The 57,671-nt window shown below is 44.3% G+C and carries 38 protein-coding genes (2 of these 38 only partly in view); 23 read left to right on the top strand and 15 right to left on the bottom strand.

Going from position 1 to position 57,671, the window contains the following annotated elements:
• From DSL64_RS08180 to DSL64_RS08170, 3 genes are all read left to right on the top strand, one after another.
• Positions 1 to 132 carry the 3' portion of a PadR family transcriptional regulator gene (locus tag DSL64_RS08180; RefSeq protein WP_115830186.1) on the top strand. Its footprint begins 195 nt before the window's first position, so the window shows 132 of its 327 coding nt (coding positions 196-327); its start codon lies beyond the left edge, outside the window; its stop codon occupies positions 130 to 132.
• 9 nt (positions 133 to 141) lie between these two features.
• Positions 142 to 915: a permease prefix domain 2-containing transporter gene (locus tag DSL64_RS08175; RefSeq protein ID WP_115830185.1), complete on the top strand. Its 774-nt coding sequence runs from the start codon at positions 142 to 144 to the stop codon at positions 913 to 915.
• A gap of 186 nt (positions 916 to 1,101) precedes the next feature.
• Entirely contained in the window at positions 1,102 to 2,208 is a 1,107-nt protein-coding gene (locus DSL64_RS08170) for a Fic family protein (RefSeq protein WP_115830184.1), read from the top strand.
• A 147-nt stretch (positions 2,209 to 2,355) separates the two neighbouring features.
• Here the strand turns inward: DSL64_RS08170 and DSL64_RS08165 are convergent, their stop codons facing one another.
• The gene (locus DSL64_RS08165) at positions 2,356 to 6,444 is read right to left on the bottom strand and encodes a T9SS type A sorting domain-containing protein (protein ID WP_115830183.1); all 4,089 of its coding nucleotides are present in this window, start codon (positions 6,442 to 6,444) and stop codon (positions 2,356 to 2,358) included.
• 460 nt (positions 6,445 to 6,904) lie between these two features.
• On the bottom strand, positions 6,905 to 7,525 hold the full coding sequence (locus DSL64_RS08160) for a response regulator transcription factor (RefSeq protein ID WP_115830181.1): 621 nt from the start codon (positions 7,523 to 7,525) through the stop codon (positions 6,905 to 6,907).
• A 71-nt stretch (positions 7,526 to 7,596) separates the two neighbouring features.
• Between DSL64_RS08160 and DSL64_RS08155 the strand changes: the two genes are divergently transcribed.
• The gene (locus DSL64_RS08155; protein WP_115830180.1) at positions 7,597 to 10,479 is read left to right on the top strand and encodes a sensor histidine kinase; all 2,883 of its coding nucleotides are present in this window, start codon (positions 7,597 to 7,599) and stop codon (positions 10,477 to 10,479) included.
• Positions 10,480 to 10,722: 243 nt separating this feature from the next.
• The gene (locus DSL64_RS08150; protein ID WP_115830179.1) at positions 10,723 to 13,530 is read left to right on the top strand and encodes a T9SS type A sorting domain-containing protein; all 2,808 of its coding nucleotides are present in this window, start codon (positions 10,723 to 10,725) and stop codon (positions 13,528 to 13,530) included.
• Positions 13,531 to 13,779: 249 nt separating this feature from the next.
• On the opposite strand, the gene DSL64_RS08140 is transcribed toward DSL64_RS08150, so the two are convergent.
• Entirely contained in the window at positions 13,780 to 16,026 is a 2,247-nt protein-coding gene (locus DSL64_RS08140; RefSeq protein WP_115830177.1) for a GH92 family glycosyl hydrolase, read from the bottom strand.
• Positions 16,027 to 16,272: 246 nt separating this feature from the next.
• Here DSL64_RS08140 and DSL64_RS08135 point away from each other — a divergent pair, with 246 nt between their 5' ends.
• Entirely contained in the window at positions 16,273 to 18,846 is a 2,574-nt protein-coding gene (locus tag DSL64_RS08135; RefSeq protein ID WP_115830176.1) for a galactose oxidase, read from the top strand.
• A gap of 50 nt (positions 18,847 to 18,896) precedes the next feature.
• Here DSL64_RS08135 and DSL64_RS08130 read toward each other — a convergent pair whose 3' ends face one another.
• The 6 genes from DSL64_RS08130 to DSL64_RS08105 all read right to left on the bottom strand — a co-directional run bounded on the left by DSL64_RS08130 (position 18,897) and on the right by DSL64_RS08105 (position 27,501).
• Positions 18,897 to 20,201 carry a glycoside hydrolase family 99 protein gene (locus DSL64_RS08130; RefSeq protein ID WP_115830175.1) on the bottom strand — a complete coding sequence of 435 codons (1,305 nt, stop codon included), beginning with the start codon at positions 20,199 to 20,201 and terminating at the stop codon, positions 18,897 to 18,899.
• 77 nt (positions 20,202 to 20,278) lie between these two features.
• On the bottom strand, positions 20,279 to 20,971 hold the full coding sequence (locus tag DSL64_RS08125; protein ID WP_115830174.1) for a DUF3823 domain-containing protein: 693 nt from the start codon (positions 20,969 to 20,971) through the stop codon (positions 20,279 to 20,281).
• A gap of 27 nt (positions 20,972 to 20,998) precedes the next feature.
• A complete protein-coding gene (locus tag DSL64_RS08120) occupies positions 20,999 to 22,891 on the bottom strand; it encodes a RagB/SusD family nutrient uptake outer membrane protein (protein ID WP_115830173.1) in 1,893 nt (630 codons plus the stop codon).
• A gap of 12 nt (positions 22,892 to 22,903) precedes the next feature.
• Positions 22,904 to 26,047, bottom strand: coding sequence for a SusC/RagA family TonB-linked outer membrane protein (locus DSL64_RS08115; RefSeq protein WP_229216997.1), 3,144 nt, complete (start codon positions 26,045 to 26,047; stop codon positions 22,904 to 22,906).
• A gap of 548 nt (positions 26,048 to 26,595) precedes the next feature.
• Complete coding sequence (locus DSL64_RS08110; RefSeq protein WP_158547898.1) at positions 26,596 to 27,087, bottom strand: hypothetical protein; 492 nt, start codon at positions 27,085 to 27,087, stop codon at positions 26,596 to 26,598.
• Positions 27,088 to 27,147: 60 nt separating this feature from the next.
• Positions 27,148 to 27,501: a hypothetical protein gene (locus DSL64_RS08105; protein ID WP_115830171.1), complete on the bottom strand. Its 354-nt coding sequence runs from the start codon at positions 27,499 to 27,501 to the stop codon at positions 27,148 to 27,150.
• 565 nt (positions 27,502 to 28,066) lie between these two features.
• On the opposite strand from DSL64_RS08105, the gene DSL64_RS08100 reads away from it, so the two are divergent.
• The 5 genes from DSL64_RS08100 to DSL64_RS08080 all read left to right on the top strand — a co-directional run bounded on the left by DSL64_RS08100 (position 28,067) and on the right by DSL64_RS08080 (position 33,674).
• Positions 28,067 to 28,489, top strand: a complete 423-nt coding sequence (locus tag DSL64_RS08100) for a response regulator (RefSeq protein ID WP_115830170.1) — start codon at positions 28,067 to 28,069, stop codon at positions 28,487 to 28,489.
• Between the two features lie 69 nt (positions 28,490 to 28,558).
• Positions 28,559 to 31,060 carry a CheR family methyltransferase gene (locus DSL64_RS08095; protein ID WP_199539347.1) on the top strand — a complete coding sequence of 834 codons (2,502 nt, stop codon included), beginning with the start codon at positions 28,559 to 28,561 and terminating at the stop codon, positions 31,058 to 31,060.
• A gap of 7 nt (positions 31,061 to 31,067) precedes the next feature.
• The gene (locus tag DSL64_RS29155) at positions 31,068 to 31,748 is read left to right on the top strand and encodes a sensor histidine kinase (protein WP_199539346.1); all 681 of its coding nucleotides are present in this window, start codon (positions 31,068 to 31,070) and stop codon (positions 31,746 to 31,748) included.
• Positions 31,749 to 31,824: 76 nt separating this feature from the next.
• On the top strand, positions 31,825 to 32,859 hold the full coding sequence (locus DSL64_RS08090; RefSeq protein ID WP_115830169.1) for a chemotaxis protein CheB: 1,035 nt from the start codon (positions 31,825 to 31,827) through the stop codon (positions 32,857 to 32,859).
• 254 nt (positions 32,860 to 33,113) lie between these two features.
• The gene (locus DSL64_RS08080; protein ID WP_115830167.1) at positions 33,114 to 33,674 is read left to right on the top strand and encodes a helix-turn-helix domain-containing protein; all 561 of its coding nucleotides are present in this window, start codon (positions 33,114 to 33,116) and stop codon (positions 33,672 to 33,674) included.
• Positions 33,675 to 34,071: 397 nt separating this feature from the next.
• Here the strand turns inward: DSL64_RS08080 and DSL64_RS08070 are convergent, their stop codons facing one another.
• Both DSL64_RS08070 and DSL64_RS08065 read right to left on the bottom strand, forming a co-directional pair.
• Positions 34,072 to 34,965, bottom strand: coding sequence for a bestrophin family protein (locus DSL64_RS08070; RefSeq protein ID WP_115830165.1), 894 nt, complete (start codon positions 34,963 to 34,965; stop codon positions 34,072 to 34,074).
• A gap of 64 nt (positions 34,966 to 35,029) precedes the next feature.
• Entirely contained in the window at positions 35,030 to 35,806 is a 777-nt protein-coding gene (locus tag DSL64_RS08065) for a transglutaminase family protein (RefSeq protein ID WP_229216996.1), read from the bottom strand.
• A gap of 330 nt (positions 35,807 to 36,136) precedes the next feature.
• On the opposite strand from DSL64_RS08065, the gene DSL64_RS08060 reads away from it, so the two are divergent.
• Together DSL64_RS08060 and DSL64_RS08055 are read left to right on the top strand one after the other, a co-directional pair.
• The gene (locus tag DSL64_RS08060) at positions 36,137 to 38,380 is read left to right on the top strand and encodes a glycosyltransferase family 4 protein (RefSeq protein WP_115830164.1); all 2,244 of its coding nucleotides are present in this window, start codon (positions 36,137 to 36,139) and stop codon (positions 38,378 to 38,380) included.
• Positions 38,377 to 39,390, top strand: a complete 1,014-nt coding sequence (locus tag DSL64_RS08055) for a glycosyltransferase family 4 protein (protein ID WP_115830163.1) — start codon at positions 38,377 to 38,379, stop codon at positions 39,388 to 39,390. Before DSL64_RS08060 ends, DSL64_RS08055 begins: the two co-directional genes overlap by 4 nt.
• On the opposite strand, the gene DSL64_RS08050 is transcribed toward DSL64_RS08055, so the two are convergent.
• A complete protein-coding gene (locus DSL64_RS08050; protein WP_115830162.1) occupies positions 39,383 to 40,849 on the bottom strand; it encodes a glycoside hydrolase family 130 protein in 1,467 nt (488 codons plus the stop codon). The genes DSL64_RS08055 and DSL64_RS08050 overlap by 8 nt on opposite strands.
• Before the next feature lie 24 nt (positions 40,850 to 40,873).
• Entirely contained in the window at positions 40,874 to 41,299 is a 426-nt protein-coding gene (locus tag DSL64_RS08045; protein ID WP_158547897.1) for a BON domain-containing protein, read from the bottom strand.
• Between the two features lie 524 nt (positions 41,300 to 41,823).
• Here DSL64_RS08045 and DSL64_RS08040 point away from each other — a divergent pair.
• Positions 41,824 to 44,049: a PAS domain S-box protein gene (locus DSL64_RS08040; RefSeq protein WP_115830160.1), complete on the top strand. Its 2,226-nt coding sequence runs from the start codon at positions 41,824 to 41,826 to the stop codon at positions 44,047 to 44,049.
• Positions 44,050 to 44,592: 543 nt separating this feature from the next.
• On the opposite strand, the gene DSL64_RS08035 is transcribed toward DSL64_RS08040, so the two are convergent.
• A complete protein-coding gene (locus DSL64_RS08035; protein WP_115830159.1) occupies positions 44,593 to 45,069 on the bottom strand; it encodes a hypothetical protein in 477 nt (158 codons plus the stop codon).
• A gap of 223 nt (positions 45,070 to 45,292) precedes the next feature.
• The gene (locus tag DSL64_RS08025) at positions 45,293 to 46,147 is read right to left on the bottom strand and encodes a helix-turn-helix domain-containing protein (protein ID WP_115830157.1); all 855 of its coding nucleotides are present in this window, start codon (positions 46,145 to 46,147) and stop codon (positions 45,293 to 45,295) included.
• A 236-nt stretch (positions 46,148 to 46,383) separates the two neighbouring features.
• Between DSL64_RS08025 and DSL64_RS08020 the strand changes: the two genes are divergently transcribed.
• From DSL64_RS08020 to DSL64_RS07980, 9 genes are all read left to right on the top strand, one after another.
• Positions 46,384 to 46,974, top strand: a complete 591-nt coding sequence (locus tag DSL64_RS08020; protein WP_115830156.1) for an RNA polymerase sigma factor — start codon at positions 46,384 to 46,386, stop codon at positions 46,972 to 46,974.
• A gap of 111 nt (positions 46,975 to 47,085) precedes the next feature.
• A complete protein-coding gene (locus DSL64_RS08015; RefSeq protein ID WP_115830155.1) occupies positions 47,086 to 48,207 on the top strand; it encodes a FecR family protein in 1,122 nt (373 codons plus the stop codon).
• Positions 48,208 to 48,396: 189 nt separating this feature from the next.
• On the top strand, positions 48,397 to 51,855 hold the full coding sequence (locus tag DSL64_RS08010) for a SusC/RagA family TonB-linked outer membrane protein (protein WP_115830154.1): 3,459 nt from the start codon (positions 48,397 to 48,399) through the stop codon (positions 51,853 to 51,855).
• Positions 51,856 to 51,875: 20 nt separating this feature from the next.
• On the top strand, positions 51,876 to 53,723 hold the full coding sequence (locus DSL64_RS08005) for a RagB/SusD family nutrient uptake outer membrane protein (RefSeq protein ID WP_115830153.1): 1,848 nt from the start codon (positions 51,876 to 51,878) through the stop codon (positions 53,721 to 53,723).
• Positions 53,724 to 53,732: 9 nt separating this feature from the next.
• Positions 53,733 to 54,452, top strand: coding sequence for a DUF3823 domain-containing protein (locus DSL64_RS08000; RefSeq protein ID WP_115830152.1), 720 nt, complete (start codon positions 53,733 to 53,735; stop codon positions 54,450 to 54,452).
• A gap of 157 nt (positions 54,453 to 54,609) precedes the next feature.
• Positions 54,610 to 54,990: a hypothetical protein gene (locus DSL64_RS07995; RefSeq protein ID WP_115830151.1), complete on the top strand. Its 381-nt coding sequence runs from the start codon at positions 54,610 to 54,612 to the stop codon at positions 54,988 to 54,990.
• Between the two features lie 199 nt (positions 54,991 to 55,189).
• The gene (locus DSL64_RS07990; RefSeq protein WP_115830150.1) at positions 55,190 to 55,981 is read left to right on the top strand and encodes a DUF3050 domain-containing protein; all 792 of its coding nucleotides are present in this window, start codon (positions 55,190 to 55,192) and stop codon (positions 55,979 to 55,981) included.
• A 67-nt stretch (positions 55,982 to 56,048) separates the two neighbouring features.
• Positions 56,049 to 57,485 (top strand): MBL fold metallo-hydrolase, encoded by a 1,437-nt coding sequence (locus tag DSL64_RS07985; protein WP_229216995.1) that lies wholly within the window; start codon positions 56,049 to 56,051, stop codon positions 57,483 to 57,485.
• 145 nt (positions 57,486 to 57,630) lie between these two features.
• Positions 57,631 to 57,671 carry the 5' portion of a cupin domain-containing protein gene (locus tag DSL64_RS07980; protein WP_115830149.1) on the top strand. 487 nt of this gene lie beyond the right edge of the window, so the window shows 41 of its 528 coding nt (coding positions 1-41); it begins with the start codon at positions 57,631 to 57,633; the stop codon falls past the right edge of the window.

Below are 57,671 nucleotides of genomic sequence, written 5' to 3'. Positions count from 1 at the left end.
GCGACCAAGATAAGAGGCGGTAAGAGAAAACGGTATTTCACTGTAACGCCGGAAGGTCAAAAAGTGCTAAGTGATGTAAAAAATCAACGGCTTGCGTTATGGGATGCAATCCCTGCCATCGCCTTCAACTGATATTCAGATATGGATGAATTTAATGATCATAAACCACCTGGCTTCGCGCTTGTGATTTTCAGATGGTTCTGTAAAGCTGATTTCCGGGAAGATATCGAAGGAGACTTACTGGAAAGATTTGAATTCGACGCCCGCAGAAAGGGTATCAGGAAGGCGCAATTGCTGCTAATAAAAGAGGTGTTACTTCTTATACGTCCGAATCTGATATCCAAACCTTCATTTCACTTCAACTTACACACAATGAAAAGTCCCCAGTTTATCAGGCTTTCAATGGCAGGCGTTTTAGCGATAGGATCAGTCTGCTACATAGTTAGTAACAATCCTCATTATTCGGCAAATACACAATCCATCTTCCCTGCTCCACTGAATCAATCCACAGGATTTATGATTGAAACTGAGCCAAGACTGACTATTTCAAAACCTGTTTCAAACAAAGACTGGTCTGATTTTCTTCAGTTTCTGGAATCAGATGAAACCTTTTCTGAAGAATATCTGCACTCTATGCTGCCTGATAACTGGGAAAAACAAAATGATGATTGTCCTGTACTAGGTGTGAGTTGGCTACAGGCTCAGGAATTCTGTAAATGGAGAAGTGTGCTGTCTACCTACACGGAAGCAAATTCAGAAAAAGTAGTTTTCAGTGAAATGGTTGAAAAAAACCTTCTGTCAAAAAAGCATATCACCTACCGGCTTCCTACAGAATCAGAATGGGATGCGCTGGTTAAAACCAGGCATACAGTAGATAATTCCGGATTTATCTGTGTTATTTCAGAAAGGGGCTGATGTAAAAAGAAGAATATAATGCCACTGCGCTTTAAAAGCCCTTTGAGATATCCGTTTCGACCAGAGTTCAGTATTATTCCTAATGATGCGGTGATTACAACTCCTATTCACCGCATAAAATAAGGGGAATATTTTGAGAATGCGGCGAATAGCGTATATATTTACCGCATATTTTGCGTTAAATATATGTATATTCATCAAAGAAGACAGTGGCCTAACTTTAACTGGGATGTGGAAACAGTATCTGGTCTGCTCGCGTCGGTACGTCATAGACAAGGACGGTTGACAGGACGAATGGAGAGTCTTGGTTTTTCACTTAGGGACGAAGCAATCCTGCAAACTTTAACGCTTGATGTTATTAAAACAAGCGAGATAGAAGGGGAATTCCTGGATGCAGACCAAGTCAGATCTTCGCTTGCAAGGAAGCTCGGAATGGATATTGGAGCTTTGGCTCCCTCTGACCGACACGTGGACGGAGTAGTTGAAATGCTTTTGGACGCAACACAGCGGTATACGAAGGAGCTCTCCGAAGAGCGACTTTTCGGATGGCATTCAGCCTTGTTTCCGTCCGGGAGTAGTGGAATGTATAAGATCCAAGTCGGGCAGTGGCGCGAAGATACGACTGGCCCAATGCAAGTGGTATCAGGAGCCTTAGGACGGGAAATTGTTCATTTCGAAGCTCCGCCTTCTGATAAAGTTCCAGCCGAAATGCAGCAATTCATCAATTGGTTTAATACACAAACAGAAAAAGACCCGGTTTTAAAAGCGGCGATAGCACATCTATGGTTTGTGACCATACACCCGTTTGATGATGGAAATGGACGTATAGCCCGTGCAATTACTGACTTGCAGCTGGCAAGATCTGACAGCAATTATCAACGCTTTTACAGCATGTCCGCACAAATTCAGCTTGAACGTAAGGCTTATTATGATATTCTGGAAAAAACGCAGAGAGACGATCTTGATATTACCGGCTGGCTTATCTGGTTTTTGTCGTGTCTTGACAGGGCACTAACGGCAACGGATAAGATACTGAATGCGGTAATAACCAAAGCCCGATACTGGGAGTTTTTTGGATCGAAAAGTATAAGTGAACGTCAGAAGCTAATGCTTAACAAGCTTCTTGATGGATTTGAAGGAAAGCTTAACACCTCTAAATGGGCTAAAATCACCAAAGTGTCAAATGATACTGCGTTAAGAGATATTCTGGATCTTTTAGATCAGGGAATTTTAATCAAAGAAGAAGCAGGTGGCAGAAGTACCAGCTATAAACTAAACGACATAAGCAAATAAACCAGGTGAGATGGCATAAGTGTTTCATTCGTAGCGTTGGGTTGAGTGTTTGAGATAAGTAATGCAATAATTCCCGGAAAGATTTTTCAGGGTCGGTGATAGCAACAACCGTAGTCATTTCTATCACCGACCAGAACTTTTTTACTACTATTTCGCCACGATGACTTTACTGGTTTGTATCATCCCGTTTGTGCGAAGCAGTTGAACAGTATATATTCCTGGTGCAAAACTGCTTGTGTTGATACCATCTGCTGGCACCTCTGTATTTTCATACACCATGCTGCCCGTAATACTGAATATCCGTATTGATTGAATGTTCTTAGTGGCAGACACGAAGAGTTTGCCGACTGCCGGGTTAGGGTATACATCCGGATTCGTTTCTAAAAAAACGATACTTCTGATATGGCTGTAGGAAAATGTCATGTCCTTATCGACCATTTTCAAACGGTAAAGATTCTCTGCAGGGATTGGAGATTGGTCTTTAAAGGAGTACGATTTGATCTCACTACTTTGGCCAGCTGCCTCTACCCTTCCCAGTGATGACCACTTTTTACCATCCGCACTTCTTTGCACATCAAAAAAACCGGTATTCGTTTCACTAGCCGACGACCAGGTCAGCAAGGCTGTGTTCTCAGCTTTAGCAACATCAAATTTCATCAGTCTGACAGGCAATGAGTTGTTGGTAAAATTACTTCCGGCACCTCCACCTGAAAACGAGCTGACCAGGAACTCTGCATATCTGTCGCTGCCGCGGGTTCCCAATACCCAGCGGCTGGTAGAAGCCTGTGTGCCATTGGTTAGTATCTGTATTTGTTGCGCGGGGATATGTGGCGGGTAAGGAGCATACTCGCTGTAGTCAAGATTGTGCTTGTAAAACATGAGCTGTTTCTCGTCTTGCAGCCGGTATTTAAACCTTGCCTCCATAGCATTGTTAAATTGGGTAAACTGATCTGTTCTGAAATAATACCTGACTTTGACTGGTTTACCCGGTTGCTGTGAGGCGTAAACGTCCCAACGAACAGGCATAAAAATAGCCCCATCAGGATTTGCTATAAACCCCTGATTTCCTGCATAGTACACAGATGAATAATCCACCTGAACCGCCACCTGATCAATGACAAGGTCACTATCTGAATGCTCAACGGTCAACAGTAGTTTATTACGGCTACAATCGCAATAATGAGTCAGGTTGCCCTCCTGGATGGCGTTGTAGGTAATATAAATGTCATTTTCATCAGGGATTTCCATTTGAGAAATATCATCCGGACAGGCTTTAGTTACGAAGTAAACTTCTTTCCAATCTGATTTGTAATCCGGACGGCACGTACTTCTTGCCCAAATTGTATACCCACGCTCTGGTATGAGATTTTCCATATCTGCTCTGACTGTAGGCCAGTCCAAATCCACTGTCTTGGCTAAGCCGGGATTTGGCGTCCAGGTATCGTAACTAAAAACATATTCATACTCGTTTACCGGATAACCGGTTGTTACAGCGGGCCATGTAGCAGTTGCAGAAACATTTTTTAGATTTGTAATACTAACCTCAGGTGGCAGACAGATCTGCTGTTGTTTATAAAACAAGGCTGACCCCGCATCTGCCAGATAGCTACCCTGATCTGCATCATAATCTTCATCAGGCACGCCTATCAGTGCAGCTTTATCACTCATCGCAACAGCAAATCCGAAATGGTCTTCTGTTGTAATGGAATTAGAAACCTGATTGATTCGTTCAACAAGCCCGTATTTGTTCTCTCCACCCTTATTAATTCCATATACATAAACAGCGCCTGCTTCTCTGGTCTCAACACCGTTGGAATAATAATGATGGTAGGGCGCTCCTATCATAGCTGCATCTGCATTGATAGCTACAGCTGACCCGAAGCCCGCGTACCCTGAAGCATCTTCTGTAATATGTCTGACCAGCCCCCAATTATCTTCTCCTGCAAAATTCTTTTGGTAGACGAATGCCGAGCCCGGACGACTACCAAAATTAACAGTCTTTCTTCCAATGATTAAATGTTCGCCATGTAAAGCGACAGATCCGCCTAATCCGTCGTTATATCCTGGCAAACCCTTCATTATTTTAAACTCTGACCAATCAGCTGCTCCCGCACCATTTCGCTTAAACAAATAGGCTGATCCTTCAAATGTGTACTCCAGGTTGCCCTGAAAACCCACTCGGTTTGCTCCAACTACAATGTAATCACCACTAATTGCGACCGCAGCACCAAAACGTCCCAATACAATTTCTTCACTGCTAACAAGTTTTTTGACCTGACCCCAATTTTGCACTCCATCCTGATCTGCGTGAAACAAATAAGCTGCTCCCCGTTGGTCAGATGCTCCTCTGGCCCCTACAACAATAAATTCACCATCCACACCAACTGAAAAACCAAATACATTACTGGCGGCTCTATCGTTTGCTACTATTTTTTTTACTTGTCCCCAGTTGTTGGTTCCGCCTTGATTTCTGCTGAATATATAGGCAGCACCGGATTGGGAATCCGTTGCAGGGTTTACACCATCTTCGTGAGGTGCACCAACTACCAAATAATCGTCGTTAAGTGCTACTGACCAACCAAAATTATCTCCTACAGCTGCATCCTGTGCCGTGATTTTTTTTATCTCATTCCATGTAAGCCCATTATGCTGTAAAATGTATACAGCTCCAGCGTCGGTGAATGTCTTACCATTAGCGGATCTGTCGTTGCCGGGAGCTCCCACTGCTGCATAGTCTCCGTTCACTGACACCGACCAGCCATAGTTGTCCTTTTCTCTTAATCCATTTGAAACCATCTTTTGTGTTTGTCCCCAGTTTTCGCTGCCATTTTTATCCTTTTGGAAACAGTAAGCCGCACCCGACCAGCTCATTATATCGCTCTCGAAAACATCATAGCTGTGCTTGTATGCACCCGACCATATTGTGTTACCACTAATGGCAAGTGAGTAACCAAACTGATCACCGGCATTTCTTACTGCTGCGGTTATTTTCTTCTGGAATCCCCAATTATCACTACCGCCTACATCTTTTTTGAAAATATAAGCAGAGCCTGATTCAGTCTTTGTGTTCGATTCTGTTGCATCCTGACTTTCCTTATAAGCACCAATAACGATATAATCTCCACTCATAGCGACGCAGTACCCGAAGTTATCGTCCTGAGCACGCACGGGCGCTGTAAGTTTTTTTATCTGGCTCCAATTACCACTGGACGAATTTCTTTTGAAAACATATGCAGAACCTGCCCCAGAAACGTAGTTGGCATTCGAGCCGTCTGTATCCTGAGCATAAGCTCCGATGACTGCATACTCCCCGCTGATTGACACCGATGCACCAAAATAATCCGATGACGCCTGAGTACTGGCTATCACACGTTGTACATATCCCCAGTTACCGGCACCGCCCTGGTTCTTTGCAAAAAAATAGACTGAACCTGAGCCGGAATTAAGATTCGATTCGCTGGCTCCCACAGCCAGATAGTCACCTTTTATTTCAACAGAAAGTCCGAACCTCCCATTTACATACCGGGTAGGGGCAGTCATTTTCTTAACCAATCCCCAGTTTTCTGATCCGCCCTGATTCTTGTTAAAAATGTGTATCGACCCTGAATTCTCTAATGGGGCACCTTCCGACACATTATGATCTTCGAACAGAGTGCCTACGACGATATAGTCTCCGTCAATAGCTACATTGTATCCAAACAGATCGTCTGCATCCCTGTCATTGGCTGTTATCTTCTTGATTTGTCCCCAATTATCAACCCCTCCCTGGTCTTTTTTATAAATGTAAGCCGCCCCCGCGGATGCAACCGGATTCAAGGATGCACCATCTCTGCTTTCGCGTATCGCCCCCACAACTACGTAATCTCCGTGGATTGCAACGGAATAACCAAACAAGGCATCCTTTGAACGGTCAGAAGCTACCAGCTTTTTCACTTCAACCCAGGTACCCGCCTGATTGTACAATATATATACACAACCAGCTGAAACTATTTTATTCAAACCATTTTGATCTCCGTCATGATTATATGCACTTACTGCAGCATAGTCACCCGACAACGACACCGCCATACCATATACGTCAGACACTTCTCGACCTGCGGATGATTGCGCATTTCTATCGCCGGCAACCTGCTTGATGATCTGGTCCCATTTCTGGGCATGCCCCTTTCCGGCGAAGAAAAGCATCAGAAAAATGATGATAGTTAATTTGTTTCTCAGAGGTAAAATTTTCTCCATAATCAGGAACTGCTGGTTTGTTAAATAGAAAATGTCAGATGAAAATAAAGGGTGTCAGAAGATCAGTCATTTTGATGACTCGGCTGCTGGCCATACAGAAAGTAATTACACAGCAGGAAAAAGGTGATTGCTCATGAAAATTGCCTACAATCATTTACAGTAGATAACCTTAACTGCAGACAGTAGCCTTTTGATTTAAAATATAAGGTTCAATCCACGTACAGCGGAGATGTAACGCTATCGCTTGCTATCAAGAGTTGAAGTAAGTTGCGGGATGTTGGCACAGGCAATGAATCGTTTTTTCATAGTACAGAGGAGTTGAGCAAATTGTTTTTTTGATTCACAGAATGCCTGGAATAATGTGCGCAAAGCTAAGGTTCTGTTTCGATGACGACAATAGCCCGTTAAGGCTATTGTTTCCTTGACAAATGGAACGGCATGTATTTAAATCTGTATGATTTTAAATTCCTGCCCTGTATTTGTTGACAGCTTCTACCTTATTTTGCACATGCAATTTCTTGTATATGTTTTTAAGATGGTTTTTAACAGTATTCAGACTAATAGACAACACATCAGATATTTCTTTATAAATCAACCCGTTACTAAGAAGCGTCAGCACTTCAAGCTCACGCACACTGAGCACATTCAGTTGAGATTGTGGCTGGGTGTGAAGCAAGGTAATTACCTTTCTGGCGATATAAGGACTCATCGGAGAGCCTCCGTTGTATAAATCCACTATCGCATCAATAATCTCGGATGCACTGGCATCTTTAACAATATATCCTGTAGCTCCCGCCCTTAGCGCACTAAAAACATTTTCACTATCCTGATAGGAAGTACACATCAAAAATTGGGTATTCCCAGTTTTGGGTTTCACTGATCTTACCAGGTCAATACCCGACATTTGCCCTAACATTATATCCACAATTGCAATATCGACCGGATCGGTTTGTAAACCTTCAAGCGCCTGCTCGGCACACTCGTAAATACCTGTCACCAAAAACCTCCCGTCGCTTTCTAGCATTTTGACAAGCGATAGTCTGTAATGGTCGTGATCCTCAACAACGGATATAGAAATCATTTAAATAGGGTAATCTTTGAACAGGTCTATTTTCTGCGAAAAATACATATATTAGACTCAAACTCATCCCTATGAAAAGCATATTTTCGCGGCTATTTTTACTACTCTTCCTGATATCCCCGTTCAATCTATTTTCTCAAAAAACAAATGCAGGCCTAAAGTCAGTTGAACGCTTGCCTACCAAAGTCATTTATGATCTGTTTCTGGACAGGCAAAACTTTTTGTGGCTGGCTACAGAAGTGGGCGTCTACAGGTATGACGGTATCGGCTTCACACTGTTTTCATCCCCCGAACAAAGTTCGTTGAGTGCCTCAGGCCTAATTCAGGATGATCAGGGAAAGATCTGGTTCCACAACTTTACGGGACAGATTTTTTACATTGATCATGGTAAAACCACACTGCTGGAATCCTACGATTCACAAACTGAATCAGGATTTCCAAGGTTGACCATTTACAAAGGATTCCTGGTGGCCAGCTCCGACCGAGGTTTATTTCTTTGTCATACAAAAACATTAAAAAGTAAGTATATTCCTTCTCCGGCGGGGACAGCAGCTACATCGATTGCCGTGATTGGCAACAAACTTCTTGCATATGGAAATGGGGAGTGGTTCACTTACGATACAGCTAAGGGTGTACGGCCAGCGAAAAAAGATCCTAAAATCAAACATTGGCAACAAGACGCAGCACTACTACATACCCAGGCTTTGGGCGATACGGCTCTTTTATTCGCTAACCCTTCGTCCAGACTACTTCATGTCGGCATCAGCAACGACTCTGTTATACTTTTCAAAGAAAGTCATTATGATGACTTCATCAATACCATTTCTTTATCTGCTGGTAAGCTATGGGTCAATATGGTTAAAAGCAGCACGCAGCTCCAAGCCGGCAAGCAGATTACCGGCCTGAATATTAGCGATATAGTAGCTGACCGGGAAGGTAATACCTGGTATGCGAGCCTTGACAAAGGTCTTTTTGTCCAAAACGAAGGTGTATCCCGGCAAACGGTAGTTATACCCGGAATGGATGAATCTGATCACGTCAGAACGATGGTCAAAGCGGGAGGCATTTTACTGCTGGGCACCCAGCACGGAAAGCTTTATATGTATGATCATGTCCTGAAACGACTCGTAAAAAGAGTTGCACCCAACGAAAAGTTCGGATCGATTTACAAGATCGCCCCTGTAGATGATGGTAATTTCCTGATTGGTACATCGATCAACACATACATTTTCAACATACATACACAACAGTTCAAACTGCAACCAGCCATAAAAATATTAAAGCAAATCGACCAAACTCAGGATCTTCTGTTTGCAACAACGGCAAACGGTTTGGTAATTACACTGAAAAAAAAATCAGAAAAACTCAAAAAGGAAGTAGTCGCCAGATTTGAGGGCATAAAAGACTATGACCAGCAAACAAATTCATTTCTCTATCCGAAGAGGTGTTCTGCTTTGTCGTACTATCCTGACGAGCAAAAACTCTTTGTTGCCTTTAAAAGTGCCTTGCATGTATTCAACAGCGACGGGCTCACCCCTGTCACTTATGAAGGAAAACAAGTGTACTCACTCTACACAACCTACTACAAGAAGAAAATCTACATTGGTACGATCAACAATGGCCTTTTGGTTTACGATAAGGGCAAGATTCAAAAATTTTCCGTCGGGCAGGGCCTTCTTTCTGAAAACATAGTCAAAATGAAGCATAGTTATGGCAAACTCTGGATTCTTAGTACAGGGGCCGTTCAGGTGTTTGACATGGAAAGGTCTGTTTTTGACTCCCGGCTGAGCCTGTCAACATCGGGCAGTATACTGACCAGCGATCTGATCGAAACTGATCATGAGTTGTACCTGGCCACACAAACCGGTCTGCATGTAGTCGGATTGAAAGAGGTGAGTCCTGCAACAAAAATGGTACATGCTACCCTGTCGGTTTTAGCCAACCACCAATCTGTCACAGATCCATTTTTTGAACCTGATCAGAATAACCTGCAGTTCAAAATAAGTCTGCCTCTGTATGCGGCAGCCCTCCAGACATACATCCGGTACAGCTTAGTGACCGGCACAGACTCCAGCTGGAATGTAACAGGGCCGGGAGAACGCAGTGTTACTTTTGCCTCACTAAGGCCGGGAAAATATACTTTTAGGGCCACGGCGGTAAATCCGGAGCTCGGTCAGATCACAGCACCAATTATTTACGACTTTGAAATAGCACATTCCTGGTGGCAGGATGAGTACTTCCAGATGGCAGTCATTGCCTGCTTTGTTTGCTTTATAGTGTACATTCTTGTTAATTATGTCCTTAATCAGCGGAATTTCAAAAAAACGCTGTATAGACAGCAGCAGTCGATTCTGCAGGAACGCCAGCGTATCAGCAGCGAAATCCATGACGATATTGGTGCAGGTATATTTGCCGTTAAATTGTTTGCTGACGTAGCCAGCAAAAGTAGCAGATCCGAGACTGATGAGATACATCAGATTGCATCCATGGTCGGCGATTTAGCAGTAAAAATCAGAGAAATTATCTGGAGTACGAACACAGAAAATGATAATCTGGCAGATTTAATTTTTTACCTCAAGTTTCAAAGTATAAAACTGTTTGAGCACTCTGCGGTGAGCTTTCTTGCGTCAATTCCCGAAACAATTCCCGACTGGCCGGTAAGTGGCCATTTCAGAAAGAACGTGTACCTTCTTGTACAGGAGTTTATGCATAATGCGATCAAACATGCAAATGCTTCTCAGATCAGGCTTCAAATCACTTTAAGTCCCTCAGCGCTTCTGATTGAGATTGCCGATAACGGTAAAGGATTCAATCCTTCACATACCAACAAAAATTCCATGGGACTGAAAAATGCATCTTCCAGGGTTCGGGATCTGCAGGGTATGCTTTCTATCGACTCGGACAGTGGCACCGTTATTCACATCAGCATTCCTATTGATCCGGATAGAATTTAAACTTTGTAGCATCCTCTCTTTCGGGCAGGATTCAGTTGACCATCTCAATGGTTTCTGCAATTAGACTCCCCCTGATTTCATTACCTCAACCATACAGATCACCAGCCCAACTAAACCAATAAAGCATTATTTTTTCTTCATTAAGTTATAATTAACGAAACGTTATAGGTCTGGGAATAGATTTGATTTTCCGCTTTCGGGAAACCGTTTTTAATCAAATCTCAAACCTTTAACTTTAAAAAAATGAAGAAACACTTCTTATTGCTGTTTTTAACTTTTATCTCATCAGCACTACTCGCGCAGGTAGTACTGGTAGATGACTGCGAGTCGCTGAGCGGCTGGACAGGTGGAGGTAATACGCTCAGTCTGGACACCAATGATCCTGCTGAGGGGCTGGCCAGTATCAAATCAGAGGGAGGAAACACCGAGCGTTTCAGAAAGAATTTTATCGCTCCACTGAACACCGGTATAGCCGCCAATGAATTGACGATTGCCTACTTTCAGTTCTCTTTGTATGTATCCGACATCACCAAGTTTTCTGCGTCCGAAGGACAATTTGAACTGACCAGTTCGGGCGGCCCTGACACGGACGAATTCAACTGGAGCACGGGCAGTGTAAATCTGAGAAATGGCTGGAACAACGTAACACTTCGCATGAGTGCAGCCGGTAAATCCGGCAACCCAGATTTATCTGCCATTAACTTTTTCCGGTATTACAAGTTTATCAATACGGGAGAAAGTGTGGTTATAAAAATTGACAATATGCGCTTTTCCAAAGGTTACACAGGAAGTGAACTGATCGGCGCTCATATTTTTAATGCTGCTGATCAGCCTGCGGGCTGGTCGGGCACAGACCCAATCCAAACCGATAACACAAACAAGATTCTCGGATCGGGTTCACTGACTAAAACCGGCCCGGGTACAGATTGGTTTGTATACAATGCGGCTGCACCATTCAATTCCACAGTAAGCCAACAGGACGGTCTTATTAAGTTCTGGCTCTACGTTTCTGATGTGAGCAAATTCAACGGAGCAGGGAGTATTTCGTTTACTTCGTCGGGGCAACAGGGCACTAATGAGTATAAATGGAATATGGCCGGTCAAAAACTACTTAACGGTTGGAACCACCTGTTTCTCAGGATTTCAGAAGCAGCCGTGCAGGGCACACCGAATCTCTCAGCAATTAATTACTTTAAAATATCTCAGCCCTTATCGGGGGCTATCACCGCAAAAATTGATGAGATTGAGTTCTTCCAGCCTCAGCCCGCAACTACGACGACCCCTTCGTTAAACACACTGAACGGGAAAGTGATGTTCGGCTATCAGGGCTGGTTTGGAATGCCCACCGACGGACAACCTGCTCATAACTGGTGGCTGCACTGGTTTGACGGCGCCCCGCAGCACAGTACTGCAACAATTGATATGTGGCCTTATCTTGCAGATTACCCTCAAAATGATCTGCAGGCTACAAACATGACCTACAGCGATGGAAGCGCTGCCAAACTTTTTTCAAGCTACAACTATAGTACCGTAGACGAGCACTTCAAATGGATGCAGGAAAATGAAATCGACGGGGTTTTTCAGCAGCGCTTTCTTGTCAATTTCACCACAACTGACTCCCGCGTACACCGCCATTTTGAAAGGGTTATCGAAAATGTACAAACTGCGAGTAGCAAGTACGGCCGTGTCTACTCGATCATGTACGATTTGTCCGGCGCAAATGCTACCTCTACTGAAGCTGTGATAGCAGACTGGAAACGACTGGTTGACCAGATGGGCGTCACTTCTGAGAGCAATTACCTGTGGCATAAAGGCAAACCGCTCGTAGCACTTTGGGGACTCGGGCTGGCGTCTGATCCTGGCGCAACAGCAGAACGCTCTGAAAAACTTGTAAGATGGTTTAAGTTCGGGGATCCTACTGACCCTACTGACAATCCCAAATACCGGGCGACTGTTATGGGTGGCTTAAACGACAATTGGCGCACTCACTCTGCGGCCTGGCTTGCCGTATATGATCTGCTCGATGCTGTCAGCCCATGGTCGGTGGGCAGGTATGGGAGCGAATCAGGCGCAAATAGTTTTGCAATCAACACCGTAAGACCAGATATGGCCTACCTGGCTCCAAAAGGAATTGATTACATGCCGGTTATTTTCCCAGGATTTTCCTGGTTCAATTTGCAGACAGTGCGCAACAACACGGCAGCCGCCATCAAGAATTCGATTCCAAGAAACGGCGGTAGTTTTCTGTGGCAGCAGTCGCAGAATGTGATCAACGAGGGAGCGCAAATGATCTACCTTGCCATGTTTGATGAAGTCGACGAAGCGACATCATTTTTCAAAATGGCCAAGTTTTCCAACCATACTCCCAAAGGTGGCAACACCTGGTTTTTGTCGCTGGACGCAGACGGCTACGATCTGACCCCGGATTGGTACCTGGGAATTGCTGGCTACACCAAAAAGGTGCTGGCCGGAAAGGCAACAAACAGTCTTTCGGTGCCTCTTTTTCCCAACCCGGTCACTACTGACGCAGGAAACGCCCTACCCGTAACGCTGATGAGTTTCTCTGCAAGCAAAGAGGTTAATTCTGTACAGTTGAAATGGCAGACGAGTAGCGAAACAAACAGTTCTCATTTTGAAATACAAAGAAGTGCTGACGCGAAAAATTTTACAACGATCGGCAGGACAGAAACGAATGCCAGCTCCCTTAATGCAAAGAACTATACTTACAACGACACAGATCTGCCTTCAGGCACTTACTATTATCGTTTAAAAATGGTGGATTTGGATCAGACAAGCGCATACAGCAGGATTACAAATGTCAAAATCATATCAGGCGATATAGTCAGCGTTTATCCAAATCCAGCTAGTAGAAAAATAACCATATCGACAGATTCAAAAATTACTAATCTGGAAATTTTCAATGTGCTGGGGCGAAAATTCTATTCTGCAAAATCACAACAAAACACCACTGACATTGATGTGAGCAGCTGGCCGGCTGGAATCTACGTCATCAAATTGAATGGCAGCGAGCGCAAATTTGTGAAACAGTAGATTGACTTCCGCTGCCAGGTTGAGAGCCGTTCAAAAAGAATGGCTCTCACATCAATCGCAGTCAGTACCTATCAGACCAATCGTTGTCCATAAAGTAGAACTAAAAAACAAAAATCCGGCGCCATCACTTGGCGGCCGGATTTTTTCATTACCTGTAAAATGCTTTGCAGGTAACTTACGGTTCAGGATAGGAATAGATAAAGTTTTTAAATTGGCATTCCGGCCAGGCAGCATCAAAACGCAGATTGCTTATTCTCCTAATCCCCAGCTTTTATTAGGTTTAGGCCCCATTTCCAGTTCAAGGGTTCCGCCGCCGGTGAGCTGATCGTGCGTAAATGTGGGTACATTCAGCACCTTTCCGTTGAGTTTAGCGCTTTGAATATATTTATTGATCACACTGCAGTCTTTGGCTATAACAGTGAATTTTTTCCCATTATGAAGATCAATAGTCACTTTCTCAAAAACCGGACTGCCTATGGTATATTCGGCTTTGCCCGGAGTCATCGGATAAAATCCCATTGATGAAAATACTACAAAGGCCGTCATGCCTCCCCCATCCTCGTCGCCGGGAATTCCGAAAATGTTGTCTTTAAACCATACATCCAGTAAAAAACGAATACGTTTCTGCGTTTTCCATGGCGCGTTGGTGTAATTGTACAGATAAGGGATATGAAAGCTCGGCTCATTACCCATCGAATACTGCCCGACAAGACCGGTGGCGTCAGGAAACTTAGACCAGAATTCATATTTACTTCGCCCCAGACCCTCACGAAAAAGTTCATCAAGCTGCGTCTCAAAATTGGTTTTACCTCCAATCAGCCCGATCAGTCCGCTGATATCGTGCTGAACCTGCCATTTATAGGTCCAGCCGTTGTTCTCATCATAATAATCTCGGCCGCCCATCCCGCCATCAAATTTGGGATCGATCTCAACCCATCTGCCCTTACTGTCTTTGGGTAAAAACATATTTTTCTCTTTGTTCCAAAGATTCTTATAATTCAAAGCGCGGGGTTTGAAAAACTGATAGTCTTTCTCTTTTCCAAGGTCCTTTGCCAGCTCACCCACAGCCCAGTCATCATAGCTTCCTCCCAATGTTACTGCAACGGCTTGCCGCTTCTCAAAGGCGTCAACCAGCTTTACTGTCTCCTTTTCATTCAGGCCCAGCGAAGGAAAATACCCTTTTGTATGATAGAAATCATCCAGCTCGCACTTGGGCCCATTTCTCCACGGCACCATTGTTGCCTGAGTTGCATTTTTATACATACCTTCGTAAGCTTTCGTTACGTCAAAATTCCTCAGACCTTTTCTGTAGGCATCCAGAAAAGCGACCGATGAATGAAATCCGTTCATGCAGGCGTGATCTCCGAAAAGAACAGGAAAAGTGGGCACCCAGCCGCTTTGCTCATACATATTTACAAACGAGCTGAGCATATCCTGCTCCTGACCGGGATTCAGAATAATTCTCAACGGATGATGCGCCAGGTAGCTGTCCCAGGTCCAGTCGTCAGTGTAAAAAGGCCTGTTGGTCGTATGTACTTTTTTGTCAAATCCACTGTAGTATTGATTACCTTCGGTGATGTCTGTCATTCTTTCGTACGTTCGGTATAGAGAAGAATAAAAACTGCGTTTCTGCGCTTCAGTCCCGCCTTCCACCTGAATCTGATTGATCACAGACGACCAAATCTTCTCACCGCTGCTTGCAAGCTGCTCAAAACCTGTTGCGGCGAGTTCATTGTCAAAGTTCTTTCTGGCCTGCTCAGCGCTCACATAGGATATGGCATATTTGAGCTCAATCTCTCCTTTTTTGCTTTCAGCAAAGTTAATCCATGCCCTGACGTTTTTTCCTTTTGCTGACTTTGCACTCAGGGCTTTCGAACCATTCAGAATGCCGGTTTTGCCTTTCTCACTGAAAACACCATACATGTACACTACGATGTCATCGTGATAGATTTCAGTTGCCTCAATCTGATTGTCTGAGCCAAATTTCCAAGAGCCCTGCCCCTGATTATATAGATCAAAAAGAAGTGTTTTCGAAGCCTTTTCAGGAAAGCTGAAGCGGTATATTCCCGTCTTTTTACCTGGAGTGAACTCAACCTGCACCTGGTCATCGATCAGATATGTAGAGTAATACCATGGTCTTGTAATTTCCAGATCATGATCGTAAGTCAGCTTTTGATCGTAATCCAGGGCAGCTAATGGTTTGATTGAAGGCTTGACCGAAAAAGCCTGACCAAGCCGGTGTGAAACCACAATGAGCGGAAAACTTGAAATCTGATCATCGAGGTAATCTTTGCGCTGGGGAAACATGCGCATCATCTGATTGGGTAGCTGAATCGTAGGTCGGGTGGGCTCCAGCAGCTGACCGACATTGCCAATTCTCAGGTCAACATATTTTAGGTTTCCGGTAGGATTTGTCTGCGCTCTGACCGAAAAGCAGACAAGGCAAAAGAGCAAAAGCAGTACGCTTTTTTTAAAGCTCCTGAAGGGTTGAATCATTCTTTGATCATTTTTTGGTTACTATATTACCCGTAAGTTAGATATCTGTCATTTTAGCAGGAAATAGCTTGACGCAATTACGAGTAAACACCTACTATTGTTTAACTTTAAATGCAAAATGTTATATCTCGGCTTCGTAATGGAGTGGCCAAATAACGTTGGTCCGGTTAAGAAACAATTAATAATAGATTAACAAGGCTTAAAATAATCTCTGAAGAGTATTTTATTCTTCCTGCTTACAGTTCTATGAAATTCAGATTCCTACTTGCAGTTTTCTTCCTTGAAGTTTTTCTCAGCCTGGCAAACCAAAGCGCTGCGCAGTCCTATGGCCTTGGTTTTGACAGCTACGAAGTAGTGCAGGATAAAAGAACGGGCCTTGATCTGAGCCCTGACAACACGTTTTGTTTTGAGAAAGATTTTGAACTCTGTTTTGACCTTTCTTTTCTTACAGACAAAAAAATTTACTTCGGATATATTCTCAGAATGATCGAAAATGACAGGCAAAATATTGACCTGGTCTGCGATAACAGTACAGACAACCCTCACTTCAAACTCGTAATTGGCGACAAATTCTCCTCTTACTCTTTTGATTTCCCCAACGATGACCTGTACAAAAAGTGGAACAGGATCAGCCTGAAATTCATCAGGGATAAAAAAAGCCTTCAGATAACGTATGGCAAGAAGACATTCTCCCAACCGCTTACGCTTTCTGAGAAACCACGCTTCAAGATTCTTTTCGGAGCAAACACCTACAAAGATTTCAAGTCCACAGATGTGCCCCCGATGAAGATCAGAAACATTGTCATTTCTGAAAACAATGAGCCGGTCTACCGATTCCCTCTCAATCAGACGGATACTGATCAGGTCACAGAAGAAATTCAAAAAAAGAATGGACTTGTATCTAACCCGGTATGGATCAAAAAACTTCACTACGAATGGCAACTGGCAAGATCCCAAACTCTGCCGGGCTACGTCAGGCTTGGTTTTGATGCAAGCAAGGGCACTCTTTACATGCTGTGTTCGGACTCCACGATCGCCTACAATCTCGCTTCTAACAGGTCGGTTTCTTATAAGCACGCTGCGGGACAGCAGCCCGTATATGTGGATGACCAGCTACTTTTCGATCAGAAAAACAGCAAACTTTATCATATCTACACGAATGAAAAACAGGTTTCGACTTTTGATTTAAAAACAAACTCGTGGGACAAACAAGGGCCGGCGCCGGTGGTGAAAACTCAGTTTCTGCTTGCCAATAAGTTCTATTCACCGCAGGACTCCTCCATTTATATCATGGGAGGATATGGACATCTGACCTATAAAAACAATGTGCAACGCTACCACCTGCCCTCGGGTGTGTGGACAGAACACTACCAAAAAGACTCTGTATTCACTCCCCGGTATCTGGCCGCCCTTGGCGCGGGCAAAAACGGGGCTTACATGCTTGGCGGCTACGGAAGCGTGACAGGTCAGCAGATTCTGAACCCCAGAAATTGGTATGATCTGCTGTTTTTCGATACAAAATCAGCAACTTTTACCCGGCGCTATGAGCTGCCCGCTCCGAAAGAAGACTTTGTTTTTTGCAATTCGTTGATCGTTTGTGATCAGGAAAACTCTTTTTACAGTCTTATTTTCCCTAAGGATAAATTCAATTCGGATCTGCAGCTTATCAAAGGTTCTCTTACAAAGCCGGATTTTCAGCCGGTCGGATCAAAAATTCCGTATCAGTTTACAGACATACATTCCTTTGCCGATTTGTTTTTTGACTACGCCACAAACAGATTTGTAGCTGTTGCGCTCAATCATAGTGAAAATGGTCAAACCAAGGTATCTGTGTATACCTTAAATGCTCCTCCACTGCAATCTATTGAGTCTGCTGCAACCCGGCAGACAGCCGGGGCTGACAACCTTTGGTGGATTTTGGCAGCTGCTGTTTGTCTTATCTCAGGAGTATATATCTATTACAGGGTATCCGCAAGGGGCAACAAGCCTGCGGCTGCTTTCGAACCGCAGGCAGCCACACCGGCTACTGTGCCAACTGAGATTGAAAACAAAGTACCGGCACACGTTGCTACTGCCGACCCGGCAACCACGCAGCCCTTACACAGCAGCGTATTTCTGTTCGGAAATCTGCAATTGTTTGATCAGGACGGCCAGGAGATCACGCGGCAGTTCAGCCCGCTGGTTAAGGAGCTGTTTTTGGTAATACTGCTATACACAATCCGTTGGGAAGGCATCAGCTCCGAAAAGCTAAAAGAACTGCTCTGGTTTGATAAGACCTCTGAAAGTGCCCGTAACAACCGCTCTGTGAATATTGCCAAGCTGAAAGGAATTCTTGATAAGATGAAGTACTGCCAGGTTTCAAAGGAAACGGGATATTGGAAAATCAATATTGACTACGAAAAAATTCACGTCGACTATACGCATTATCTTTCACTGATCAGAAATAAGAAATCACTGAGCAGAGAAAAGATTGTGGAACTGGCCGCGATTACTAAACGTGGCAATTTTCTTGCGAACGTTGAATACGAATGGCTGGATTCATTCAAATCAGAGATTTCAAATGAGATTATAGATAGCTATCTGGGGTTTGCAGCTACGATGAAAATAGCTCAGGATGCTGAATTTCTCGTCGAGCTTGCCAATTATGTTTTCTACTTTGATCCTGTTAATGAAGAAGCGATGATTATCAAATGCAAGGCGCTGGCGCACCTGGGCAAACATTCTCTGGCAAAAACTACTTATGAGAATTTTGCCAGAGAATACAGCAGGATTTACGGAGAGGATTTCCAAATGGATATGCCAGAAGTGCTGCTTTCGTGAAAGGGCGTGGGGTTTAGGGCGTGGGGCATTGGGCTTAGGGGCTGCAACTGCTACCTGACCCTGTCTGGTTTTTGAGGGCCGAATTCTTTGCTGCCATGAAACCAGCTTGCTCCCTGTCCGGTCAGCCACAGGTAGTAATCCGATTCCAGTTCCGGCTCAATTCCGACAAATTTGCCGTCTGCGTTCAGTGGAGTTGCACCTTCCTTTTTTGTTTTAAAAATCGCTGTCCCTTCATCTACCTCATCGAACATGGCTACATACAAAGCCTCTGCACCCGACATCCTGGCACCGGCGATTTGTTGCCACAAAAAATCGCCTTTTGCTCTTGGTATCTGGTTGTAAAGCGTTTTATCATTTTTCAGATTCCCCCAGCTAAAGCCTGGAAACACCAAAGGAGCATAGTCGATTTTGTTGGCTTTGCACCAAAGTAAATCGCCGGGCAGCGTAGTGCCTGCGACAGATGTGTAAGTTGAGCTATTGTATCTGCCCACCGCCCAGGGCATGATCACATCTACTGTTTTGATCAGCTCGTGAAGCGCTGGCGAGCTTTCTGTATCCGTGCTCAAAGTGCGCCAGTAATAAGGAACACCCAGCAGAATAGAAGCTTTTTTGGTGGGGCCTTTGATCTGATCTACTAGTTTATGTACGTCTGCAGTCGTGTACTTTCTACCGTCATTGAACCCTACGCCCCAGATGGCAAGCAGCGGACGGCCGTTGTGACGCAGATATGTCGGGTTTTCTTTATTGTCATACAGCTTAAATGTATTTTGCAATTCCTGCCAGTCTTTGGCAATAAAATTCATGTCTGAAGACGTTGACCCGCTCAGATCGTACATCACACTGATAGCTCTCTTATATTTTCTGGAAGCTTTCAGTGCATTGGCCAGCACCTTGTTAAAATGTCTCTTACCACTTTCAGACTTGACCTCACTTACAAAGCGCTGCATGTAGACACCATCGATATTATGCTCCTGCATCCATTTGAAATGCAGGTCAACACTTTCCTCGTCGTAAGGGCTGTATACCTTTGCACTTTCTGCGTTGGCATATTTGAAAGCGGTCTGATAGGTTTTTTCATAATCTGTCACATCAGGCCAGAAGTCGATGGAGGCAAAGCCGGGCTCGAATTTTCCATTTTTCTGATAATGATGCCAACCGCGGCCTGCCCCGTCACCTTCCGCTGTAAACCAGCCCTGATAGCCTGCCATCACAAGTCCTTTGTAACTTGGAAAAAGAATACCCGTCTGATCGTAAACAACTTCCTGAACAGGTTTTGGTGTTTCTATCTGACTTTCGTTGGCAGTGCAGCTGATATATAAAGTAGAGAACAGACAAAGTAGTTTCAGTATTTTCATCAATAAAAAGTTAAAGGTTTGAAGTAAAAATTGAAGACCTTCCCCTGTAAAACGTTTACAACGGAAGGTCTGTCGAATCAGAGTGAAAGTCTTACCGCTTTGGCATAATTGTACTTCGACTCCGGCGCATCTATCAGCGCACCTATGCGGAAAAAGTACTGGCTACCCGCTTTAAGATTGCTGCTGTTGGATGGCAGATCAATTTCAAGTCTATAAACTTTATTGGGGTCAGCAACTGTATTGATTTCCTGATCAGCCATAACAGTACGCATGGGCTCTCCGACATTGGGCTCGGGATGCGCGTACAACCCGATCTTTTTTACATTATTGATCACTGTCTGCTGTAATTTGAAACTGGCAATCACTTTGTTTCCCGATTTCTCAATTTTCGCTTCTTTAATCCTGATATAAGGCTGCACCTTAAAATCCAGCTGTGTATCCCCTTTCACATTTACCTGCTGAGGTTCTGCCGGAACAAAATTACCCCTGACGGGCGTGATCGTATACGTATTTGAAAAAATCAGGTTATTACGATAGCTACCATCATTGCGGACAACCATGACCTGCTTGGTTTCAGAGGCATAACCATGTTCGACAAACTCTATGGTGCTGCCACGGATGATGTCCTGTTCAACCGGCTCATTGGTCTCTATGTCCAGAAACGTTCCATGCAGCTGCGCATCGGGCGCGGGATAGTTATCTATTGAGCAGCCACTTAATGCCAGAACCAATACCAGCACGGACAGACATAATTTTATATTTTTCATCATTTCCAAATTTAATATTGTCTCTATTTTCTAATACTGTGGATTCTGAACCAAGCCGTTCGCTCCGATGCCTGGTATATACCTGTAATACTGTCTGTACTCAAATGTGGTAGGGTTCATCCTTTGAATCGCCTGACGGATAAAAATGTATTTGGCAGGTGAAACTCTCAGGTCTAAAACCGGCACCAGTGCATGACGGAGTGTATTGTTGAAAAGAGTATGATACTCACGTCTCCTGATCAGATCCCAGAACCGTTTATTTTCAAAGGCAAGCTCTACTTTTCTTTCACGGATCACGTTTTCTACCGTCAGTGGTATGTCCCTGGTGTGTCCCGCACGGCGGCGGATCTCATTAAGCGCCTTTGCTCCGTTCACAGCTGAGCCTGTTCCGCTCTCCACGACGGCTTCCGCATAAATCAGAAGGATTTCAGCATAACGGAAGTCTGCCCAGTCCGACACAGTCTGATTCCACCCCGGCGCTACATTCACAGATTCATTCAGAAACTTCTTGAAGCTTACGCCAGTCCTTGTATTGTTACCGCCCCAGGTATCAAACCCTGAATACTGAGTCCGGTCTGCCGCCCCGTACGGATAGTAGGTCCTGCCGTTTGCATTAACAGGTTCTCCTCCGAAGAGCTGAGCGTTGCCGTCCGGTTTGATAAAGCCAGCCTGAATGATGATTTTCTGACCTTTCCACGCTGTTCCGGGTAGTATCGCAGTCGCCCAAAGCCGGGCATCCTTGTCTTTGTAAATGCCTGCCGGATCATCGTAGCGTTTGTAATTTTTTGAGGGGTTGAAACCATTATAATCATTGACATCATTACCTGTTTCTGTGGTAATAACAGGCGCACTTTTACCCGGATCGCTGTAGCTTTCATAGGCATCTATCAGATCAAGTGTCGGGTTCATGCGGCCCGGATGCGGCCAGCCGTTTGCTGTTTGGTTAGGCTGAAACCATATTCCATAATTATGCCCCGTTCCTGAGCCCGGTCTTGCGTAACCTTTAATGAAAATCACTTCTGTTGGCGCAATATTGGGATCTTCAAAGAGCTTTCTGTAGTTCTCTGCAGCTTCCTCTACGGATGCAGGCGAGGGTTTGTAGAGCGAAAACTTACCGGAGTTGATCAATGCTTCTGACGCCTCTATAGCGGCTTTGTAGTACTCTGCAGCTGCCGACTTGTCGAGCCCCACCAGCTTCTGTTCCACTGCAGGTCCAGAAATCGGAGCCCTGTCGGAGTACTTGGCCAGTGAAGCTGCGTGAAGAGCCACTCTGGATTTAAGCGCATAGGCAACCCATTTTGTAGCACGGCGTTCTCCGCCAGGCCAGGATTCATTCAAATTCTGAATAGCCACATCGCATTCTTTCAGTACAAAATCCCAAGTCTGCTTCTCGGTACTTCTGGGTACTTTTAAAGCGTCGACGTCACCTTCGTACTTTTGAACCGAGGTAATCAAAGGAACCCCTCCATAACGCTTAGCAAGTGCGAAATAGGCGTAAGCGCGGATGAATGCGCTCTCGCCGATCAACGCCTTGGTTTCAGCTTCGGGAACAGTCAGTGTGGGTATAATGTCAATAAGGATATTGGTATCACGGATCAGCTTATAGCCCTGATCCCACCACTGAAAATCATCGTTGCCAATAAAATCTCCGAACTCAGTATGCACAGCTTCATCAGTGACCATCGCCGGAGCAAAACCACCATTGTTGGGATCACCTGTATTCCAGTTGAATCCTTGTCTGAAAAAAGTAAAATCTTCAATCGGAAGCTGGTAGTACAAATTGGCCATGTAGAGCTTGACACCCTCGGGATTTGAGAACAGATTCTCACCTTGTAATTTGTCCAGCGGCTGCTTGTCTAAAACATCCCCGCAGCTAAGCGCGAACAATGCCGGCAGCAGCAATATATATCTGAATAGTTTCATATTTATCAAGTCTTAGAATGTGACGTTTATACCAAAGTTGTAGCTTCTGGTGACCGGATAGGTAAGGCCTGCACCAAATAGTCCTTCGATTTTTTCCGGGTCAAATGGCTTCACGAAAGAGTCTGCCCATGTGAAAATGTTATGCGCATTCGCATAAACACGCACATTTTCTATACCTGCTTTCTTAAGCCATTCCAGCTTCACGGTGTAGCCCAATTGCGCGCTTTTGAAGCGGAGATAGGATGCGTCCTTACGCCATGCTGAACTTTCTGCGTAGATGGCTCCTACGTTGTAGTTAAACCGTGAAGCAGGCCAGCTACCGCCAATCCACTGGTTATCATCCGACAAATGCCATCTGTCATAGAAATATTCAGGCGTGTTACCACGGAAAGCGAATACCTCTGCGTACACTTCCCGGAAACGGACACTGTATTTACCCGATCCCTGAAACAGAGCCGTGAAGTCAAAACCCTTGTAGGACGCGTTCAGCGTCACACCATAGTACATTTTAGGATCGCCGCCAAAGAAAAGTGGCATGGCATCGTTTCCATCTATTATACCGTTACCATCCACATCTTTGTACTTGAAATCTCCCGGCAGCTCTCTTGTATTGCCCAAATCTCCGTTCTGAATCGGCGCATAAATCACCTCGTCCTTATTTTGAAACTGACCTTCTAACTGATAGGCCCATACGACATCGTTCCAGCGGTTGGCCGCCCCACTGCGCCATCTATCCATACTACTCAGAAAGTCCCCCCTTTCCACGTAACGGTTCATCGTACGGGCGAAATTGAAGTTTCCTGAAATACCATATTTGAAGTCTCTGATCTGACCGTTGTAGCCGGCAGAAAATTCAATCCCTCTTACGCGGTCACTATTTAGGTTCTCATCAGGAAGCGTGCCTCCGAATGTATTGGGAAGCGATACATTTCTTCTTGCCAACAGACCTTTACGGTCTCTTTGGTAGACATCAAAAGTCAGATCTATTTTATTGTCCCACAGCCCAATATCAACCCCCACGTCCTGTATGATGGATTTAAACCAGGTCAGCTTCTCATTTACGATGGCAGGTGATGCCGCCCCGGTGGTGTAATTCCCATTGGTGAATTCATAACCACCGCCGCCAGAAAGAGAGAAACCTGGTACATACTGGAACGGCGCGCCTGCATCAGCGCCTACAAGCCCGTAAGAACCTCTCAGCTTCAGCGTTGAAATCAAAGGAATACTTTTCATGAAATTTTCCTCCGTTACCCGCCATCCGGCAGAAACCACCGGAAACAATCCCCATCTGCGGTCAGGATGATACCGGTAAGAACCATCGTAGCGGGCTGCTATTTCAAGCAGATATTTTTCTTTGAAGTCATAATTCAAACGACCCACCAGTGACTGACTGGCATACTCGCTTTCAGAACCACTCGTAGTCTGGTTGTTCAGACCGGCCTGATCAATCTGGTCGTTGGTAAAAAAAGCATACTCTCTTCCAAGACCGGCCCAACGGTTTTTAGATTCCTGCTGTTCGTAGACCAGCGTCGCGCCCAGATTATGATTTTTGGCAATGACAGTATTATAAAATAGTTGTCCCTGGAACGTAATACGGTTATTATCCGAAAAGTTGTTTCCGATTCTGGATGGGTTGCGCTGCTGATGTGCGGTGTACTTATCTGTAGCAGCATCGTAGGTGTACAGATTATAGCTTTTGGAGACCGATTTTGCGCGGTAGTTATTACTATCATAAGCTACAAGACCTTTGATTTTAAGCCCTGGAACAAATGGCACCGAGTAGGTCAGCGCGAAAGTAGACTGAAAGAACTTATTGACCTCTTCGTTATAGCCCGTCAGGTCTCCATCTGCAAGAGCAACCGGGTTATAGCCACCGCTTAGCAAAGCCGGATACCTGGGGTTGTCGTTGGCAAAGGGCCGCTCAGTAGGCAGGGCGATACGTGTTCCTTTGTAGATATTAAAGAAGTTGTCTCCGGGCTGTAGTCTTTTATCAAAAAGTCCTGACAGGATCAGGTCCGCCTTCAGGTTTTTGGTCAGATCAATGCCGACATTGGTACGGAAGGTATATTTCTTGTAGCCCATATCGCCACTTTTTAAAAGCCCGTTTTCATTCTGGTAGCCAAAGCTTGTGAAATAGGTGGCTGCTCCTTCCCCACCGGATGCTGAGATAAAGTGCTGCGTCTGAGATGCTGACTTATTCAGAACCTGATTGTACCAGTCGGTACTTTCATATCCCGCGGCACCTGCCCTGAACTTCTCGACTTCCTCAGAAGTATAAACAGGATTCTCGCCCAGATTTCTGGCCGCATCGTTACGCATCTGTGCCCATTGGTAAGCGTTGGTCATCCTTGGCACATCTGTAGGGCTCTGCCTGCCATAAACCGCGTTATAGCTAAATTTTGGCTTGCCTTTTGAGCCCTTTTTAGTGGTTACAATTACAACGCCATTCCCTGCCCGAATCCCGAAAATAGCAGCAGACGCATCTTTAAGCACAGAAATACTTTCAATATCATCAGGATTGATCTTCTGGAATTCATAGCCGCCATCCCTTGCAACCCCATCGACTACGTACAATGGCTCGCCAAATCCACGGATGTTGATACTGGTACTGAATGATCCCGGCTCACCAGAGTTCTGACGGATCTGAACACCCGGAACTTTCCCTTGCAGGCTTTGGGCCAGACTACTGTGGGTAGTAGTCTTGATGGCTTCTGATACGATATTCGAAATAGCGCCGGTCAAAGTCTGTTTGCGCTGCGTACCGTAACCGACTACAACCACTTCCTGAAGCTCATCTGTACTCAATTCCAGTTTGATCTGAAATGTAGTCTTACTGCCCACTTCAATTTCCTGTCTTTTGTAACCAAGGAAACTGACGACCAGGATTGATCCTGATTTAGGAATGCTCAAAGAAAATTTCCCCTCCGAATCCGTAGTTGTTCCTTTCATGGATCCTTTCAACACCACACTTGCTCCGGGCACCGGCTGATCTTTTTCATCATTTATTGATCCAACGATAATCGTTTCGCCGGATACTGGCGGCTGATTTTGTGCAAAAGCCTGAAAGGAAAGCATTGCAGACAGAATGAAAATCATCTGCCGCAAAACTCTCGCAAAAGGTTTGATGCTGTTTTGCTGTAAAAATTGATTTGTCATATTTATTAATTGGTGAGGATTGATTTGATTGAACAAGCAATACAAATAGTTTTGAGTGAATCGTCTGTACGGTCATCTACCGATCATAGGCAAGGGTCTGGGGTTAACTTTAAATAAAACATGGAAGCAATTCGGAGCACGGCAAGGCGGCCTGCGGAGTCGAATTCTGCAGGCAAAGCAAGAGATGAGCAATTAAGAAATAGTTAACAAATGATTAATAACAGAACTTAATCAATATATTTTTTAACTATTCAGATACAAATAACAGATTATACCACCCGCAGCATTCGCAGATGGTCGCTATTTAATCAGTTAAATTACAGCAGCATGGCTTAGCAAGCGCTGGTGTTGCAGAGTAGGGTCTGCTGGCGCTGAGAAGAAACTTTTTTAATCCAGAGATGATGCTGTGGTTGTATTTTGCTGGACATGCATTCATACATGTATATATATGAATGTATATGCAAATCATTGGTGATTGAATCGGAGAGAACCCAATTGATACAGGTGCATGTCTGGTCCAGACCCATGCACCTGTCTGAGTCTAAGGCTTACCTATACATTACAAGCCCCCGGGCAGGAACCGTAACCCGGATCGCTTTCCCATTTCTATCTTCTACGTTTAGCTCCTGAGGGAAACCTGCAGAAGTATTCAGGCTGGTCATCTTCGAGCCTGTGGGATGCAGCTCATTGTCCAGGGTAACATACACAGAAAAAGGCTCATTTCTGTTTAAGTTGATTACGCATAATACTTCTGTTTCTCCCATAATACGTGAGAATGTAATCAAACATCCAAGCTTTCCCTTTATTCGCTCAGGGTAATCAAAGTCAATACCATTTTCAGAAATGGTCCTCCAATAGTGCTCGCCCGACAATATAACCGGGTACATGTACATTGCAGACTGTAGCCGCTCCATCAGTTCATGGTTGAGCATGAATGCTTCTATAAACTCCTGAAGCGGTGTCTGATGCCTGATACCATCCCGCCAGATACTCTGACCGAAATCATGTCTGTGATTTTCCTTACTTGCCGCCATTCTCATGTTTGTTGGTTTTAATATTGATTACTGTCCCGCCCGCCGGAAAAAAATCAGCTCGCAGGCTTAGTCTGTATTATGATATACCGCACTCATTCGTAAAGCAGCGGCCAATGCTGCAAGTAATGAAGGGACTGGTCCTTCTGCCCCTGTCTCAGAAGTAAGAATTAACACTTTGGCAGCCACCTTTCCCATTTGATCCACTATGGCAGCCGAATCTGCATGATTGGCAGTAATCAATTCTTTCAGCGTGGTGAGCTGACTGGCTATGGGCAAGGTATTTTCACTTTCCGATAACAGAACCACCCATTGGTCGATCAGCTCAATGCCAGCTTTGGCGGCGACTTGTTCTTCTGAACCATTCATCAAAACTTTGGTTGTATTCTGGATCAGCTCAGTGATATCAGCAAGACTTTTCATAGGTTACAATTTGCAGCTAAACCAGAGCGTGTCCAACAACCGTTCCATGTATAAACCATGGCCCGACAGACGCATGATGGACTGAAGCAGTTTATTCTCAACGCATATGGGGCAGTGTATGGGAAAGTAAGTGCCGATAACGGGAAAACCTGAAGTTTTACGCTAAGTGATTTTTCGACAAAATCTGGTGGCAGGCTACCAGAAACCAATTAGCTCTTCTCTGACAACAAGCATCTGCCTGCCTCTTATTTGCAGTCTCACAAAACTGCTCCGTCAGACTACGACAAAGTCATTATAACAGCTCCTCAATTCAAAAACGAGTCTTTTACCGCCGGCAACAGGCTCACCAGTCTAACCTGGACTAATATACGTAACCCAGTCGCAATAAAGTGCTTTGGCAGACCGCTCATCAAAACAGCGGCATGCTTCATTCTGATGACCAGATCGCTCTGATACCACTCACACGCTGTTCACAGGTGCCTTCTGCACATAGCTTTAAAGTATCCGCTAAATACTTAGTGGCTTAGTTATTGTAAATGAAGGCTGAATCTGACCTGATAAAGAAATGAATAAAGATGGAGAAATAATAATCATCGAAGATGATGAGGACGATCAGTTTCTGCTCGAAGAAGTTTTCAGCTCACTTGGCTACCCCAATAAAAGGGTTTATCTTCCTGACGGCCTGGCCGCCCTGGAGTATCTGCACGGTGATAACATAGCGCCGTTTTTGATCCTGTCAGATATTAACATGCCGCGGCTGGATGGCATTGAACTCAGACAGAAACTGCACACGGATGAACAACTCAGCCTTAAGTGTATACCGTACCTGTTTTTTTCTACTGCAGTAAGTCAAAGAATGGTGATCGATGCTTACAGCAACTCTATACAGGGCTTTTTTTTAAAACAAAACTCTGTAGATGATTTAAAGGATACGATAAAAGTCATAGTAGAATACTGGAAAAAGTGTGCTGCCCCCAATAATTTTTAGCGATGGTTCGCATAAATCATGCAGATCTGACTGAAATTTTGCCATAAATATCACCAACCTTACCCACATATGAATACAATCGAACCCCACCACATCATTGCTATCGGTGCATCGGCCGGTGGACTGGATGAGCTTATTTCTTTTTTTGAAAATACGCCGCTGGACGGCGTTTGCTACGTGGTAGTTCAACACCTGTCCTCAGACTATGAAAGCAGATTGACAGAAGTATTGTCGGGGCATAACAGGCTTACCATGATAACAGCAGGCGACGGTATGATTCTGCAAACCAATTGTGTTTACGTGATCCCAGGTAATAAATTTATGTCAGTTAAAGGCGGGCGGTTGTATTTAAGCGATAAAATAACTGCACGTGGCCCGCACCTGACAATCAATACCTTCTTTTGCTCTCTGGCTTCTGATTACAGGCAAAAAGCGATCGGAATTATATTATCAGGTCTTGGTTCGGACGGCAGCTTAGGGGTGAAGGCCATCAAAAAAGCCGGAGGGATGGTGATTGCAAGAAATCCTGAAACCACTGAATTTAGCAGTATGCCTTCCAATGCTGTCGCGACCGGTATGGTGGATTTTATCCTGGAGCCCGAATCGATGCCAGATGTGATAGAAGATTATATCAAACGGGAAATCGAGCTTCTGGTGACCAACATCTCTGACGAGGAAGGTATGGCTGAACTCATAGAACTGATCCATCAACAGCTGCCACTTGATTTTTCAGATTACAAGCAGACTACGATTCTCAGACGCATCAAAAGGCGTGCTGCCTATAATAACTTCGAGCGACTTAGAAATTACTTTGATTTTGCCAAAGGCGACCCTCGCGAAATTGAAGCGCTCGCCAAGGATTTTCTGATTAGCGTAACTGCATTTTTCAGAGATCCAGAAGCTTTCACTTTCGTGGAGCAAAGAGTGCTTCCTGCCATTATGGCCAGCCTTACCGCTGGCCAGGAAATCAGAATCTGGGTAACAGGCTGTGCTACTGGCGAAGAAGCCTATTCGATGGCCATTATGGTCAGTGAACTCCTGGAAGGCAGCTCGCAAGAACACCAGGTAAAGATTTTTGCTACCGATATTGACGTAGCCTCGCTCGCACATGCGGCAAAGGGCGTTTACAGCGAGGCGACCCTGGCGCGGATGTCTCCCTCCTATATACAAAAGTATTTTGTCGCAGAAGGAGATCAATATAAGGTTACTGCCCATATCCGCAGAATGGTGATTTTTGCCCGGCACGATCTGGTTAAAAATCCGCCCTACTGTAATATCCATCTGATCAGTTGCCGTAATCTACTGATTTACATGACTCCTACCCTTCAAAAGAAAATATATCAGATGCTACTTTTCGGCCTGCAAACAGATGGTTATCTGTTTCTTGGTTCAAGTGAAAATCCACTTCCCATTATAGAAAGCCTCGCGGTTGCAGACAAGAAATGGAAAGTTTATCAGAAACTGGATTCTTCACCAGCAGTAAGCTTCGAGGCATTTTCTATACCTGAGTACAGCCAACCCATATCATCCTTGCCTGGCACTACCCAGCAGCAAGCCACCAGAAGCCCCGACCGGACATTGGACAGCGCGATCAATGAAACCATTTTCAGTGAAGAGCAACGGCTGATTATCTGTATTGATGAAACCAATCGGGTGCTAAAATCATATGGTCCAACCGAAAAATTCCTGTTTCAAAAAAATTTCACTGCTGATCTGACAGAGCTTTTACCGGGACCGCTACTTGTCGCATTCAAAGCTATCCGTGCCAAAGTAAATGAGAGTGGACTGAAAGATACGGTAACAGATATCATCATAACGCAAGCCGGGCAAAACTTAAAAGTCGACCTTTCTGTGAGTCCTATGTTGCAAAACGGGCGACGCAACGGTTTTATGGTTGTGCAGTTCACAGAACAGACAGACTGGCAAGAGCAGTCGGAGTCTACCGTTTTTGATCAGCAGCTATATCTGGACAAATACTCCCAAACCCTGGAAAATGAAAACGGAAGACTCAGAGAACAGCTAGCCGCGGCCAACGAAAAGCTGTTTTCGCTTAATGAAAACATGCAGTCTTTTAATGAAGAGCTCCTTTCTGCCAATGAGGAAATGCAAAGCACGAATGAAGAAATGCAGTCAGTTAATGAAGAGCTGCACACCATCAATGCAGATTATGAATTAAAAAACAAAAAGCTTCTGGAGCTTAACGATGATCTGAACAACTATTTCAGAAGCAACACCAATGGCCAGCTTTTCGTGAGTGACGACCTTCGCCTGATACGTTTCTCACCGGGTACGGTCCGGCTGATCAACCTGCTGGAAAGTGATACGGGAAGACCTCTGAGTAACATCTCCACAAATTTCAGATACGAAACCCTGACAGAAGATATCCGGCAGATGCTTGAGGACGGACTCACAATCACACGTGAAGTGCAGACCCACGATGGCAAATGGTATCAGGTCATGACTATGCCCTATATTCAGCAAATCAGCGGCCAACGGGTAGGCGCTGTGGTTACGTTTAATGACGTTTCAGAACTGAAGACAATACAGCTGGATCTGGACAGGAAAAAATGAAGTGCTGATGAGGATTAACCAGGATCTGGATAATTTTGTGCACACCACATCACATGATCTTCTTGCACCGCTTGGTCACATAGAAGCCAGCATCAGTATCATGAATCAGCAGCATGGTAGTTTCCAGGAATTGGAACCTTTTTTAGAAATTATCAACATGTCCGTACATACATTCCGCGGACTGATCAATGACATCGCTGCCGTTGCTAAAATTGAGGATCAGGCCATTCTTACAGAAGCGGTCGATCTGCACGATATTATGGATAATATACAATGGAGCCTCTCTGATAAGATTAACCAAAATAATGCAACTATCAAAAGAGACTTCAAGATCAGTCACATTCAGTTCTCAAAGAAAAACCTGAGGAGTATACTTTTTAATCTGGTTTCCAATGGCATCAAGTACAGATCCGACAGAGATCCGGTTATCATAATAGAAGCCCTGACCAAAGAAGACTATATCAAACTTTCAGTACATGATAACGGTGCCGGTATCGGTCCATCAGGGCTGTCAAAAATATTTGAAAAATACGGAAGGATACTTACTGAGCAGGAAGGACAGGGTATCGGCCTTTACCTGGCAAGAAAAATAATAGATGCAGCTGGTGGAAATATACGGGTCGAAAGCACACCTGGTGTAGGAAGCACTTTCATAATCAATCTTCCTGTAACAGAACTTTCTTTATAATGCGCCTTACACATAGGATTATTGCCCGACTGACATCCGCAGTGAGTCATATCTTTCGCCTGTCCACAATCTACCCATGAGCCACAGTCAACAAAAACATACAACAGAAAAAGTAGTCGTGATAGGAACATCGGCAGGGGGAATGAAGGCTCTCACGGTATTGATACGACAGATACATGATGACTTCCCAGCCCCTATTCTGGTCGTACAGCATCTGGCGGCCGATGCTTCGGGAGATGCACTTCTCGAAGTGCTCAACAAGCAAGGAATGATAAAATGCCACCATGCAGTGAATGGCTCGACTCTTGAAAACGGACACCTTTATCTGGCTCCTTCGGACCACCATCTGATGATTGACGAAGAGCACCGGATTCTTACCACTAAAGGCGCACATGAAAATCGCTCACGGCCGGCGATTGATCCTTTGTTCCGGTCAGCAGCTGTGGTTTTTTCAAACAATGTTATAGGCATTCTGCTAACAGGATACCTCGACGATGGAACGGCTGGCATGAGTGCGATCAAGCGGTGTGGCGGGATCTGCATGATCCAGGATCCTCAGGAAGCCGATTACCCGGACATGCCTAACAATGCCTTGAATCATGTAGACGTGGATTACTGTTTACCGCTCTCAGAAATGGGAAGTCTACTGTATGATTTGCTGGCCGAAATGCCACATAAAAAGTTACCCATACCCAAAGACATAAGCATAGAAACGCGTATCGCCAAACGCGTATTAAGCGACGTGCCTGCCGTTAACGCACTTGGGGAACTGGTTCCTTTCAACTGTCCTGGATGTGGAGGCGTCTTATGGGAAATGGAGAATAGTTCTTCGAAACGCTACCGTTGCCATGTCGGGCATTCCTACACGGCCCAAAATCTGATCCTTGAACAGGCTCTGAAAATCGAGGAAACTATGTGGACTGCCCTGAGAATGTTCGAAGAAAGGCGAAATATGCTTTTCACATTTGCCAGAGATCAAAAAGGAGCTATCAAAAATTCAGCGCTGGAGAGAGCTCATCTTTCTCAAATTCACATTGACCGTATCAAAGCAATCCTGACTGGAGATGACAAGGGGCACACTGTTGGTGTACATCAGCAAAATGAATTTTAAAAACTGGTAAAACCTATCGGTTGTCAGTTATCTCCTATAAAACCGGAACCGGACAATTAGTTGAGACGGCAAATTTATCTGGTATGCTTACCACACAGATGGCAGGCCTGACCGATAAGTGCTGCAATGATAATGCTGGTTATTCCAATAAATCAAATCTTCAATTGCCCAAAAATCAAACATTACAGACTAAAATGATTATATTACTTATATCTATCCGGCTTTAGCAAGCTATTCGTAAAGGAAGTTTTTACATGACAATATATATAAAATACATGGTCAGCCTGCGGTGCAAAATGTTGGTACAGGAAGAGCTGAAAGCCCTCGGCATCCAATACAGCAGGATTGACCTTGGTGCTGTGGATCTCATGGATGATATTGCACAGGACCAGCACGAAATGCTAAAAAAAAACCTGTCCAGGTCTGGTCTGGAATTACTGGATGATAAAAGAAGTATTTTGATAGAAAAGATAAAAAACGTGATCGTTCAAATGATCCATCACGAAAATGAACTGCCAAGGAAAAATTATTCGGACTACATCGCAGAGACACTGGGCTACGACTACACTTACCTTTCAAATATATTCTCAGAAGTAAATGGTATAAATATTCAACAGTTTATCATTTATCATAAAATAGAAAAGGTAAAAGAATTACTTCTTTATCAGGAACTTAACCTGACAGAAATTTCATACAAATTGCATTACAGCAGCGTATCACACTTGTCAAATCAGTTCAAGAAGGTGACAGGCTTGTCACCTTCCTTTTACAAGAAACTCAGAAAAAAGCGGGACTCAAACTTAGAGAACATTTAAGCCACTGCTCCGTCAAAAAATTTAACCGCCCTTTCGAGCTCGCCTGTCATGTCGGATTCTTACGCTTCTTCAATGAAATTTTCTGTCGTGAATCAACGGTATAAGAACCAACTGCTGCGGACAGCATAATTCATCCGCACACAGATTATTTTGGGTGATGACAAAATACCTGGATACAATATTATTGTGATAAATGGTTGTCTTGATGGTTTGCCAGAAAGCACTAATGATGGTAACCCCCTGGATGCCTTGTTGAAAAACTGACTTTATGTTCATCTTCATGGTGTTTAATGACTATCCATAAAGGTCAGTAATATATTTACCAAATCGTTATATTAGAAATACTGAAAGTTATACAAATCACACTTTCTCAAGTGAAAACTCCGTTACGGTCAGGCTACATCACATAGTAGTCATTCGATACTTTTTTGAAAGGGACACTTACTTCTCCCAGTAGCTCCCGGGTGCTAATTTCAATATTTGTGGCGATATCTGTAACAGCAATGTCGCTTGGTCCGTTTTTAAATGGATCCTGCAAATGGTAGGCAATCTTTTCAATACAAAAAAAACCTGCAGAGATCAGCAGCAATAGCGGGATGACAAACACATTATTGATACCACTCAGCGAAATAGCCAGTGTGATCACAAAAAGATAGATAATTAAATGCAGTATGAGCCGGTATGCTGATGGGAATACAGTTCTATTGATTCTTTCGGCAGCACCCATTGAATCGGTAAGGCGGATAATAGTTTCCTGCAAATGAATATGCGCATGTACATCTATGTCCTGCGTTGCACGGATCGCGCTTACATCCCTCACGGTAAGCTGAAGAAGAGCCAGAGGTTTGTTCTGATGTGTGACCGCGTGTGTTACATCATGACTATCAAGCAGATGATCCAGTCCGACAATGGGATCATTTCCTCTCAAAGCACTACCCAGCGCATACCCCCAGGCAACCTGGCGGTATGCAATTTTCTTCACAAGCCCTGCCTGGTCATGTTTAACAAAAGCCTGCAACTGCATGACCAGACTTCGCGAATCGTTGGTGATAGCACCCCATACTTTTCTGGCCTCCCACCACCTGTCGTAGGACTGGTTCATTTTGAAAGACAACAGCACGGTAATTGAAGTACCCAGAAAAGCGGGAATTGCCAAAGGCATTTCAGGAAGAAAACTGCTCAGGCGCAATGCCCCAAAATGCGTAATCAGACTCAGGGTCAACACCACGATTAATTCATATTTCACTATACCGATCAGATACTGGATCGGCAGCTTTTTTTCAAGTATCATTTACAGTTTGTTCAAAAAATTTTGCTCCAGGCATTTACAGATTTGCTGCCATCAGCACTAGAACTTACTCAGACTGGTATTCAAAAGCGGTGATCTGATAATCGATCGTAGACATACATGGCTCGGTTGTACCATCTACCGGAATTACATCCTGGGGCGTTGGCCCTACAGCAAGAGCGATGTGGCCTTCACTGGTAAACAGCCCCGAGGTAGTATCCAAACCGATCCAACCTGCGCCGGGAATAAACACCTCTGCCCAGGCGTGCAAGTCTGCCATGCTGTTGTCTTTTCCTACCTGAACCAGATAACCGGATACAAAGCGGCTTGCCAGGCCAAGCTGACGCAAGACCTGCACCATCAGCCAGCCAGAGTCCCGGCATGAACCTGAGGCCTTCAGCAGCGTTTCTTCACAACTCTGCACCCCCTGCTCCAGTCGCTGCTCGTAGCGAATCTGACTGCAAAGGTGCTGGTTTAGTTCAACAAGAAAGCTCAGAATTTCCTGATGCATCGTGCTGACACTTTCAGCATACTGCGAAAGCACCAAACTCTCTTCATCAATCCTTAGATATGGCAACAAGGCCTTTTGAATCCGCGGTGCGTACTGAAAAGGAAATACCTTCGCGCGCTCCTCTATTAAAAAATCAAATGGATTGTAACTTTTCAGTGTGGCCCCTAGACTCACTTCCACGGACAAGGCCTGAAGCCTGCCTTCAAAATCGATCCTGGCCAGTGTGTTTCCGTAAACATCCTGTTGCCAGTGCAGGTTATGCTGTGGCTGAACCGTTAGCGAATAGGATCCGGGTATAATATGGGAATGCGAATAAGGAGCCAGCCTAATCAAATGCGGAGATAGAAAACCGGCCTATCATAGGCATAGCTGATCTTGTGTTCGATGCGGATCAATCGTCCTTGGATTTATTATCTCGCTTGTCCTTCTTGTCAGCTCGTTTTTCCTTTAAATTCTTAGCTGGTTTTTTCTTGTCACCCTTCTGCGCAATCTTTTCGTTTGACATATTTTTTTTATTTAACTGAAAGATAAGCCTTTCTGGCGGATATCAAAGCTTTTTTCGGATAATCACTGCAGTTTAGCAGCATGTTGCTGACAAGCCACATTAATTCGAAAAATGCGGAATAATAAGGTTAACTTAGAAGAAATCAACCGAGTGCAAGTATGAAAATTTCATTTATAGGAACATACCCACCCCGGGAATGCGGGATTGGCACGTTCACCAAAAACCTGTTCGACTCGGTCACAAGAAGTGCATCTTCAAAAAATAACAACCAGGGGTTCGTCATTGCCATAGACGACCACGATCAGCAGTATGATTATCCTCCGGAAGTGAAGCTTTCGATCCGCCAGGAGCAACAAACGGATTATCTTGAGGCGGCCAATCTGATTAATCTCAGCGGAGCTGATGTATGTGTGCTACAACATGAATTTGGCATATACGGTGGGCAAAACGGCATTTATATTCTGCCGCTGTTACACAAATTAAAGATTCCACTGATCGTTACCTTACATACCGTTTTAAAAAACCCTTCTTACAATCAAAAGGCGGTGCTGACAGAAATTTGTAAGATTGCAAGTTCTGTTGTCGTGATGAGCCAGACTGCCGTGGATATGCTCGTAGATGAATACCAGGTACCGAAAGTGAAAATCGCCAAAATTGCTCATGGCGTACCTGATTTACAGTTTGATCAGATACAAGTAAAAAAGGAGTTCAAACTTACCAAAAGAAAGGTATTGCTGACTTTTGGATTTATTGGTAGAAACAAAGGTATTGAAACCGTGCTGAAGGCACTGCCCAATGTGGTAGCTCAGCATCCGGACGTAGTTTATATTGTATTGGGGAAAACACATCCAAACGTCATACGCCACTCAGGCGAAGAGTACCGGGTATTTCTGACAGGACTGGTAAAAAAACTCGGAATCGAAAAGCACGTAGTATTTTTGAACGAATTTATCGGGCAATCCGAACTTTTCCAGTACCTGTCGGCCGCCGACATATACATTACGCCTTACACCAGCGAAGCCCAGATAACCAGCGGAACATTATCGTATGCGATCGGCGCAGGCGCTGCTGTCATCTCTACGCCCTACTGGCATGCGGCAGAACTTTTGTCCGAAAACAGGGGACGTTTGTTTCCTTTTCAGGATTCGGCCGCTCTGGGAGAAATTCTACTGGAGCTACTCGACCATCCCGGGCAAATGAACGAACTGAGAAAAAACGCCTATGATTACGGCAGAAAAATCACATGGCCACGTATTGGTACGGAATACGTGGAACTGGCCGAAGCTGTTGTTGAAGCACAACCAGATCCCACCGACGTGCAAGAGCCGATTTTCGATCCGTTGACACTGCCGCCCTTTCTTTTGGATCACATTCAAAGGCTAACCGATGACACCGGTATTATCCAGCACGCAAAATATGGCATTCCAAACCTTAAGGAGGGATATTGCCTGGATGACAATGCCAGAGCCCTGTTGATGGTACTGATGACTTACAAAAGAACCAAACATCCTCTCGCTCTTAAACTCTCGCCCACTTATCTAAGCTACATCAATTACATGCAGAATGCAGACGGGGCATTTCGTAATTTTTTAAGTTTCAACAGAAATTTCCTCGATGAAGTAGGCTCTGAAGATTCCTTCGGACGGGCGATCTGGTCGCTTGGATATCTGCTTGGCAACGCTCCTAATGATGCTTACTACCAAACGGGGCGGGAGATTTTTTTTGACGCAGTACCCAATTTTACAAAACTCAAATCGATCCGCAGCATTGCCAATACCATGGTTGGGATTTGTCATTATCTTAAAAGTAATCCAAATGATGAAGCCATCACACAGATTTTACGTCAGCTCAGTGAAAGGCTCATGACCGATTATGAGATTAACTGCCAAGACAACTGGAGATGGTTTGAGCAGCTGCTGGCATATGATAACGCTTTTCTTCCACTGGCTCTGTTGCATGCAGCTGAATTTCTGGATGACGAACGGATTTATGAAATTGGGATGGAAAGTATGAATTTTCTGACTGACATTACTTTTGCGAACGGCTATCTGTCCATTATCGGCAACGAAAACTGGTACAAGCTTGATAATGAACAGTCGAAATTTGGCCAGCAGCCGCTTGACGCACTGGCTATGGTGCTTATGTTTCATCAGGCATTCAGACTAACTAAAAATACTGATTACATTACAAAATTATACACTTCATTCATGTGGTTTTTGGGTGAAAATGATCTCCGAATAAGCTTGTATGACTTTGAAACAAAGGGATGCTGTGACGGATTGGAAAGTTACGGAGTCAATCGAAATCAGGGTGCGGAGAGCACCCTTGCTTACCTGATCTCTCACCTGAGTGTGCTGGAAGCATTTGAAGAAGTAAGCAAACTAGAGCTGCAACCAGCATGAAAATCGCCATACTTGCGTCGATCGCATGGCGTACGCCCCCACGGCAATACGGTCCGTGGGAGCAGGTCGCGTCCTATCTAACAGAGGGGCTTCATCAAAAAGGTGTTGATGTAACACTTTTCGCTACAACGGATTCGATCACTTCAGCAAAATTGCAGGGAGTCTGCCAAACGCCTTACGCAGAGGACAGGGAGGTAGACCCCAAGGTAGCTGAATGTCTGCACATAAGTCATCTGATGGAACGCTCAGAAGAGTTTGATCTGATCCATAATCATTTTGACTTTCTGCCACTCACCTATTCGAAGCTGATCAAAACACCTTTACTTACCACCATCCATGGATTTTCGTCCCCAAAAATCCTGGAAGTTTACCGTCACTACAACAGCGCTACATCATATGTTTCAATCAGTAATGCAGACCGAGACAGCAGCCTGGACTACGTTGCCACCGTATACAATGGCGTTGATGGTAAGGATTTCCCCTTTGAATTACATCCTCAGGATTATCTTCTTTTCTTTGGAAGGATTCATCCAGACAAAGGAACAAGTGAAGCTATTGAAATCGCCAGGAAGTCAGGTAAAGTACTGATCATCGCAGGACTTATCCAGGATGACAATTATTTTGAGCAAAAAGTGAAACCATTTATCAATGACAGAACTGTTTTTTACCTGGGAAATGTGGGACCAGTTGAGCGCAAGACACTTTTGGGCAAGGCTTTGGCTTTGCTGCATCCCATACTATTCGACGAACCGTTCGGTCTGAGCGTGGCCGAATCCATGTTTTGCGGCACCCCTGTGATTGCCTTTAACAGAGGTTCGATGCACGAGCTGATCGTGGATGGCAAGTCAGGCTTTTTGGTACAAAATACAGATCAGGCTGCTGAAGCAGTCAAAAAGCTACCCAGACTCGACCGCCAGCATTGCCGGCAGTGGGCACGGTCCATGTTCTCAAAAGAGAAAATGGTGGACGGCTATCTGACTGTTTATGATAAGATACTCAGCCTCAGATGAACTGTCCCGTCAACCTGTTCAATAAATCCTGTAATTCGACAACAGCGTAGGTCGATGCATAATCGGAGGTAGCGTAAGGGATGATCAGACTCCGATTATGTATAAAAGCACCGCAGGAATACACCACATTAGGTACATATCCGTCGCGCTCTGACTGGTTGGGAATCAGAAGTGGCTGATCGAGCCGGCCAATCTCGTGTTGCGGGTTGTCCAGCTCGAAAAGCGAAGCGCCAAGCACATATTCTCTCATAGCACCCACGCCATGTGTGAGCACAAGCCACCCCACCTCCGTTTCGATCGGAGAGCCGCAATTGCCAATCTGAACAAATTCCCATGGATATTTTGGGGTCTGGATGATAACCGCTTCCCGCCATATACTGATGTTGTCAGAATAGGCTATGTAGTTATTAACTCCGTCAATCCGGCAAAGCATTGCATACTTTCCATTTATTTTCCTTGGGAAAAGAGCCATTCCTTTGTTTTGAGCTATTTCACCGTGAATCGGCAGTACTTTAAAATGATAAAAATCTTTGGTCATCAGCAACTTTGGCAGGATGGCCGTGCCGTCATAAGCTGTATAGGTGGCATAATATGTATGTTGCTGATCAGCGCCTGTAAAACGAACGAACCTTGCATCTTCAATTCCTCGCTTCTCAGTGTCGGCAATCGGGAAGATCACACGTTCTGACATATCGGTATCCAGAGAAAAATCCATTTCATAATGTGAAGAAGCGAGCCACATCATTTCACGTAAAAAAAGCTCACTGCTTCCCTGCATGCCCGGCATGCGCCTGGTCTCATCTACATAACGTTTAAGTTCTTCGTACGTGAAAGTTTCTGTTAATTTATCATTGATGGCGGTATATGCGCTTTGGTCAAAGCTGTGCATCTCTCCCAGTTTTGACAGAAAAGATGTCCGTTTATAAATATGGTTCCGCACATGTTCAGGCGAGTCCAGAAGTCGTCCGGCAGGTTCTACTCTGATCATGTCATTCGCATCGATCACCGCTGAGCGGAACACGATCGAAGAAATATGCCCCTCGCCGGTAGCTCTGAAACTGAGTATAATCCGCTTTTCTCCAGGCTCAATACGCGACTGATCAGGGTCTTCCACGATGGAAGGATTAAAGAATGCGGCAGCCTCAATGGAGTATTCCATTGTAAAGTAAGCTCCGATTAACAGCCGCTCATTAGTTTCCAACTTATGAGGGTCCAGTTGCATGGTAGCAAACAGGGGTGACAATTTTTTGAAATGCCGTTCGAAAACCTTGAGAATATTGCGGTGCCTTCTTGCATATTTCCTCAATATATAATTCAACTCTTCCAGCTGTGCCTTTTCAGACAAGCCAAGAACCATGGTAATCAGTTGTATCCCTCTCTCTTCACTACTAAAAAGAAACCGCGCAATCACGCGGCTTGAATCAGGCTGGAAGGTAATATCTTTCCTGCTTATGTGCATGTTATTTTAAGCCAGCTATTTCAATTATGGTGCTACGACCAGTTCATTAAAGACGATTTCCACTCCCTGGGTTTTCCAGGCTTGTCTGGTCGCTTCTTCTTTCTCGTACAATGAACCGACCGTGCCGGTCAGTGTTACCTTATTCTCTATTTTTTTGAAATGAATATCCTGCATCTGACTGATTCCGGCTGTCTTAATCGATTTGTATTCATGACGCCAACCGGCAATAGTCTCTTCGTCCCTAACCTTTATCTGTTCGATAAGAACAATCACTCCCGGTACCAATTTCGCCACAGTTTCTGCATCCAATTTTTGAACCAGTTTGTCCACAACACCCGACAGCGTCACCACACCATCCTTTGCTTCTACAATGAATTCAGCAGAATTTGGAAATGAACCTCCATTCAGAATTTCTTCAACATCTTTCTGAATTTCTTCGTTGCGTCTCATTTTGCCAAACATGGTAGTATCTTTATTTTAATTACTTAGCTGCACATTCAAATTTCAGATAAATTGAATGGGAAATGTTACAAATCCCCTGCCAAAAATTGCATAATTCACTGATTTCTGAGCTTGATTGACCCACGCACATATGGGCAGGCTGACATTCAAATATAAATTCCGGAAGAGAGTGAAATTGGGTGACATGGTCATCCATGTCTGAAATTACAAGTATGCTGCTGCCCGGTATAAAATTCACATCAGGATTTGGCTCTCAACATTAACCTAATTTGAACAGGTATTACTCAAATCTGACTCAAAGGTTTTGGAATGGATTTTGCAGATATCTTCCAACTGCAAACGAATCTAGTCCCAGTGAGAAAGAAAGTTGACACATGAATCATTTCAGTATCCAATTGAGTCAACAGCTGAAAGAGAAAAGATAAATCAAACTTTGCTTAAATACTGGTTTTGCGCTAAATCGTCTGTAAATTCACCAATTTGAGGACTTAATCGAACTATTTTTATTATTAATGGCAGAGTTTTCAGGATCGCGTGCCCGGCAGCTGTTTAATGGGTTCAGTGAAATGCATAGTTTTTGCCGCAGTTTTGATTGGTCTCAAACACCTCTGGGATCCGTCTCAGACTGGTCTACTGCTCTGCAAACTATTGTCCAAACAGTGCTTGATTGCCCATTTCCAAGTATTGTTTTATGGGGAGATGAGCTGATTCAGATCTACAATGATGGCTACCGCGAAATCATGGGAAACAAACATCCCTCAGGTTTAGGGCAACCAACCCGGCAGTGCTGGCCAGAAGCCTGGCACGTGAATGAATCCATTTATCAGCGTGTTAACGCCGGAGAGTCTGTCACTTTTTCTGATGCTCTTTTTAAACTGAACCGTTCGGGCCTTCTGGAAGATGCCTGGTTCAATGTAAGCTACAGCCCGGTAACATCCCAACCGGGAAAGATAGGCGGAGTGCTTGTGATCGTCTTTGAGACAACCAAACTGATGCTTGAAAAGGAGAAACGCCTGAAAATAGAACTTCAGCGCAATTTTATCTTAACACTTAGTGATGCACTAAGGCCACTTTCCGACCCACAAGCCATACAGTTCGAAGCAGTTTCATTATTGGGAAAGTTTCTGATGGCAAACAGGGCTGGTTATGCCGAAACACAGCCCGATATCGAGCTTGTCGCAGTTACCAGAAACTACACCGACGGCGTCAAAAGTATACAGGGTATTTACTCTTACAGTGACTTTGGTACGGATTTGTATCATGGCTTAATACAGGGAAAAACAATCGTTCGGCCTGACGTAAAGAATGATCCTCTTCTCACTCAGAGTGAAAAACAGGCGCACCTGCAGCTTGATCTGGCAGCGACGGTGAACGTTCCGCTGGTAAAAGACGGAAATCTGGTTGCTATTTTATTTGTACATTTTGACCAGGCAAAAGAATTTTCTGAGCAAGAAATTGCTTTGATTGAAGAAACTGCTGAACGGACATGGTCCGCTGTCGAAAGAGCAAAGGCTACCACAGAACTGCGTGTTTCAGAACAACAGCTCAGAGCCATTGTCGAGAAAACTACCACCGGCTTTGCACGCGCAGGTCTGGACGGTGTACTCACTTTTGTCAATCAAAGATACTGTCAGATGCTGGGTTACAGCGCCGAAGAAATCGTAGGCAAAAATATGCAGGACTTCACACATCCTGAGGATCAGGCCCGCAATCTTGAACTTTTTCAGCGTCTGGCAAAAACGGGTGAATCTTTTGAGCTGGAAAAGAGAAATATCAGAAAGGACGGCTCGGTGATGTGGGTGCATAAAAGTGTTTCTGCTTTGTATGATGAAAATGAACAGATAGATCAGCTTCTTGCCACCTATACCGATATTACTGCCCGAAAAATGGCCGAAAGTGCATTGCGGGAAAGTGAGAGTTTATACCGGGAACTTACAATACAACTGGAACAGCGTGTTCAGCAACGCACTTTTCAGCTCGAATCTACAGTTGCCGACCTGCAACGCTCCAATGCCAATCTGCAGCAGTTTGCCTACATTGCTTCCCATGACCTGCAAGAGCCGCTGCGCAAAATCCACCAGTTTGGCGATCTGCTGTTGGATGCTTATGCAAACCCGGAAAAAGACGGAAAGCTTTATGTGGACCGGATGCTGTCAGCAACAAGACGTATGTCGATTCTGATAAACGATTTACTGGATTTCTCCAGATTGGGCAGCGTTACAGAGCCAACGCAGACAGTCGATTTAAATGATCTGGTAAGAGAAGTCCTTGGCACCCTGGAAGTAGCCATCACAGAACAGCAGGCACAAATACATATAAGCGATTTGCCTTCTGTCACAGGGAACGCGTCTCAGTTGGCGCAGTTGTTTCAAAACCTTATATCCAACGCCCTCAAGTTCCGTAGTGCCAGCGAAATACCTTTCATTCAGATTGGAGCAAAAAGGATAAGTCCGCAACAATTGCCTCAGAGAGTAAATCCCGTTGTAAGAGCGCAAGCCTATTATCAGATAGACGTCAGTGATAACGGAATCGGATTTGACGAGAAGTACCTTGACCGGATTTTCCAGATGTTTCAACGGCTGCATGGGAAAAGCGAATACCAGGGAACGGGAATTGGCCTGGCGATTTGCGACAAAGTGGCCTCTAATCACCATGGCGGAATAAGTGCGACCAGCCAGCATGATGCAGGATCAGTTTTTAGCCTGTTTCTGCCCGACATTGAGCTTGCGCAGGCATGATCACCTTCGAGCCGACCATACAACATATCCTGGCATCATACCGGCAGCTCATTTTAATTAGGTTATTCAAATATTTTATTATAATATTTAATATATCTCTTTAAAACCGATGGTGTTATGTGCAAACGTGTATGTGTTCCCGCCATTATCTTTTTGTCGATCGTATTGGCCGGATTTTCCTGTCAGGATCATCAAACCCTGCAAAAACAGCCCTCCTTGGTCACGCTCACAATCTCACCGGGCGGTAAGATGTGAAATAGCGTTTAACATTGATATAACAGACACAGGCAATATACACGTAACTGAATACGGCGTAGTGATAGCGGGCCTGGGTTTTTCCGGTTTGCCAACAGACACTCCCATGATTCAGACACACACAAAACTAGTTTTCGATTCTCCCTTTTCGACAGGTGTTAAAAAGAAAAATTCGGGTGTCTGTTCCAATTATCTATCGTATCGCGCCTACGCCGTGCTTGATAACGGGACGGTTATCTATGGCAACACGTTGAAATACCAGGATGTCTGATTAAATACTATACATGTTTATTGCTCCTTGTGTTTCGAAAATTGATAGATCGAACCTGCGATAAAAAGAATAAACAAAACCAGAAGCGTATTGCCAATAACAGGGTCAGTAATGTCTTTGGCCAAAGGACTGCCCACAGGAACACGAGTAAATGTTTCGTTGACAGTGGGGACTAACGATAAAAAGAAACTGAAGGAAAGTAAAAAGTTTTCAAAATACCTCGCCCTTACACTGCTGCCTCTTTTTGAATAAAGAAAATAGGATACAGCTACCAGAATAATAATAAATACCGAAAAAGCGTGGCCTGCGTTTAAACCGCCATGTTTTGATATCCCCAACGCACTTACGGATGTGATAATCGTTGCATAAAGGTACACTTTCCCAGACAGCGCGCCCAGATTGATCTTGCCATATCTAGCAAATCCGGTCAACGCACCTGCAATTGCCGCCAGACCGACGACTGTATGAAAAATCCCTAAATTTGATAAGCCCATTTTTGTCGCATTTTATATTGAAATAATTGATTGATCTGGCAAGCATGCTGCCGGCCAGAAGTACAATGCAAAATTGGCTCATTGCGAAAAGATTTATTTTGTCGATCGGGTCAGTTTTTTGGCGTTTCAGTCCAGAAACTACTCTCGGATGCATAGCGAATAACTCAGTGGCCTACCAGACTCTGCATATATTACTCGAATTCCGGCAAAGAGTAGCAGGTGATTAATTGCCTTTAAGCTGCTTGCGGTAGTGGGTGGGTGAAGTTTTGTACTTGTCGTTGAAGCTCTTGGTAAAGTTGGCCAGATCGTTGAAGCCGCAATCAAAGGCGATGTCTGTAATGCGCTGGTCTGAGATCAAAAGCAACTCTGCTGACCGCTCCAATCTTTTATTTTTAATGTAGCTGGCAGGTGTGTCTCTATATAATTTCGCAAATTCTCTTTTGAATGAGGACAGACTCAAATTAGTCAACTCTGCCAGGTGCTCAACGCCTGAATGCGAAAATAAATTAGCTTCAATAATCTGCTTAAAAGTGTAGGTAGCCGGTGAGAAAATCTGCGACAGGATTGACTGCACTACCTGAGCGTTTGGAGTTTGAGCCAGTAGCAGTATAATTTCTTTCATTTTCAGTACCAATATCTCCTCGCTGATCAGTGAGGGATTTTCAAAATAGAACAACAAGCCTTCGATGTATTTCTCGATTAGAAAATCACTGTTTATTTTCCCACTGGATTTGTTTGAGATTACCCGCCCTGACGTCTGGAACACCGACGGCAGCTCCCTGTCGTATACTTTTTTCAGTATTTCAGGATAAAAAGTAACAATCACGATCTCACATGTCCTATTTTGATCGGCGTTGTGAATCTGTTTCCCTGAGTTGACACAATTCAGCAGTAAGGAATAATTACGTGGGATTCCGAACTGATGATCATCTTGCTGATATTGAACTTCACCATCAAGCACATACAGAAAGCACGCCTGATCACTAACCGGAAAATCAAATCTGAATGGCGATGTCAACCCAATTTTCTGGATAAGGGTTTTACCGAACAGGTCGTGTTTTTTGTAATCTTTTATCATTTTTCAAAAAAGATCACAGTGATCTGAGTAGCTCTGGCAGTATACAGCGCTTTTGATTTGGCACTTACAGGCACTTCCCCTACACACCTCCACCCAACGGTTACATATTTAAATTTTTTATGAATTAATTGTAATATTTGAAATATTTATAATATTTGCTACACCGCTGAAAAGCAAATTTTCTTTCCAGTCCAAGCTGTTGCTACAAGCACTGACAGGAGACAAATATAAAGTATATGTTCGAAAATCACCCGGAGTCTATTACGGACAATGCAGCCTGGAGCATGTTTAAAGACGGAAATGATCAGTCTTTAAATATTCTTCTATCCCGGTATTTCCGACCTATGCTCCATTACGGAAGTAAATTTACCAAAGACCGCTTTCTGGTTGAGGACGTGATCCAGGATCTTTTCCTTGAATTTCTGGAGAAAAGAAACCGTTTAGGAGATCCTGTATCTGTTAAAAACTATCTTCTCAAATGTTTACGTAATAATCTGATCCGGGCACTCAAAGCACAAGGGCAGCAGTATGACATATCCGAAGATCAGGATCTGGTTATTGAACCTGAAAATATGGAAAGGTTTCTGATCTCGATTGACGAATCGGCTGAGCTCAGTTCAAAAATAAACAGTTACTTTTCCCTTTTGACATCCCGGCAGAGGGAATGTCTTTTTCTTCGCTTTTACCAGGATCTGTCCAACGACGAAATTGCTCAGATTATGGGCATCAACAAACAGTCTGTATCCAATCTGCTGGCCAGAAGTATCTCCGTTCTTAAGGAGAACTGGGTATATATGCTGATTTATTTCCATCACCTGACTTGCTAATTATCAGCAACTTGCTCTTTCTTTTGAATTTTATTTTGAAAGATTATCCTGATTTTGAGTATAAAGCCTCCCTATTTTTCTAATCGTATAGAAAGGCAATAATTCAATTTCATGAATAATTATAATAATTTCAAGTCTTCAGATTTTATAGGCGATCCTGCCTTTCGTGCATGGGTTTACGGCCAGAATCAGGAAAACAACATAGATTGGGAATACATAGCCTCACAGAATCCTTCCGTGAGCAAAGAAATGGAAATTGCCAGACTATTCCTGGAAAACGTCCGCGGACAAATACCTTCCGTTTCTGATAAATATATCGAGGATTTCTCGGAGCGTATATTTGAAAAACACAGAAAAATTTCCTCTTCTGTGCACTTCACCACACGCCGCTGGTATCAAGCGCCGAGCAGGATTTACTATCTGGCGGCTGCCATTATCGTAGCATTCGGTGTAAGCTGGTTCTACCTGATTGATTCTCAGAAACGCTCTTCAAACACGCCTGCGATCTCATGGGCTGCCCCGCAACAAACCATTACTCACAAAATAAACAGTTCACAGACCCCGGAGCTGGTCGTATTGAAAGACGGAAGTAAAGTAACCTTGCAACCGGGCAGCTCGATCAGCTACCTGGAAGCATTTGACGCCAATGAAAGGAATGTCCAGCTGGAAGGGGAAGCGTTCTTTGATGTTGTCAGAAATACAGAAAGGCCGTTTCTTGTACATTTCAACAAATTAACTGTCAGGGTGCTGGGAACAAGTTTCAACATCCGGTCCTATGGAAGTGAAGACGGAATTAAGGTGACTGTAAAAACCGGGAAGGTTTCTGTTTTCACAAATCAGGATAAACTGTCAAAACAAAAACCGTCTGATCTGTCACCAGCAGCCATCATGCTGACAGCCAACCAGGAAGTTTTCTACAAGAAAGCAAAAGGCTATTTTGAAAGAAGCGTTGCCGCACGCACACAGATTATTGACAAGACGATTTCCGAGCAGGATTTCATCTTTAACGAAACACCCCTGAGTACCATTTTCAGCCAGCTGGACAAAGCTTACGGTATACCCATTATTTATGATGAACAGCAAATTCACGGATGCTCACTGACCGCATCTCTTGCCGATGAGCCGCTACTGGAAAAACTGAATCTGATTTGCAAGACTATCAACGGCTCTTATGAAGTCATTGACGGGCAGATCGTAATGGATATCAAAAGCTGCAGAAACTCAGTTCAATAAATCCACCACCTAAACATCTTATGCAATATGATTACATAGTTACCTCATAAAACAGACCAGTAGTGTTTGCGCCACTACCGGCCTGTGCCTCCCCTGGTTTGTCGAAACAAATATGGTTTTCTGTCAGAAAGCCAAAGGGAATCGTTTTGCCCAAAAATCTCACTAATTGATACAAAACAGCTCAAAAGTATGAATGTAAATCTAGTCTTCCAACGCTTACTATTGCTTTTTATGAAAGTGACGTTGATACAATTCTTCCTGCTGGTCATGTTCACAGATCTGGTCTGTGCTCACGACTCCAATGCCCAGGAAATCCTGCAACAAAAGTTAACCTTAAAACTCGACAACAGCGAAATCAGAACCGTGTTATCCAGGATTGAGGGTGCCGCCAAGGTCAAATTTATGTATAGTCCTGAAATGATTCAATCCCGCCGGAGAGTGAATCTGAATGTGACCAATGAGCGGCTGGATCAGGTTCTGAGCCAATTTCTATCTCCCCTGAACCTGACTTATGAAGTAAGCAAACGAACCATCATTCTCAATACCGATAACACACGGAACCTGCAGCTTCTGCGTAAATCCGAAGGCAGCGCTCCGGTTAAAATAAACCTGACAGGTAAAGTTACTGACGAAAAAGGTGGCGGTCTGCCGGGTGTAAATATCGTTCTGAAAGGAACCGTGACAGGTACCACTACGGATACCGAGGGAAAGTACAGCATTGACGTCCCCGATAATTCCGGCATTTTGGTTTACAGTTTTCTTGGTTATAAAACCATTGAAAAGCAAATAGGTAACCAGACCATCATCGACGTACAGTTGCAGTTTGATGACAAATCACTAGAAGAGGTAGTGGTCGTAGGTTTTGGACTTAAAAACAAGAAAGAAACCGTATCAGGAGCTATTTCAACAGTGAATGCTGACGAGCTTTCTCATGCCAGCACTGTTACTTCTGCGGGCGCACTGGTGGGCAAGATGCCCGGTGTTACATTCAGACAAACATCAGGCGTACCTGGAAGCGCCCCAACACTTCAAATCCGTAACTATGGAACGCCATTGGTAATTATTGATGGAATCCAGAAAGACTACGGAAGCTTTGCACAGCTTGATTTCAATGATATCGAAAATATTTCAGTACTTAAAGATGCTTCTGCCTCCATTTATGGTATGCAGGCAGCTAACGGTGTTCTGGTAGTAACAACCAAACAGGGTAAGCGTAATCAAAAGCCGGTCATCACCATGCAGGGATACTATGGACTTCAAAAACCATGGGGTTATAACAAACCTGCAGACGCTGCTACCTACATGAGGGCCATCATTCAGGATGAGACCTACAATAACGTTCCGGAATCTGCAAGGAGCATCAGTCGTGAGGAGTATGCCAAATGGCAGGCAGGAACCGAACCTGGTTATCAATCTTTTGACTGGTATAACCATATCTGGCAAACCAGACCCCAGATCTACGGAAGTATGAATGTATCAGGAGGAAGTGACAACACCGACTACTATATCAGCTTTAACAGGATTGAGCAGAAAAGTATGCTACGCAATTTCCACGGATTTGACCGGACCAACTTTCAGAGTAACATCAACATTAATCTTACTAAAAAGCTGAAGGTAGGTATGAACATCAACGGACGTCTGGAGCGTAACCGTCAGCCAGGACTTCCGGGAGATGATTATGATTTCGCCCTTCAGGCTGCATTTCGGAATCTACCTACAAAGCGCCCGTTTGTCAATGACGATCCGCGCTACCCCGCTGTCTCTGCAGTGGATCCCCAGTTCAGTTACGGATGGATCAATGAAGCTACTTCGGGAGTGTACCAATCACAGGTACGCATCATGCAGCTTAACGGTACTGCTGAGTACAAAATTTCCAATTCTCTCAAAGCCAGAGCCCTGGTAAGTTATTGGTATAAGAATTACCGCACTGACTTACAGGAAAAATCTCCGTTACTGTATCGTTATGACAATACGTCCAGCAGTTACAACATTGCTTACCAGGGTAATGCGAGGTATCTGGAGCGCTATGTACAAAATTCAGAAGAAATGACCAGTAACGTGCAGCTGGACTACGAGAAGACCTTCCAAAAGCATCATGTCCATCTGATCACGGGAATGGAAACTAAAACGGCGAATTATCCGGGCGTTTACATCTGGGGAAATCAGGAAGCGAACGGGATCCCTTTTCTAACCACCAAGTCCACAGCTAATGTAAGGGATGAGATTCCTTTTAACCAGAACCGGTTGGGTATTCTGGGTCGCTTCAACTATGACTATGATAACAAGTACATTCTGGAAATGTCTGGCCGTTACGACGGATCTTACTTCTATAAAAAAGGAAAGCGTTTCGGATTCTTCCCATCCGCATCTGCTGCCTACCGGATTTCTCAGGAGGAATTCTGGAAGAACAACTCTTTTTTAGGCAAGAATATCGACGAGGTAAAAGTACGCGGTTCTTACGGAGTACTGGGTAAAGAGCTGGGTAGCGCTCTTACTTACATCACTGGTTATAATTTCAATCAGGGCTCTGCGATTCTGGACGGCAAAGACGTAGTATCCAGTCGTATTACCGGCCTTGCAACCGATAACATCACCTGGGGCCGGGTCTATGTGCTTGATCTGGGTATTGACGTAGGTCTTTTTGGCAACCGCTTAACGGGAGGATTTGACTGGTTTGACCGTCATCAAACCGGAGAGCTAGCCAGTCGTTACGACGTGCTTCTACCTAATGAAATTGGCTTTGGCTTACCAGCTGAGAACCTGAACAGCGATCATACCAAAGGTATTGAGATGAATCTGGGTTGGAGAGACAAAGTTAGGGATTTCAGCTATTTCGTGGGAGGTAATTTCACGTTCTCCCGCTGGATTACCGGCACGCGTTACAAGCCCAGATGGGCCAGTTCCTACGACCGCTTCCGCGACCTGGGCAATACGGAAGGACGTTTCCGCGATGGTAGTTTCCAGCTTGTAGCCAACGGGCAGTTCCAAAGCTGGGAACAAATTGCCAATCACCCGATTGATCAGGATCACTTCGGCAATACGACCATTCGTCCGGGCGATTACATTTATCAGGATACCAACAATGACGGCTACATCACCGATCTTGATATGAATAATGTGACCTACCGCGTCAATAGCGGTACACCATGGCTCAACTTTGCTTTCAACGCAGGAGCCAGCTGGAAAGGATTTGATTTCAGGGCCGAGTTCGTAGGTGGCTCCAAGTTCACCTATGAGCAGCAGTGGGTAATGCGTTATTTTGACGGTAACACGAATGTGTCTCAATATCTGGCCGACAATTCGACCTGGTATAAAGATATTTGGGATAAAAACAGCGGATTTGATATCGGGCGCTATCCGCTTCTGACCAAAGGAGTCAACAACTGGATGAATACGCACTGGCCTAACAGTAACTGGCAAACTAATGTAACCTACCTTAAACTCCGCAATATAGAGTTGGGATACAATCTGCCGGACCACGTGGTAAAAAAAGCAAAACTAAGCGGTCTCAGGATCTATGTAACAGCTCAGAACTTTTTCACCTTCACTAACATGCCAGGGGGACTGGATCCTGAGATGGGGCATAATGGAGGAATAGCCTATCCAAACCCCAGACTTGTGAACGCTGGTTTCGTACTCAAACTTTAATTCCATTATTTGTAATAAGCATGAAAATCTCATTTCGTTTCCTGATCATGGTTTTGATGTTATCAATGGGAGGGTGCATAACCCAGCTTGATACCGAACCAACCAATATACTACCCGAGTCCGGGGTCTTTACCGATAAAGCACTCGCGCAATCTGTGTTGGCTAACTTTTATAATTCTGTCAACTATGGACAAAACAATGGTAACCATGCCAACTATCACCTGCTAGATGAAGCCAACTTGTCCTACGGGCCTGCAACAACCACTGACGCGGAAAAGATAATTCCACGCGACTTTTTTCAGACCTATGATTACGGACTTGTCCGCAGAATGAATCAGTTCCTGGCTGGCATACGATCAGCCCCCGCAAGAGCTGCTCTACTGGAAGCAGATCGCAGTAATCTGGAAGCTCAATGCATCTTTTTAAGGGCGTGGTACCATTTCTGTATGGCACGTAGTTTCGGAGGAATGCCTATTTTGGGAGACACCGTTTTCACTTATGAATCGGGTATCGATCCTGAGCGCTTTCAGGTAGCCCGGTCTACCGAAGCAGGAATATATGATTATGTAATCGCCCAGTGCGATCTTGCTTCGGCTAATCTGACCAGCTCTAAAACAACAAATGCAGGCATTGCCAACAAGTGGGCAGCGTTGATGTTGAAAGCAAGAGCAGCTGTATATGCCGGTTCTATTGCAAACTATGGCAATAAGTTTACCCCCACTGTTCGCACTCCGAATTGGGAAGCAGGTATCCCTGCCGACCAGGCACAGAAATACTACAAAATGGCCCAGGAAACAGCTGAACAGGTCATTGCACAGAGCCCGTACGTGCTACAGATCGACGCGACTAACCTTGGTGACTCGTTTTACAAAGCTACCAGCGTTAAGTCGGCAAACACGGAGGTAATCTGGGCAATGGACCGCCTTAGACCTAATGTAGTCACGCAGTTTACCAACTTCACAATGCCCTACTCTCACCGGGATTTTACTGAAGGAAATGCTTTGGGTGCAGTCCTTAATCTGGTTGAGGCTTTTGAAAATAAGGATGGAAGCGACCCGGTGATTAAAACTTCAACAGAAACAGGTAGTTATGTGTTTTACAATTCGGTGGAAGACCCTTTCACAAAGAAGGATGCACGTTTATGGGGAACCGTTATATATCCAAACGCTACCTACCGGCAAACGCCCGTAGTCCTTCAGGCTGGCCAGCTCAATAAATCCGGTGATGCTTATGTACTCAGAACCTCCTCTGTCAATGGTCGCGATGCCAGTGGTAATCTGATCACTTCAATAAATGGTCCTGCTTCCAACTCGGACAATTTTGTAAACAAAACTGGTTTTCTGGTTCGTAAATTTCTGGATGAATCTCCGAACGCAGGTTTGAATCCCGGATTTAGTGAAATGTGGTGGCCGCGTTTCCGTATCGCAGAAGCATACCTGATAGCCGCTGAAGCAGCGTTCGAATTGGGCGATAAAACCAAGGCCGTCACACATATCAATGCTACACGCCGGCGTGGAGGCATCCAGCCATTGACAGTTTCAACGATCAGCTTCAACCATATCGTAAATGAATACCGTGTAGAATTTGCCTTTGAAGATCACAGGTTCTGGGATTTAAAACGCTGGAGGCTCGCCCACACCATCTGGAATGGTACTCCTAATGATCCGACTGCACAGATGTATTCTTTATACCCTTATAAAGTAGTAGCACAGGGAGATGTGAACGACGGCAAATGGGTATTTACAAAACAATTGTCTTTTAAAATGGCAGCCAATCCGAGGAATTTCCCATTAATGAATTACTACGCCGCAATTCAGCCCGGATGGCGTGCAAATAATCCCAAGCTGGTAAATAATCCATTACAATAAGCACTTAACATGATGATCATACATTCAATCTACCGACTAATCCTGGTGTCTGTGTCAGCTGCCCTGCTATTCGGATGCAGTACAGAAATTGACAACTGGAGCTACCCCACTTCCACTGTATCCGGACAATTCCTCTACAAAGGCCAGCCTATGCAGTTGATGGGAACAGCTTCTGATGCAACAGGTTCTAATATGCTACAATTGCACCAGACAGGCGAAGGCTGGGTACAAGGGTTTGTAAAGGTGTTTACCAAAGATGACGGAAGCTTCACAGTCAATACTTTTGACGGCGATTACTATCTGAACCTCACACCGGGTCGCGGTCCATGGCAACCCAATACAGATACACTGCGCTTTTCATTGAACAAAACAGCCGAAAATCTGAATTTCGAGGTGACTCCCTACTTTTGGATATCCAATTATGCCGGCACCTACACTGATTCGGTATTTACAGCATCGTTTAATCTCGAAAAAATTGTGGCATCTGCAGCATTGGAAAGGGTTGTTATCCAACTGGGCACGACTGCCATCGTAGATAACGTATCTAAAACTTACGAGCAATCATTTACCACACTGGCTCCGGGTTCAAATACGATTAAACTGGACTTGAAGACTCTGACGTCGGGACAGAAAGCGAATTTGAAAAAAACAGGGTTTCTGTTTGCGCGTGTAGGGGTCAAAACAAGAAATGTGACTGACCTGATCTATTCTCAGACAACACGTCTATAACTGATTGTCATCAAGCCCTTACCCCAGGTTAGAGTTATGTGATCAGTATTGGCCGGACGCTTCTGTGTCCGGTCAATCTATCTTAAATCAATCATTTTCACCGTTAGTATTGTTTATAACTGACAATTTTCAATAACTAACAAGATCCAACTATGATATGAATCTGCTAAAAACGATTGGATTATGTTTGATGTTTCTTGCTTCGATCAGCTCTTGTAGCAGGCAAAGTAGTATCAGTAAAGCTAACAAGATCAGGTTAGAAGATAAAATGCTATCAGAAAAGCTGCAAACGCAAGAGAAAAGAGCCGATTTACTAAAGTTAAAGGATATTATTTCTGAAAATATAGGTGTAAAAAACAACCATCTCATCTTCAGGCTTAGTAAAAAAGAATTCAGGAAAACTGGCCTGCCGTCCGAATACTACGACAGAATCCAAAGAGAGATTAAAGCCAATAATGACTTCATAGATGCTAATAATCTTAATGCTGATGAGTTTATCGGAGATGGGAAATTCTTTCCGGCGGAACCTGAATATTGACAGTACAAAGCGTTGATCCGCTATACGATTGCAGGCGCAGCAGAGTCTCTAAATAGTTATAAATACCTGCCAGTAACCGATTGTCTAGCAAAAGTACCACATACGCCTGCTGAACAAACCAAACAAAAACACCAACAGCCGATCCTAAAACATGGTATCAAACGTACATTTGCAAACTCAAAATCACTATTAATTGCAAATGAATAGAATACAGAAACTCCGGGCAGACACAGCAGAACTAAGAAATCAACTTATCACCCACCCTTTATATAATCAGATTTCCAGCCTGGATGATCTGAAAATTTTCATGGAGGCCCATGTTTTTGCGGTTTGGGATTTCATGTCCTTACTTAAAGCTCTGCAACAGAAGCTTACCTGCGTTTCTATCCCCTGGATGCCTGTTGGTGACGCAGAAACGCGCTTCTTAATCAATGAGATCGTAACAGGCGAAGAAAGCGATGTTGACCAGCATGGGCGTAGATGCAGTCACTTTGAACTGTATCTGGAAGCGATGACTCAGGCAGGGTGCAGCCCTGATCAAATCAATACTTTTTGCAGTGCTGTAACAGCAAATAAACAGATCAGCAATGCGCTTGAAAATGCCGGAGTACCTGCTCATGTTACAGAATTTGTCAATCATACCTTCTCGGTGATCGCCAAAGGAGATCCTCATTTGCTGGCGGCCGTCTTCACCTTTGGGAGAGAAGATCTTATACCTGATATTTTTCTGTCATTCGTCAAAGAACTTCATAAGCAGACACCTGAACAGACCGATATTTTTAAGTACTACCTGGAACGCCACATAGAAGTTGACGGAGAACATCACTCTCAACTTGCCTACCAGATGACCAGTTCACTATGCGGAGAAGACGACAGGAATTGGGGCGAAGCTACTCAGGCAGTCATTGAAGCCTTACAACAGCGCATTGCACTGTGGGACGGAATTACAAAAGCAATTAAATCCCGAAAAACATCACCGAACGAACATTAACAATTGTTTCAAACGCACTTCGTTATACTTTTGCTAATTCTTTCGGGCAATTATTACTAGTATCATCATGGATCGCAGAAAATTTCTGGTTCGCGCAACTGCAGCATTACCGATATCATTGGGAGTCAAATCTTTATATCAATCCACTAACCTAACCCAGGACGTGTTGAACATAAAGCAATTCAAAGACGCGGCGTTGGCTCATTTTTCCTACGCAATATCAGCTGGAAGTAAATTAGTTCTGATCGATCCGGGGCGGGATCCTCAGCCTTACTATGACTATGCTGATAAAAACGGTCTTCAGATCACTGGAGTTATCGAAACGCACCCCCATGCTGATTTTATCAGTTCGCACCATGAGATTAACAAGACAAAAAAAGCGACGATCTACGCCAGCAAACTCACCAAAGCATCCTATCCGCATCAGCAGTTCGATCAGGGAGATGTCATTGAGCTTGGCAAAGATGTAAAACTGAAAGCGCTGCAAACACCGGGTCATTCTCCGGACAGTATTTCAATTTTGCTGGAGGAAAAAGGCAGGAACATTGCTGTTTTTACGGGAGATTCACTGCTTTTCGGAGATGTAGGGCGCCCCGACCTGCGCAGCTACTCTGGTGAATTTGCCACAGAAAAGAAAAATCTGGCTAAACAGATGTACCATACCATCCACGATCAGTTTGCAAAACTCGAAAATGATGTGAAAGTGTATCCCGCCCACGGTGCAGGTTCATTATGTGGCAAGGCAATCCGGAATGTAAATGAAAGCACGATCGGATATGAAAAAGAGAACAACTACGCATTTGGCAAAATGACGGAAGAGGCATTTGTAAATATCCTGCTGGGAGATCAGCCGGTTATCCCTTACTATTTCCCCTTCGACGTCGAAAACAATAAGAAAGGAAGTGCAGCATACCAACCTGCAATCGCTGCAGTGCCCGGCGAAAAAGCTAATTTTACTCCGTCGACAAATGAACGTATTATAGATACAAGAAAAGCCGAGCTCTTCAGAAAGTCCCATCAAACCGGAGCTGTAAACATTCCCGATGGCGGGAAATTCGAGACCTGGCTGGGAAGCGTTCAAAAACCGGAGCAATCCTTTTTCCTAGTTGCATCCTCAAAGCAGGAATTGCAGGATGTAATTGCTAAGTCTGCGAAGATCGGCTATGAGAGCATTATCAAAGGGGCTTATGTTTACGACAATAACGACGGTAGTAAATCTGATGAATTTAATATCACAACTTTCAAAGCAGATCCCGGAAAATATACCATCATTGACGTAAGAACTCAAAAAGAGTCTGCCGGACAACCCGTTTTTCCCGGCTCGATCAACATCCCTATTAATGAGCTGGCAGATCAGGTTGAAAAATTGCCAAAGGACAAACCATTTGTGATTCACTGCGCTTCTGGTTACCGTTCGGCAATCGGAGCGAGTATCATTAAAAAGCAGTTGCCCGACAAGACTGTGTATGACCTGTCGGATAGTATTCAGTCTTTCATAAAATAATGTTCTGATTTCATGCCGCCGTATTTGTATAATGTGCAGACGGCGGCATGGGATTAAACTCAGACCATCAGCCTTTCTACAGTGAATACAAAGGTTTTGGCATGATTCTATTGGCGATTTTCATCTGCATCAGATAGAGCATTACATGAATACACCACTTCCTGAAAAGGTTTATTTTCAAGACGA

It is taken from the genome of Dyadobacter luteus (assembly GCF_003383615.1).
Classification (GTDB): Bacteria; Bacteroidota; Bacteroidia; order Cytophagales; family Spirosomataceae; genus Dyadobacter; species Dyadobacter luteus.
Note: the sequence above shows the minus strand (reverse complement) of the source record. Positions and strands in the feature narration are given on the sequence as shown.

What these genes read in the sequence shown, in the direction of transcription:
- DSL64_RS08165 (WP_115830183.1), bottom strand. Translation starts at nt 6,444, where the DNA reads ATGGAGAAAATTTTACCTCTGAGAAACAAATTAACTATCATCATTTTT.
- DSL64_RS08055 (WP_115830163.1), top strand. Translation starts at nt 38,377, where the DNA reads ATGAAAATCGCCATACTTGCGTCGATCGCATGGCGTACGCCCCCACGG.
- DSL64_RS07995 (WP_115830151.1), top strand. Translation starts at nt 54,610, where the DNA reads ATGAATCTGCTAAAAACGATTGGATTATGTTTGATGTTTCTTGCTTCG.
- DSL64_RS08100 (WP_115830170.1), top strand. Translation starts at nt 28,067, where the DNA reads ATGAATAAAGATGGAGAAATAATAATCATCGAAGATGATGAGGACGAT.
- DSL64_RS08015 (WP_115830155.1), top strand. Translation starts at nt 47,086, where the DNA reads ATGAATAATTATAATAATTTCAAGTCTTCAGATTTTATAGGCGATCCT.
- DSL64_RS08160 (WP_115830181.1), bottom strand. Translation starts at nt 7,525, where the DNA reads ATGATTTCTATATCCGTTGTTGAGGATCACGACCATTACAGACTATCG.
- DSL64_RS08095 (WP_199539347.1), top strand. Translation starts at nt 28,559, where the DNA reads ATGAATACAATCGAACCCCACCACATCATTGCTATCGGTGCATCGGCC.
- DSL64_RS08005 (WP_115830153.1), top strand. Translation starts at nt 51,876, where the DNA reads ATGAAAATCTCATTTCGTTTCCTGATCATGGTTTTGATGTTATCAATG.
- DSL64_RS08155 (WP_115830180.1), top strand. Translation starts at nt 7,597, where the DNA reads ATGAAAAGCATATTTTCGCGGCTATTTTTACTACTCTTCCTGATATCC.
- DSL64_RS08000 (WP_115830152.1), top strand. Translation starts at nt 53,733, where the DNA reads ATGATGATCATACATTCAATCTACCGACTAATCCTGGTGTCTGTGTCA.
- DSL64_RS08130 (WP_115830175.1), bottom strand. Translation starts at nt 20,201, where the DNA reads ATGAAAATACTGAAACTACTTTGTCTGTTCTCTACTTTATATATCAGC.
- DSL64_RS08105 (WP_115830171.1), bottom strand. Translation starts at nt 27,501, where the DNA reads ATGAAAAGTCTTGCTGATATCACTGAGCTGATCCAGAATACAACCAAA.
- DSL64_RS08020 (WP_115830156.1), top strand. Translation starts at nt 46,384, where the DNA reads ATGTTCGAAAATCACCCGGAGTCTATTACGGACAATGCAGCCTGGAGC.
- DSL64_RS08010 (WP_115830154.1), top strand. Translation starts at nt 48,397, where the DNA reads ATGAATGTAAATCTAGTCTTCCAACGCTTACTATTGCTTTTTATGAAA.
- DSL64_RS08035 (WP_115830159.1), bottom strand. Translation starts at nt 45,069, where the DNA reads ATGGGCTTATCAAATTTAGGGATTTTTCATACAGTCGTCGGTCTGGCG.
- DSL64_RS08115 (WP_229216997.1), bottom strand. Translation starts at nt 26,047, where the DNA reads ATGACAAATCAATTTTTACAGCAAAACAGCATCAAACCTTTTGCGAGA.
- DSL64_RS08050 (WP_115830162.1), bottom strand. Translation starts at nt 40,849, where the DNA reads ATGCACATAAGCAGGAAAGATATTACCTTCCAGCCTGATTCAAGCCGC.
- DSL64_RS08140 (WP_115830177.1), bottom strand. Translation starts at nt 16,026, where the DNA reads ATGATTCAACCCTTCAGGAGCTTTAAAAAAAGCGTACTGCTTTTGCTC.
- DSL64_RS08090 (WP_115830169.1), top strand. Translation starts at nt 31,825, where the DNA reads ATGAGCCACAGTCAACAAAAACATACAACAGAAAAAGTAGTCGTGATA.
- DSL64_RS08175 (WP_115830185.1), top strand. Translation starts at nt 142, where the DNA reads ATGGATGAATTTAATGATCATAAACCACCTGGCTTCGCGCTTGTGATT.
- DSL64_RS08070 (WP_115830165.1), bottom strand. Translation starts at nt 34,965, where the DNA reads ATGATACTTGAAAAAAAGCTGCCGATCCAGTATCTGATCGGTATAGTG.
- DSL64_RS08045 (WP_158547897.1), bottom strand. Translation starts at nt 41,299, where the DNA reads ATGAGACGCAACGAAGAAATTCAGAAAGATGTTGAAGAAATTCTGAAT.
- DSL64_RS08040 (WP_115830160.1), top strand. Translation starts at nt 41,824, where the DNA reads ATGGCAGAGTTTTCAGGATCGCGTGCCCGGCAGCTGTTTAATGGGTTC.
- DSL64_RS08025 (WP_115830157.1), bottom strand. Translation starts at nt 46,147, where the DNA reads ATGATAAAAGATTACAAAAAACACGACCTGTTCGGTAAAACCCTTATC.
- DSL64_RS08060 (WP_115830164.1), top strand. Translation starts at nt 36,137, where the DNA reads ATGAAAATTTCATTTATAGGAACATACCCACCCCGGGAATGCGGGATT.
- DSL64_RS07985 (WP_229216995.1), top strand. Translation starts at nt 56,049, where the DNA reads ATGGATCGCAGAAAATTTCTGGTTCGCGCAACTGCAGCATTACCGATA.
- DSL64_RS29155 (WP_199539346.1), top strand. Translation starts at nt 31,068, where the DNA reads ATGAGGATTAACCAGGATCTGGATAATTTTGTGCACACCACATCACAT.
- DSL64_RS08110 (WP_158547898.1), bottom strand. Translation starts at nt 27,087, where the DNA reads ATGAGAATGGCGGCAAGTAAGGAAAATCACAGACATGATTTCGGTCAG.
- DSL64_RS08170 (WP_115830184.1), top strand. Translation starts at nt 1,102, where the DNA reads ATGTATATTCATCAAAGAAGACAGTGGCCTAACTTTAACTGGGATGTG.
- DSL64_RS08080 (WP_115830167.1), top strand. Translation starts at nt 33,114, where the DNA reads ATGACAATATATATAAAATACATGGTCAGCCTGCGGTGCAAAATGTTG.
- DSL64_RS07990 (WP_115830150.1), top strand. Translation starts at nt 55,190, where the DNA reads ATGAATAGAATACAGAAACTCCGGGCAGACACAGCAGAACTAAGAAAT.
- DSL64_RS08135 (WP_115830176.1), top strand. Translation starts at nt 16,273, where the DNA reads ATGAAATTCAGATTCCTACTTGCAGTTTTCTTCCTTGAAGTTTTTCTC.
- DSL64_RS08125 (WP_115830174.1), bottom strand. Translation starts at nt 20,971, where the DNA reads ATGATGAAAAATATAAAATTATGTCTGTCCGTGCTGGTATTGGTTCTG.
- DSL64_RS08120 (WP_115830173.1), bottom strand. Translation starts at nt 22,891, where the DNA reads ATGAAACTATTCAGATATATATTGCTGCTGCCGGCATTGTTCGCGCTT.
- DSL64_RS08150 (WP_115830179.1), top strand. Translation starts at nt 10,723, where the DNA reads ATGAAGAAACACTTCTTATTGCTGTTTTTAACTTTTATCTCATCAGCA.